Origin of the sequence: Thermophagus sp. OGC60D27, from assembly GCF_052400625.1 — a bacterium.
Taxonomy (GTDB): Bacteria; Bacteroidota; Bacteroidia; order Bacteroidales; family Marinilabiliaceae; genus Thermophagus.
Genome location: NZ_JBQTGH010000008.1, coordinates 1 through 57,671 on the forward strand (window position 1 = coordinate 1; position 57,671 = coordinate 57,671).

Annotated in this window: 41 protein-coding genes, 3 tRNA genes and 1 other RNA gene (1 of these 45 running past the window's edge); 10 read left to right on the forward strand and 35 right to left on the reverse strand. The window is 38.7% G+C overall.

All coding sequences use genetic code 11. The features are described 5' to 3' along the window. Positions 1-648: 648 nt before the first annotated feature. The 13 genes from ACT29H_RS10870 to ACT29H_RS10930 all read right to left on the reverse strand — a co-directional run bounded on the left by ACT29H_RS10870 (position 649) and on the right by ACT29H_RS10930 (position 24,541). Complete coding sequence (locus tag ACT29H_RS10870) at positions 649-1,740, reverse strand: HpaII family restriction endonuclease (RefSeq protein ID WP_444821658.1); 1,092 nt, start codon at positions 1,738-1,740, stop codon at positions 649-651. Continuing rightward, positions 1,724-3,004 carry a DNA cytosine methyltransferase gene (locus tag ACT29H_RS10875; RefSeq protein WP_444821659.1) on the reverse strand — a complete coding sequence of 427 codons (1,281 nt, stop codon included), beginning with the start codon at positions 3,002-3,004 and terminating at the stop codon, positions 1,724-1,726. Before ACT29H_RS10875 ends, ACT29H_RS10870 begins: the two co-directional genes overlap by 17 nt. Beyond that, entirely contained in the window at positions 2,976-3,407 is a 432-nt protein-coding gene (locus ACT29H_RS10880) for a very short patch repair endonuclease (RefSeq protein ID WP_444821660.1), read from the reverse strand. Before ACT29H_RS10880 ends, ACT29H_RS10875 begins: the two co-directional genes overlap by 29 nt. Before the next feature lie 1,095 nt (positions 3,408-4,502). Continuing rightward, positions 4,503-5,618, reverse strand: a complete 1,116-nt coding sequence (locus ACT29H_RS10885; protein WP_444821661.1) for a hypothetical protein — start codon at positions 5,616-5,618, stop codon at positions 4,503-4,505. A gap of 1,007 nt (positions 5,619-6,625) precedes the next feature. Then, entirely contained in the window at positions 6,626-8,578 is a 1,953-nt protein-coding gene (locus ACT29H_RS10890) for a glycoside hydrolase family 97 catalytic domain-containing protein (RefSeq protein ID WP_444821662.1), read from the reverse strand. A gap of 4 nt (positions 8,579-8,582) precedes the next feature. Beyond that, positions 8,583-9,545: a family 43 glycosylhydrolase gene (locus ACT29H_RS10895; protein WP_444821663.1), complete on the reverse strand. Its 963-nt coding sequence runs from the start codon at positions 9,543-9,545 to the stop codon at positions 8,583-8,585. 544 nt (positions 9,546-10,089) lie between these two features. Next, entirely contained in the window at positions 10,090-12,474 is a 2,385-nt protein-coding gene (locus ACT29H_RS10900) for a beta-L-arabinofuranosidase domain-containing protein (protein WP_444821664.1), read from the reverse strand. A gap of 157 nt (positions 12,475-12,631) precedes the next feature. Further along, positions 12,632-15,241 carry an alpha-L-arabinofuranosidase C-terminal domain-containing protein gene (locus tag ACT29H_RS10905; protein WP_444821665.1) on the reverse strand — a complete coding sequence of 870 codons (2,610 nt, stop codon included), beginning with the start codon at positions 15,239-15,241 and terminating at the stop codon, positions 12,632-12,634. A gap of 361 nt (positions 15,242-15,602) precedes the next feature. Then, positions 15,603-16,976 carry a glycoside hydrolase family 27 protein gene (locus ACT29H_RS10910; RefSeq protein WP_444821666.1) on the reverse strand — a complete coding sequence of 458 codons (1,374 nt, stop codon included), beginning with the start codon at positions 16,974-16,976 and terminating at the stop codon, positions 15,603-15,605. A 196-nt stretch (positions 16,977-17,172) separates the two neighbouring features. Continuing rightward, complete coding sequence (locus ACT29H_RS10915; RefSeq protein ID WP_444821667.1) at positions 17,173-18,909, reverse strand: RagB/SusD family nutrient uptake outer membrane protein; 1,737 nt, start codon at positions 18,907-18,909, stop codon at positions 17,173-17,175. A 13-nt stretch (positions 18,910-18,922) separates the two neighbouring features. Continuing rightward, positions 18,923-22,234 carry a TonB-dependent receptor gene (locus ACT29H_RS10920; protein ID WP_444821668.1) on the reverse strand — a complete coding sequence of 1,104 codons (3,312 nt, stop codon included), beginning with the start codon at positions 22,232-22,234 and terminating at the stop codon, positions 18,923-18,925. A 164-nt stretch (positions 22,235-22,398) separates the two neighbouring features. Next, positions 22,399-23,373: a FecR family protein gene (locus ACT29H_RS10925; RefSeq protein WP_444821669.1), complete on the reverse strand. Its 975-nt coding sequence runs from the start codon at positions 23,371-23,373 to the stop codon at positions 22,399-22,401. A 574-nt stretch (positions 23,374-23,947) separates the two neighbouring features. Continuing rightward, positions 23,948-24,541 (reverse strand): RNA polymerase sigma-70 factor, encoded by a 594-nt coding sequence (locus tag ACT29H_RS10930; RefSeq protein WP_444821670.1) that lies wholly within the window; start codon positions 24,539-24,541, stop codon positions 23,948-23,950. A gap of 398 nt (positions 24,542-24,939) precedes the next feature. On the opposite strand from ACT29H_RS10930, the gene ACT29H_RS10935 reads away from it, so the two are divergent. Beyond that, positions 24,940-26,487 carry an alpha-N-arabinofuranosidase gene (locus tag ACT29H_RS10935; protein ID WP_444821671.1) on the forward strand — a complete coding sequence of 516 codons (1,548 nt, stop codon included), beginning with the start codon at positions 24,940-24,942 and terminating at the stop codon, positions 26,485-26,487. A gap of 306 nt (positions 26,488-26,793) precedes the next feature. Here the strand turns inward: ACT29H_RS10935 and ACT29H_RS10940 are convergent, their stop codons facing one another. The 9 genes from ACT29H_RS10940 to ACT29H_RS10980 all read right to left on the reverse strand — a co-directional run bounded on the left by ACT29H_RS10940 (position 26,794) and on the right by ACT29H_RS10980 (position 36,929). Further along, on the reverse strand, positions 26,794-27,792 hold the full coding sequence (locus ACT29H_RS10940; protein ID WP_444821672.1) for an ABC transporter permease: 999 nt from the start codon (positions 27,790-27,792) through the stop codon (positions 26,794-26,796). 155 nt (positions 27,793-27,947) lie between these two features. Beyond that, a complete protein-coding gene (locus ACT29H_RS10945) occupies positions 27,948-28,904 on the reverse strand; it encodes an ABC transporter ATP-binding protein (RefSeq protein ID WP_444821673.1) in 957 nt (318 codons plus the stop codon). Between the two features lie 3 nt (positions 28,905-28,907). Beyond that, positions 28,908-30,056: an NEW3 domain-containing protein gene (locus ACT29H_RS10950; protein WP_444821674.1), complete on the reverse strand. Its 1,149-nt coding sequence runs from the start codon at positions 30,054-30,056 to the stop codon at positions 28,908-28,910. A gap of 548 nt (positions 30,057-30,604) precedes the next feature. Further along, positions 30,605-31,528, reverse strand: coding sequence for a cysteine synthase A (cysK, locus tag ACT29H_RS10955; RefSeq protein WP_444821675.1), 924 nt, complete (start codon positions 31,526-31,528; stop codon positions 30,605-30,607). A 12-nt stretch (positions 31,529-31,540) separates the two neighbouring features. Beyond that, the gene (locus ACT29H_RS10960; RefSeq protein WP_444821676.1) at positions 31,541-31,969 is read right to left on the reverse strand and encodes an RrF2 family transcriptional regulator; all 429 of its coding nucleotides are present in this window, start codon (positions 31,967-31,969) and stop codon (positions 31,541-31,543) included. Between the two features lie 418 nt (positions 31,970-32,387). Further along, the gene (locus ACT29H_RS10965) at positions 32,388-32,798 is read right to left on the reverse strand and encodes a hypothetical protein (protein ID WP_444821677.1); all 411 of its coding nucleotides are present in this window, start codon (positions 32,796-32,798) and stop codon (positions 32,388-32,390) included. A gap of 312 nt (positions 32,799-33,110) precedes the next feature. After that, complete coding sequence (locus ACT29H_RS10970; protein ID WP_444821678.1) at positions 33,111-33,530, reverse strand: DUF3244 domain-containing protein; 420 nt, start codon at positions 33,528-33,530, stop codon at positions 33,111-33,113. 514 nt (positions 33,531-34,044) lie between these two features. Then, complete coding sequence (locus ACT29H_RS10975) at positions 34,045-35,727, reverse strand: tetratricopeptide repeat protein (RefSeq protein WP_444821679.1); 1,683 nt, start codon at positions 35,725-35,727, stop codon at positions 34,045-34,047. A gap of 128 nt (positions 35,728-35,855) precedes the next feature. After that, positions 35,856-36,929, reverse strand: a complete 1,074-nt coding sequence (locus tag ACT29H_RS10980) for a BamA/TamA family outer membrane protein (protein ID WP_444821680.1) — start codon at positions 36,927-36,929, stop codon at positions 35,856-35,858. A gap of 405 nt (positions 36,930-37,334) precedes the next feature. Between ACT29H_RS10980 and ACT29H_RS10985 the strand changes: the two genes are divergently transcribed. Genes ACT29H_RS10985 through ACT29H_RS10995 form a run of 3 tightly spaced genes read left to right on the forward strand, consistent with a single transcriptional unit; the run spans position 37,335 to position 39,299 of the window. Continuing rightward, entirely contained in the window at positions 37,335-37,856 is a 522-nt protein-coding gene (locus tag ACT29H_RS10985; protein WP_444821681.1) for an IS1096 element passenger TnpR family protein, read from the forward strand. Continuing rightward, on the forward strand, positions 37,853-38,779 hold the full coding sequence (miaA, locus tag ACT29H_RS10990) for a tRNA (adenosine(37)-N6)-dimethylallyltransferase MiaA (RefSeq protein ID WP_444821682.1): 927 nt from the start codon (positions 37,853-37,855) through the stop codon (positions 38,777-38,779). Before ACT29H_RS10985 ends, miaA begins: the two co-directional genes overlap by 4 nt. A 58-nt stretch (positions 38,780-38,837) precedes the next feature. Continuing rightward, a complete protein-coding gene (locus tag ACT29H_RS10995; RefSeq protein ID WP_444821683.1) occupies positions 38,838-39,299 on the forward strand; it encodes an NUDIX domain-containing protein in 462 nt (153 codons plus the stop codon). A gap of 125 nt (positions 39,300-39,424) precedes the next feature. Here the strand turns inward: ACT29H_RS10995 and ACT29H_RS11000 are convergent, their stop codons facing one another. After that, positions 39,425-40,372, reverse strand: coding sequence for a glycosyltransferase family 2 protein (locus ACT29H_RS11000; protein WP_444821684.1), 948 nt, complete (start codon positions 40,370-40,372; stop codon positions 39,425-39,427). Beyond that, positions 40,372-40,938 carry a DUF4199 domain-containing protein gene (locus ACT29H_RS11005; protein ID WP_444821685.1) on the reverse strand — a complete coding sequence of 189 codons (567 nt, stop codon included), beginning with the start codon at positions 40,936-40,938 and terminating at the stop codon, positions 40,372-40,374. Before ACT29H_RS11005 ends, ACT29H_RS11000 begins: the two co-directional genes overlap by 1 nt. A gap of 431 nt (positions 40,939-41,369) precedes the next feature. Between ACT29H_RS11005 and ffs the strand changes: the two genes are divergently transcribed. From ffs to ACT29H_RS11025, 4 genes are all read left to right on the forward strand, one after another. Next, positions 41,370-41,463: signal recognition particle sRNA small type (ffs, locus tag ACT29H_RS11010), an RNA gene on the forward strand. 7 nt (positions 41,464-41,470) lie between these two features. After that, positions 41,471-41,544 (forward strand) — tRNA-Thr (locus ACT29H_RS11015). A gap of 113 nt (positions 41,545-41,657) precedes the next feature. After that, a tRNA-Tyr gene (locus tag ACT29H_RS11020) sits at positions 41,658-41,739 on the forward strand. Positions 41,740-41,749: 10 nt separating this feature from the next. Continuing rightward, positions 41,750-41,822 (forward strand) — tRNA-Gly (locus ACT29H_RS11025). Between the two features lie 114 nt (positions 41,823-41,936). Here the strand turns inward: ACT29H_RS11025 and ACT29H_RS11030 are convergent. Next, positions 41,937-42,380, reverse strand: a complete 444-nt coding sequence (locus tag ACT29H_RS11030) for a transposase (RefSeq protein ID WP_444821686.1) — start codon at positions 42,378-42,380, stop codon at positions 41,937-41,939. 241 nt (positions 42,381-42,621) lie between these two features. Between ACT29H_RS11030 and ACT29H_RS11035 the strand changes: the two genes are divergently transcribed. After that, positions 42,622-43,239, forward strand: coding sequence for an L-threonylcarbamoyladenylate synthase (locus ACT29H_RS11035; protein ID WP_444821687.1), 618 nt, complete (start codon positions 42,622-42,624; stop codon positions 43,237-43,239). 3 nt (positions 43,240-43,242) lie between these two features. Here ACT29H_RS11035 and trkA read toward each other — a convergent pair whose 3' ends face one another. The 10 genes from trkA to ACT29H_RS11085 form a co-directional block, all read right to left on the reverse strand. Then, the gene (trkA, locus tag ACT29H_RS11040; RefSeq protein WP_444821688.1) at positions 43,243-44,583 is read right to left on the reverse strand and encodes a Trk system potassium transporter TrkA; all 1,341 of its coding nucleotides are present in this window, start codon (positions 44,581-44,583) and stop codon (positions 43,243-43,245) included. A 90-nt stretch (positions 44,584-44,673) separates the two neighbouring features. Further along, positions 44,674-46,761 (reverse strand): ComEC/Rec2 family competence protein, encoded by a 2,088-nt coding sequence (locus ACT29H_RS11045; protein ID WP_444821689.1) that lies wholly within the window; start codon positions 46,759-46,761, stop codon positions 44,674-44,676. A gap of 223 nt (positions 46,762-46,984) precedes the next feature. Then, entirely contained in the window at positions 46,985-48,142 is a 1,158-nt protein-coding gene (locus tag ACT29H_RS11050) for a sugar transferase (protein WP_444821690.1), read from the reverse strand. Positions 48,143-48,471: 329 nt separating this feature from the next. After that, positions 48,472-49,932, reverse strand: a complete 1,461-nt coding sequence (locus ACT29H_RS11055) for a class I adenylate-forming enzyme family protein (RefSeq protein WP_444821691.1) — start codon at positions 49,930-49,932, stop codon at positions 48,472-48,474. Between the two features lie 31 nt (positions 49,933-49,963). Then, the gene (gene nadE / locus ACT29H_RS11060; protein ID WP_444821692.1) at positions 49,964-50,953 is read right to left on the reverse strand and encodes an NAD(+) synthase; all 990 of its coding nucleotides are present in this window, start codon (positions 50,951-50,953) and stop codon (positions 49,964-49,966) included. An 87-nt stretch (positions 50,954-51,040) separates the two neighbouring features. Continuing rightward, positions 51,041-53,023: an asparagine synthase (glutamine-hydrolyzing) gene (gene asnB / locus ACT29H_RS11065; RefSeq protein WP_444821693.1), complete on the reverse strand. Its 1,983-nt coding sequence runs from the start codon at positions 53,021-53,023 to the stop codon at positions 51,041-51,043. A 2-nt stretch (positions 53,024-53,025) separates the two neighbouring features. After that, positions 53,026-53,268 carry an acyl carrier protein gene (locus ACT29H_RS11070; protein ID WP_444821694.1) on the reverse strand — a complete coding sequence of 81 codons (243 nt, stop codon included), beginning with the start codon at positions 53,266-53,268 and terminating at the stop codon, positions 53,026-53,028. A gap of 316 nt (positions 53,269-53,584) precedes the next feature. Next, the gene (locus ACT29H_RS11075) at positions 53,585-54,871 is read right to left on the reverse strand and encodes a pectate lyase (protein WP_444821695.1); all 1,287 of its coding nucleotides are present in this window, start codon (positions 54,869-54,871) and stop codon (positions 53,585-53,587) included. Between the two features lie 2 nt (positions 54,872-54,873). Next, positions 54,874-55,416, reverse strand: coding sequence for an acyltransferase (locus ACT29H_RS11080; protein ID WP_444821696.1), 543 nt, complete (start codon positions 55,414-55,416; stop codon positions 54,874-54,876). A gap of 91 nt (positions 55,417-55,507) precedes the next feature. Then, on the reverse strand, positions 55,508-56,362 hold the full coding sequence (locus ACT29H_RS11085; protein ID WP_444821697.1) for a hypothetical protein: 855 nt from the start codon (positions 56,360-56,362) through the stop codon (positions 55,508-55,510). A 593-nt stretch (positions 56,363-56,955) separates the two neighbouring features. Between ACT29H_RS11085 and ACT29H_RS11090 the strand changes: the two genes are divergently transcribed. Beyond that, a protein-coding gene (locus ACT29H_RS11090) for a pectate lyase family protein (protein ID WP_444821698.1) crosses the window boundary here: on the forward strand, positions 56,956-57,671 show its beginning. The gene runs 814 nt beyond the window's last position; 716 of the gene's 1,530 nt are visible here — the first part of the coding sequence; the start codon lies at positions 56,956-56,958; its stop codon lies beyond the right edge, outside the window.

The window sequence follows — 57,671 nt, forward strand, 5'->3', positions numbered from 1 at the left end:
GTCTCTTTTTTCTTGTCTGTCATAAACTGCAATATTAAGATTTATTAGTTTATGGACAGAGTTTATTTTACACTCTCTTTAACTACGAGCATTGCTCCGGTTTACCAAAGTTGCTTCCATTTGCCAGGACATGGCTTCAACATGCAAAGTCATTGCTTCGACTTACATTGCTATTGCTTCAACATGCAAAGCCTTTGCTTCGACTTACATTGCTATTGTTTCAACATGCAAAGTCATTGCTTCGACTTACATTACCATTGCTTCAACATGCAAAGCCTTTGCTTCGACTTACATTATCATTGCTTCAACATGCAAAGCCTTTGCTTCGACTTACATTGCTATTGCTTCAACATACAAAGATGCTGCTTCCATATGCAATGAGATTGCTCCACTTAAAACTCAATCTGCTTGAGGTTATACGTTAATAATTATGTATGGGTTTGCTGTAAAGCGCCTAGAAAATATTTCAAATTGCTCTTGAAAATATCTTTAAACCGTGTGTTGTAGAAGAGATAAAAATGCTAAGTATAGAACAAAAAAACAGCTAAAAACCAACCAATTTATAATTTAAATAAGCTCGTTTTATGGAAAGCTTGTCATAAAAAGATGGCTCTTTCTTTCGTATCCCCATACCTCTTTTATAAAATATTACTTAATAAATCTAATTTGCAAATTCAACTTAAAATACTCTTGATTACCTTCTTTATAAACAGTCCCAAAATCGTACCTTGTGCTACTTGCAGTATCTAATTTAGTATTATTGAATAAATATTCTTCAAATTCATTCCGATTGTAAATATGATAACATAAAATTTCACCATCATCTTTAACTACCAAGTAACCACCTGTAGCATCAAGTTCTCCTGTCCAAACTTTGGAAGGCACCATCCCAAGCGCAACTTCAGTCAATAACCGCTTTATTTTATAGGAATAAAAAGGATGATTAGATTCATCACTATATTCAATTGGATTAATCCGAGATAGTTCTTTAACCAAATCAACAGTTTTAGAATAATCTGATGCAAAAAAAAGATAAACAATTTCTGCCATGATCCTTGGCAAAGAACTGTCAATAAGAGTCAAATTTCCTCCGAAAACACTATTTTCTGTTTTAAAAAACCGCAACTCACCTGAATAACCCTCAATTTTTTTAATTCTTTCTTTGATTTTTCTCTTTGAATCGATGCTATTGATTTCCTTTATTTGACTCTCTGTCAATTCCGTATTTTCAATTTTATAAATAAAATTTGTTGTTTTGCCAGGATTAAGAAGAGTCGAAGCACCTCCTAATTGAGATTTAATGCTGAATCCTAATTCAGGAGTCGTTCCTGTCCTAAGATCATGAATAACAATTCTAATATCAGATTTAACAGAAGATTTAGCTTTTAAAGAAGAACAGCTAAAAGATGTAATAAAATTCTCTATTTCCGGAACCGAAAAAGAACTAGAAGTTTTTTCCTTTAATTTTGAAAGCAATAAGGATGCCATATCCCGAAAATCACAAATTTGAATTCTAAATTCTTCTCCACTGCTATCATTAACAATAACCAAATCACAATCATCAGCATAAGTAAACTCCAAAAGTCCGTTTGAATTTTTTTCTCGAAGAATTCTTACTATTGGGAAAATAAGGTTTTCAATCTTATTCAAATAACTGTCACCTGCATATAACTGTTTATCAGATATAATTTTCAAAAGAGTGTAAATCTCACTCCATTCCCCTTTATTTCCTTTTATCATAATTTAGAATTTCCCTAATAACTTTCTCTGCAGTTGCCTGTATGGCAGGTACTGCAACTGAATTACCAAATTGTTTATAGGCTGAAGCATCAGCCACAGGAATAATAAAACTATCCGGAAAACCTTGCAACCTAGCCCATTCCCGAGGCGTCATTCTTCTTATTCCCTGTCTGTTTACTTGTCCTTTTATTTTTGTAACAGGAGTAAAATCTGTTATTCTATCATCATAGACTAAGTTCCTTTCCCTTCCCATTCCCCCACATACAACTGCATTGGCGATTCCTTGGTCCGGAATTATTTCAAACCCAAATCCGTTTCCTTTGCTCTCGTGTCGTTTCTTATGTTCCTTAAGAGTATTTAAATAAACATCAGAAAGGTAATATTTAACGGAAACCGGTTCTTTTTCTTTTATGTCTTCAAAAGAAACCTTTATATTAAAAGGCTTAGGATATTCAAAATGGTTTATTTTCAAATCTTTTCTAAACCCAACAATATAAATTCTTTCCCTGTTTTGAGGGACCCCAAAATCTCTCGCATTTATTATCTCGGGTTCAGGAACATAATAATTTAAATCATTTCTCAACACATTTAATATCGTTGCAAGAGTTTTGCCTCTGTCATGATTAACTAATCCTTTAACATTTTCAAGAAAAAGAGCTTTTGGTCGTTTTCTTTTAATTATTTCTGCAACATCAAAAAAAAGCGTACCCCTTGTATCTTCAAACCCTCCTCTTTTTCCTGCGATGGAAAATGCCTGACAAGGAAAACCTGCACACAATACATCAAATCCATCAGGAATAAATTTTTTGGTTTCTTCTTTGGTAATATCACCAAAAGGAACTTCACCAAAGTTTACTTCATAGGTCTTCTTTGCTTGCTTGTCCCATTCACTTGAAAACACACACTTACCTCCAAGTTTTTGCATAGCAATTCTAAAACCTCCAATTCCAGCAAAAAGGTCAATAAAAGTAAATGTGGGACTTTCAGGTTCGGGAAAAGGTATATTCTTTTTAAAGTCAAAAAGAATATACTGCAATGCTTCTTCAGCAACAATATTTGTTATTTTTTCATCTGGGAATTTATATTCCAACGCCTTTTTTACATGATCAATCGCTTCTTTCTTATAATAACGTGAGGCCCGATCTTCATAATTATGCAAATAGTGTGTGAATGCAGCCTTCCCATATTCCGAGGCCTCAACCAACCTAGTTCTAAATGTCTGACCACAAATTTCTTCAAGTGCTATTTTTCCCTTTTGCTTCATTAATTTTGTCCTCAATTTTTTGAACGCAATTTACTAATTCGGATTTAATTTCTTTGCCCCAAAATCGAAGAACTTGCCAGCCTTCATTCATTAAATAGGTATTAACTTCCTTATCTCGTTCAATGTTTCTTTCAATTTTTTTCAACCAAAATTCTTGATTGCTTTTATGATCGTACTTTCTTGTGTCCCAATCTTTTCCATGCCAGAACTCACCATCCACAAAAACAGCAATTTTATATTTTCTAAATGTAAAATCGGGTTTTCCGAAAACCGTTTTATCATTTTTCCTGTATCTAAGCCCTCTTTTCCAAAGTTCCTTAGCTAGCATTACCTCAATTTTAGATCCTTTGTTTTTTACAGCCTGCATATTCCTTCTTCTCTGCTCTTTTGACAATTTATCCATTTTTTATGTCTCTAAAGCTTAATACACCTGAATTATTATATTTATAAATTCATCAAATCACCATTCCAAATATCCAATCTTACGCTCTCATCCTAAATTTCACCTCCTAATAAACACGTAACACTATCACCCAACCTGCCTTGCTCCTAAAACAAATCATTTTTTTAACAGATAAAAATATTAAAATCTCAGATTTTAACCAAAAAATCAAATCTTCATAAAAAAACATCACTTTAAGATTCCTCAATCCTTTCAATTTGAAGAAAAAGACAAAACACCCAAATCTATTAAAATCATCAAACCAGAAACCCAAATTCTCATTTGAAATCATTTTTCCCACCAACTATATTTTGACATATCAATACTAATCCCAAGGCGTAAGTCTCGCTGAAATTTGATTTCAGGCAATCAATAAAAAAAAACACAGTCGACAGCCCGATCCCGTTTCTTCACGGTTTAAAACGCAAAAAAGTTTAAATTTGGAACAAAGTGAATCTTCATCCAACTATTAATTATCAACAATATACAATAATATGAAAAATAGCTCATCTACACCTTTGCAATTGGTTTTTGGCCTATTGGGCTTCGAATCTTATACTGTAGTTTCCGTGGAGTAATATCATCACGGTGGGCATGACATTAATATTGACAGCAACGCCCCTTTTATGGACTTATTTAACGTATTTGTCATTGCAAACCTTGCCAGGGAAAAGTTTATTAAAAGGTGCATGAATAATTGCATTGATATTCATTCTGTTGGCGGTGGCGATGGATTATCAGAAATGCGATGGAATACTTATATCATTCGACAACGTTTTATGGTTTTTCATTTTTATTAGATTGGCCATTTATTGCTGTTTATATTTTCGGGAATGGGATCCCGAACCGAAAAAAGGTGGGGACAAAGAGGGTAATAATAAGGACCTACGTAAATGGATTCATTTGTTTTATTGCATAGCATTGATTATTATCCTCGGAATTGAAATATAGATTTGGTACTTGAGAAATATAGCAAAAAAGAGTCCCTGAAGATCTTCCCGGCATTTACGCCAAAGAATCTACAGGGACTTTAAATCTCAATTTATCGATTGTTATTTACTCATCGGCAATGTGATAATTGGATATTACGCGTGAAAACACTTCCCAATGTTTTTCGGTCATACGACCGGGAGTGAAAAGACAAATTCCGGAAGCGCCGTTTTCCATGGAAACTTTAATAGCTACTTCTAACTGTTCGGGGGTTAATCCATGGTTTTCCGGATCCTGTTCATTCTGTTTTTCATGAGGGTTGGGGCAAATGAACAAGCCACTGTAAAGTCGGCCTTTTCCATTGAGAGCTTCCACCCCTTCGAGGGTTACATTTCCGACCCACCGGGGCTCTTCCAGATAAAAATCGTTATAGTTCATGGGGTAGAATGCATCCAGGTTCCACTTATCCCATTCCTGTCGTACAATTTTTTTGGCGACAGAAGCGGGTCCGGGGAATACCGCTGCCGAAATTTCTTTACCCTCGTTATGCACGGCCTCTGCCAACCGATTTACGATGGATGTAATCAAATCGTATCTAAACTGCTTCCATTCCTTGACCTCAGAGGGATCATCCACCTCGAGGATATTGATGCCGGTCTTTTCTTTAAAGTCGGCCACACACGAATCGCAGTAGCAATAGTCGAATTCGGGATATTCCCGATCCATGACCAGTCCGTATTTATCCCAAAGTCCTCTGGCAAGGATCACATCGGGGAAACGAATATAATCGAGATGAATGCCATCGATATCTTTAACTCGAGCTACACTCACATATAATTGTTCCAAAAAATGATAGACTCCTTCTCTGTTTGGGCATAAGAAAGTGTAATAGGGAACATATGCCGGGTCGGTCAGAGCCGAATGACCTTCACCATTAACGGCATACCAAGAGGAATCCATCTTTTCGGAATAGCCTTGAATCATTGCCGGAATCCATGCATGGAACTTCAGTCCGGCTTGATGGGCGATTTTTCCCACACGTTCATAGGTCGCCGGATTGTGTCCGCCATTATACATCAAGGCATCAATTCCTTTAGATTTAAGGTTGGTAAACTGGTCTAAAATTTCCTGATCGGTAGCCTTACCGGGTCCACCCATCCATGCGTGTACCGGAATCTTCTCGGAGGGGCCATTACACCCGCAAATCAAGACGATTGCAAAAACATAAAAGACTTTGTACATAATTCCTTTGTTTCGAAAAATGGTAAACATTTGAGGTATAAAATTTTAGATTGTTAGATATTAGATATTAGATTGATAGATATAAGATATTAGATTATTAGATATTAGATTGTAAGATTATGGGTATTAATAATCTGAGTTTTCCGGTAAAAAATCAGGATTGTCAACCATTCGAGAGGGTCAAAGGCTCCAATCTGTTTCTTCTGCACATCGGCCGATGAAAGGATCCATTATCCTGAGCATCTGCATTGATGACGCTGAATGGGCAAATCCAAAGGCTGAATAAAGGTAAAATATTTTTCCCGATCCAAAAAAAGAATGAGGCTAAGGGAGGCATTGTTTTATCAAACAATATTTGTCTAACCCATTCTGCAATTGGGTTTGGTCGGGTGAGAAAACATCCGATTCTATTGGTAGTGATGGAAGATCACAACCACTCAAAACTGATAAAAAAATATGCATTAACTTCAGTCTGTTATTGAAAGAAAAAGAATCGGGCATCTCAATAGATGAGCGGATATGGGAAAAAAGATATTCAAGGTCTCGCATTAATATTTGTGTCAAGGATATGATGGCCCGACATCCATCATTCTCAAGTATTTGAAAGAAGTTTAAGAGTAAGATCGGAAATTAATAAGATAAATGGATAGCAAGTCGTAGAACAGCATCTGGTCAATGAAACCATAAACAAACGATGGGTTTTGAAACAAAAAGCGGGCAAAAAACTTTTAGGTTTTTGGTATTTCAAGAAATAAGTTATTTCACAGTTGTTTGCAATTGATCAAAAAATCAGCGGGATAAAATGGGTATGTTTCTGAAGGAAGCATTGGTCCTTGCTGCAAGGAACCGGGTTGATAATAAAAGGCTATGCATAAAACAGAGTTATTCGAGTTCCAATAGACCATACCAATAAGCTTTATACCTAAAAAGAGCCGTGAAATTGAGGACTCACGGCTCTTCAATTAAATAAGATTTATAATTAGTTGGGATGAATATTGCATTTTAAGTTATTCCTTCACCACGAGCACAAAACCACCATTGGGTTTCAGAGAAATATTCAATTTCTCATTTTCATGGATCGCCACTTCTTTCTCCTCAAAAGACAATATTCCATCGTTCCCATCGGTTATTAGAAGTGCATTTTTATTTCCTTCAATAAAGGGTAGCCGGAGCGAAAGATTTTTTCCCATATTCTGACCATTAATTGCTCCCACATACCAGATGTTTCCCTTTCGCCGTGCAATCACAGCCAATTTACCTGGCTCTCCATCAATGAAGCAGGTCTCGTCCCAACTGCCATTAGGGAGGTGGGTCAGGAAGTTTTTCACATAGTCCGGCACAGATTTCATTCCCAAGTACGTTTCTGCAATATGCTGAATTCCTGAGGTAAAAATTATGGCGGTAGCCAATTCAAAACCATTGGTTGTGCGACGCTGTATATTGGGCACCCCTGAAAGATTTACCGGTGTGATATCCATAGGATCAAATACGTTCCGAACAAAGGGCACCATGGCCATATGTGAAGGTGCGACATCCGCCGTTTTCTGACCAAAAGTGATAAATTCATAGCCCTTAATGGCTTCCATGGTCATTAAGTTGGGATAAGTTCGGTGCCACCCCCTAGGAAGAGTGGCCCCATGAAAATTAATTAAGATACCGTATTCAGCTGCATCCTTCAGGATGTCGTGATAATATGCGATCATAGATTGTCCATCCCCCCCAAAGAAGTCTACTTTAACTCCTTTGATACCGATTTTCTTCATCCATTCAAATTCTTTGACTCTGCTTTCATGAGTCAACATTATATTTTTTGGGGTTTGGTAAGCAGAGTTCCAACTGCCTGCAGAGTTGTACCAAAGCAGCAGTCCTACTCCTTTTCTTAGTGCATATTCGGACAGTTTGGCTATCCTTTCCCGTCCGATTTGCTGATCCCAGAGACCATCGACGAGGCAATAGGGCCATTTCATCTCCGCGGCAAAATCAATAAACCTTTTTTGGGTCTCAAAATTGACCGATTCATCTTTTAAAATCACCCAGCTCCATGCTGCCATTCCCGGTTCAACAAACGAGAAATCGGCATCGATGGCAGGGTTAGCCAGGTCGGTACCCAGGTTTGACTCCACGATGTTTTTCAAATCGCCCACAGCGATAATTCTCCAAGGAGAATACCAAGGCAAGGTATTATTGGGCTTCAATTCTCCTCCTGGAATAATTTCTTGTGGCTGAGGGAAAACCACCCGATATTCATAACCATTATTATCCAGATGGGTACCACAGTAGTGACGATCGAGAGCAGTTTCAGAAATCAACATCCATACATTTCCGGTCTTGAATAATGCCGGATAAACCCAACCAAATCCAATGGGAGACTTTGTATCCGCAGCCACCTCCTGTAAATAATGCTCCTCATACGACGGATTGGTTTCTGCGAACCCTGTTTTAGCCTTCGACATTGGCTGAAGCCATCCTTTTGTACCTTCCGGCAAGTTAAAGGAGGTATTTTCTGAATCAATTATAACAATATTATCGGAATGGTCGGGGAAAAAATATCTAAAGGCTACGCCATCGTCGGATACCCTGAAAATGACCTCCATTTTTTGTCCCTCCCTATTTAGTGTATGCACCACCGCCTCATTGGCTTCATAATGAATTTGGGCTTGTTTCCCATGTTTCAAGAGATAATCATCGGTAATCCTCTTGGACTCACTGAATTCAGAAACCTTTAGCCCCGCTGTGAAGTCAGCATCGTCTCTCGATACCCCCAGGGAAGAAGCGTTCAGGACTTGTTGTCCTTGAAATGAGATACTGTATTTTAGTACCCCATCTTCTTGATTAATCCAGCTTTTAACTTCTATTTTTCCATTCGGGCTCTTAAGTTTGAGCTCTGATGATTCCCGACAACAAGAAAAAAAGGTGGTTGATATCAGGAATGCCAGAATTAAAAATCTTACTTCCTTCATATTCTTAATTTTTAAATTTACTCATTAAATTATCCAAAACAGATTTGTCAACTTTTAAAGCGGTTCCATGACGTGTTCCTTTTGGGAAAGAGACCTGATCGGAAATATCCTCCCAGTCAATCATATTTTTAGATCTGACGGCCCCATATTTATGTTCTCTATACTTATCAAAAAAGAGATAGACCGAATCACCTTTGATCAGGGTTGTAGGTCCTTCAGCCCAATAGTCTCCGGTAATTGGTTCGGACACTTTTGTCGGGAAAGGTCCATCGGGAGTATCTGCGACGGAAAAACGAATATTTTTTTCGGGAGGATTTGGGTTTTCATTTTTTAGGAACATATAAAATTTGGCGTTATGTTTCAGGATGGTACAGTCAATCACGCTGAAATCGGGATTAAAAAAGATCCTGGTTTTGGAGAAGGTATTAAAGTCCTTTGTCGTCACATAATACATACGATGGTTATATCCACTTTCCTTATCCTCATGATTAATTTGGGAATGCCGACCAGGAATGGTTGTGGCCCAAAATATGAGGTATTGATCATTTATTGAGTCATAAAAAATTTCAGGGGCCCAACAATTACGAGCTGTTGGTTCCTGATCCATAACAGGAATAATTTTTTGTTGAGACCATGAAATCAAATTGGGAGAAGAGGCATAACCGATATACCGGTCGGTCCATCCGGTGGTCCAAACCATGTGAAACAGACCATCCTTACCCTGTATGATACAAGGATCACGCATCAGGGAATCTTTTCCCACCCGGGGTTCCAAAACCGGTTTGTCGTCATTCAGAGGGAACCAATTCAGTCCGTCGGTGCTGTAGGCGAGGTGCAGCCCATCTTCCCCGTTTCCTTTAAAGTAGGAAAAGAGGAAAACGGGATCATCCGTCATTTTAGCAGTCCGGCAGCTCTCAACAGAGAAAAGAATCGCAAGTAATCCCAGAAAAATAAAAATTCGTCTCATAGTATTAATTTGTATAAATAAAGCGCTTTATATAAAACGTCTAAAGGGATCATTCACAATTTAAACCAAAAGGATTATATGGTATCAATTTGAATAATTCAGTACACTTTCCCCTTTCTCAATTCATTATAAAAGTAAAAATTACTTTTCAAAATTAAAAGCAAAGAGGGATATCCGGTTACAATTTTATTCATTCCGGGAGCAAGTATTCGTCATTAATCCAAAACAGGATCCGACAGAGCATTATTTTCTGTCAATCGTAAAAGCGGCATAAGAACTCCTCTTAATGCCCAAAGATGCCACATTTACTGGTAAATAAATGTTACCACCCAGGATGGATCAGGGTCCAAAAGTGAGATGGAAAAATGAATTTCAGCGGGATAAGGATATAAGAGAGAAAGGCTCCGACCGATTAAACGAATCGATCGGCGCCTTTCCGGCGACCCAAAATCAGATCAATGATTGCATCAGCCATTCTCTAAATATGTGAATAGCTTGTATCAACAGATTAGGCTAAACGATAAATGCTACAGCAAGAAGAGCATTAACGCATTAGTCTGACATAATAAATTCCGCCCGCAACAGAGCCCTCGTCTGCCTGAAATCTAACAGTGATAATTCCATTGGAATTCTTATCAGTCAAGGCATCAGGGATGGTGTAATCGACATCGACAAAGCCATCTCCGAGTGAACCGTCCAGCACCACTGAGGCGATTTTTTCCCCATTAATCAGGATATCGAAATTCCGTCCGGTATCCTTCCCCCAATAAGTAACTCTCAGAGATTGAGCCTCACGGTCAGCATCATTCAAATCATAGGAAAACCATTGTGATGCATGTCTCCAATGTCTATTTTGAAATACACCGCTCTCCGTTTTTTCCCCCTTGAAGTTATGCTCCGTTTCCGGCTGTTGTTCGCCAGGTGCCACCTCATCAATTGTTCGTTTTTCAAGGAGCAATAATTCATTTTCTCTTTTTTCAATGGCAATACGTATGTCGTCGATCTCTTCTTTCGTACCGACTCTCCAGTAAACGATATAGCGTGCATCGTGAACCATAAAAAATGGTTTTAATACCAAATCATCGTATTTATCCGGAACAATGAGATCGTTTGCCTTAAAGGACATCACTTGATTTTTCAAAGGCCTCACTAATTTTTCCCAACCGTTTCCATCAATTTGCAACATAGGAGCTTCGTCGAGCGAATATAGAGGTCCATGGGCGACATGTCCCATACGGCTATCGTCTGCAATCAGTCCGTCCAAATCGGTGGTATCGGTGGCTGCCGCTAGCACAAAAGGACCATGCATTAGGGATAAATATTGATTTCCATCGGGCAGAAATTTTCCATACGTATGCATCGGTAATCGTATTTCAATCCTATCTCCCTTTTTCCATTTACGCCGAATGGGGAAATAATGTCCCGGTACAGCTTTCCCCTTAATGCTATTTCCATTCACCGCGACGCTCATCTCACCCTTTTTAGACCAAGCGGGGCATCGGATCCCCACAACAAACTCCCCTTCGTTCTTTGGTTCCACACGAATGGATACCTGTTCAATATCCGGGAAATTGTTTTCCAGAATTAATTGAAGCCCCTTTTCTTTCCAGAATAACTGGGAAGGAATAAACAGGTTGACAAAAACATTTTGTTCATCATGAGCATAAATTAACTCACCATATTTTTCATGGTTTTCGATTCCAGACCCCACGCAACACCAGAAAGTTTGTTCGGGTTGAGAATAAACGCGGTAGTGTCGAGGTCGCATGGAGGTGAAATAGACGAGTCCCCCGTTTTTAGGGTTTTGAGATGAAAGGATATGGTTGTACAGGGCCTGTTCGTAAAAATCCAGATATTTAAGATCGTTTTTATAGAGGAACAATTGTTTGGAGAGTTTTAACATGTTGTAAGTATTACATGTTTCCGGTCCCTGTCTGGATTCAATCATCGAAGAGAAGTCCTCCGCAGCATGGAAGTGTTCATGCGTAGAATTCCCTCCGATAGAAACGGACCTGTTGTTCACTACGGTGTTCCAGAAAAAGTCAGCCGCCTCGATCCAAGCGGTATCTCGATCCAACACCCCTATACGCATAAACCCAATAACTTTAGGGATTTGGGTATTGGCATGCAATCCGTTAAGTTGATCTTTATGCTGAATCAGAGGTTTCAGAATGGCTTGATGGGAAAACCTGCGTGCCAGTTCAAGATATTTTTCATTTCCGGTAATTTCATATACATCGGCAAACACCTCATTCAGTCCTCCATGCTCGGACACGAGCATTTCCTGAATCTGGTCATCGGAAAGTCCTGAAGTTAGATTGATGCACCAGTCGGTGAGTTTGATTAACAATTCCTTGGCCTTTTCATTGCGGGCCAAGAGCCAAGCGTCACGCAAACCTGCATACAATTTATGAATATTGTACAAGGGCACCCATTTCCCGTTAAGGGAGAAATTTCCGGCATCAATTTTTCCATTGGCAATTTCGGCCCACATAGCCTGTCCCCCGGGGATACCACCAATATACCCGTTTCCATTGGCTTTCTGGCAGCGTGCCAGCTCCTTTACCATGTAGTTCAAACGTTTCCTAGCCTCTTCATTTCCTGCGGAAGCAACCATCAGTGACAATGAAGTCAGGTAATGCCCGCCAATATGTCCATTTAGTCCGGATCCTTCCCAGTTTCCATAGCCCGTCGCTTTGGGTTCCAATCCGGCATCAATTAGAAAGGGAGCCAGAAGACGATCCGGATCATGAGCCATCACATATTGTTCGTTAAGCTCTTCAGCATGTTTGAAGGGGCTCTCCAATAAACGGACGGAGGAAAGCGGAAAAGGTTCGACATCGGGTTGGGGTGTTTTGTCACAGCTACAGCCCATCATCACATAGGCTGACATAAATACCATCAATATGATTTTCAGATTATTTCTCATGGTTTAATGATAGATGTTAAACAACTAGATGTTAGACATTTATACATCATTCTAATCTCCTAATTAAGGAGTTATTAAAAGTGGCAATTGCTAACCATATCAAATTCCAGCAATTCTGGAACTAAGTGTCATATTTCACCATAATTCAAAAGAACAATTACTTTTTCATTTTAATGTCAGGTATTCTAATCACGGTAAACGAATAAGCGGGCAAGACATGGTCCAAGGTGTTACTAACAGCTATTTCCTTTTCCACCGGGCGTGCCTTGGTGTCATCGGGATGGCCAGTCAGGAGCGTGCATATAGCCTTTGATGAAAAATCGTCCCACCCATTAATTTTCAGCTTTACTTCAATTTTGACGGGGAGTAGATTGACCATTTTAACCATCAAATCATTGGAATTACTGTCGTGGATGACTGAAACAGCCACTCTTTTCCGTACCGACTCACGATGATCAGAAAGTTTCATGTCACTGTAAAAATAGCGATCCCCTGCATTTTGCCCGAAAAGTTTCTGAACGAAATACCCAACTGTTGGTTTAACTTCGGTATTGTTGAAATAGATCAGATCTGGGTTCCATTGGGTATTTCCATCTTTAGCCAATAGTGGGGCATAAGAAGCCATACGGACGACATCTCCATTTCGTTCAAGGGCGGTCAGATAAAGGGCTTCGGCAAGAGCGGTTTCAATATTTCGAGGACGTCCCGGCAAATGAGCAGCATATTCTCCCAGATAGACTTTCGGTCCTGAGCGGTCATATTTGTCGTAATAATCCTGGTTATGAATGAACCATCCTGGAGGTTGATAATAATGCTCATCGACCATGGGCAGATCAAGTTCATTGGCAAACTTCCATCCTCTTTCATAATCGGAACCTTCGGAGAAGGGCCCGACCGTTCCAATAACCACAATGTCGGGATAATTTTCTTTGACAGCTTTGTAAATTAACCTGAATCGCTCTTCAAAAACGTGAGAAATAAGATCTTCGTTTCCGACACCGAGATATTTCAGATTGAAGGGTTTGGGATGACCGGCCTCTGCCCTTTTTCGTCCCCATTCAGTTTTTTTGTCGCCATTGGCCCATTCAATAAGATCCAGGATATCCTGAATGTATGAATCCATTTCGTTCAAAGGAATTCCTCCCTGCTGTCCTGCACCGCCACATGAAGAATTCTGGCAGGGAACACCTGCCGCCACAATAGGAATGGGTTCGGCCCCGATATCTTCACAAAACTGAAAGAATTCGAAGAAACCAAGTCCCATTGATTGATGATAATTCCAAATATTACGTTGAGGCTTACGAGCCTCCAGAGGTCCGATGGAATTTTTCCAGCGATAGATGTTTTCCAATCCGTCACCATGCGCCACGCATCCACCGGGGAAACGCACAAATTTCGGATTGATATCGGCAATAAGTTGAGCCAGGTCGGCTCTCAAACCATTTTTGCGCCCATTAAAGGTATTCTGAGGGAAAAGGGAAACCATATCCAGATTAATGGTCCCAGGACTTTGAGGGATCAGTTCAAGCCGCGCATTGGGGACATTCTTTTCAGCGTGAATAACTGCCGAAACTTTTTCCCAGTGCGAAGAACGAACATTAATGGCTGTTTGTCCAGCAACCTTACCATCCGGATCGGCCAATCTCACCACAACTTTCATTTTTTCACCATTTGGTACCCGTCCAAACATTGAGAAGTCATATTTCTCTCCAGCTTTAATGGCGATACCGTTGAACCCTTCGTTGGTTAGAAGAGCACCCTGCTTCTCAATCTTTAGGAGGGCATAATGCGAATTGTTGGGATGTATCGGATTTACCGAATCAATAGTAAAAACAGTATGATCGCCTCTTAAATTCCAGGCATAAAAACTGTTCCAAATGGGATCTTGCCCCATTTTATCGGCAGGTGAATATTCAAATCCCCTGTTTTGTACCAACTCGGCATAAATACCGCCATCGGCAGCGTAGTTGATGTCTTCGAAAAAAACGCCTATCAATTGATCACTGATCGGTTTATAATCATCAAGATTCACTGTAATGGACGCTTGGACCTTCTCCAGTCCTACAAAACGCAGAGGATCCTGATCGGTGGTTTCATGATACAACTGCTGATTGTAAGCTACCAGCTTTTGATGATTAATAAGCTTTTCAACAGAGATCCACGGGACTCTATGAATGGTACCCCTTACTTGGATGTTATTTATTACTACAGAGGATCTGTCATTATGAAAAGCCTCCTTCGACACGTTTTTTACTAAGGAATAATGCACAAAGTCAGAAGTAGTTACTTCATGGTATCCCTCATTCCCTTTTTTGTTGCTCCACCACGAAACAATGTAATTTTTTTTATCCTGATTGCAAGAAATTAATGGCATGAGGCAATTGCCCTGATAATTCAACTGGGGATAAACCTGCGGTTTCCAGTGAATCAAATCTTCTGATGAAGCATAAGAAAAGGTAGCATCTTCATCATTTATCTTCCACACGCAATGCCACTTTCCTTCGTGTCCTTTTAAAAGATAGGGCTCGAACATTCTTTTTTGGCTCCCCCATGTACCATAATCACTTTTCAAGAAGCTGTATTCCGGTCCGATAGCGAACCAGTGTATTTTATCGACGCTCCAGGCGAAGTGCAGCCCGTTTCGCCCTCCGTTTTTTAATGTTGAATAGGCGAAAATATAGGCTGAATCGGGGGTAGATGCCTTTCCTCGTATTCCTAAACAAAAAGTCAAAAGGATCGCAATGCCAGATAATTTTAACAATTTCATAAATAAATAGTTTTCAAAGTATATTTCAACATCAACAGTTCTATCCTATGTTTTACAGTGGAAACAAGATCAAAATCGTATTTTAAAGGGTAACATAACCGACATTAAAGTTTCAGAAACTCCCCACTTTAGAACTAATAGAGAATATGATTATAGTTATTATTTTAAAAATATTTTCCCAAAAAGCAGTTAAAACAAACAGTAAACGCGTAACATTTCCATTACAAAATTCCTAAAGAGCTAAAAAAGCTGTGGAAACTTTTGCCCACAGCCTTATTCAATTAAGATTTAACCTAAATCATAATAATATATCATTGTACTTCTTCATGCAACTAAGCAAATACAATATTTTGAAAGTGGGTTATTGTTTCCAAAATTTCACCAACAATGATGCATGTCTATTAAGTTCTTTGGTGAAAAAATCAGAATTAACAATACCATAATTCTCCCCTGTCCAAAGGTTAGTAATTCTTGCACCCTTTTCAACTCCAATATGATTTAGGTTAACTGAAATCTCTTTTGGACTTTCATCATCAGAAATATTGAAAATGGCCAAATACACAACTTCTGAATCAGCATTCCTTGAAGTTACGGCCAATTTACCATCCTCCTGAAAAAGTTGTTTTACATCAGTACTTTCCTTATGCATTTTTAAAACTTCGCGATTTGTAAGTAAGGAAAGAGTAAAATCATCATTACTAGGTAAATCTCCCCCAAACATTAATGGCGACCTAAAAATAGTAAAGAAGGACAATAGAGAATACTGTTCGTCTACGGTCAATCTGGTCATACGATCGACACCTCTCTCTCCACGAATGGAAATCCTTCCCAAAGGAATCATATCACAATCGGGCCAGGTTCCCGATCCTACGTAGGGATACCAACCTTGTGCAACCTCCATTAAGTGCGTAATATGATTCCATTGGTCCCAAACATCATCCACCATGCGCCACATATTTGCATGATTGGAGACATGATTGGCAGCATCAATTGGAGTTGCCCCAGGAGAAGTACTTAATACTATCGGCCTACCGCACTGATCGATGGCATTCCTAATCATCTCAACTTCATTCTGGTGATAGGGTCGAGATAGATCGTCAACCTTAACAAAATCAACCCCCCACTCAGCATATAAATCAAAAATCGAATTATAGTATTCCTGTGCACCAGGCTTATTAAGAATGGAATAATTATCTCCTAACCATTTACACTGCATTTCTTTAGAAAAAATCTGATCGGCAGTGATTCCATCTGTACCTTTAATCGGCATTTTTTGTTCCACCGCGACTTTAGGAATTCCGCGCATAATATGAATTCCAAACTTTAATCCTTTACTATGAACATAATCAGCCAGGATTTTAAAACCCATTCCATTTTTTGCGGAAGGGAATCTATTTTCTGCCGGAAGATAACGGCCAAATTTATCAATGACATACTTGGGATCATTCTGGTTATATCCACCAGCTTTTGTATTTTCAACGAACCATCTAATATCCACAACAATATACTCCCATCCAAACTCTTTCAAATTTTCAGCCATATAATCCGCATTGGCTTTAACTTCATGCTCTTCAACTGTGGGGCCATAACAATCCCAACTGTTCCATCCCATAGGTGGGGTTGGTGCCCAATTTTTAAATTCTTCCTTTGCAAATGAATTTGTCTTTTGAGAGACTGATTGACAAGAAGAAAAAAAAATAAGAACCAATACTATAAGACCATTTAATATTTTCATTTCAAAAACAATTAAACAAAATGTTTACTATAAAAAGAATAAATCAATCCCCTATTCGGCTTAGTATTAAATAGAAGGTCGGGATTATAATAATCTGAATTCTCTGATGAATTCTTAAAACATTATTCCAATCCTTTAGAAGATAAATACCGGGAACTCATTTTGCTGTTCCCGGTATTTATAATTGTATTATATGCTAATCCCCGTATCCAGGATTTTGAGCGAAATTAGGATTTTTATCAATCTCCGACTTTGGGATTGGTAACCAATACATTGCAGGAGAAGTAAACTTTCTATCCTCAATGAGTTTTCCAGGGATGTAGGTCTTGGATCCATCATTATTTTTAATAATCGTTACCCCTGTTGCATTTTTGTTTAGGTCTTCGTCCGCATCTAACCATCTACGTACGTCAAAATACCTATGTTCTTCAAAGGCAAGCTCAACTCGTCGTTCATTTTTTATCCTGTCTAATAGGTCTAAGCCAATATCCGCCACATCTGGCATTTTTGCCCTCCTCCTGATTACATTTAATGCCTGTCGTGCTCCTTCTTCATCACCACTCATAAATAAAGCTTCTGCAAGGTTAAGATATTGTTCAGCCAACCTCAACCATATCCAATTTTTGGGCTTTTTAAAATTCCAACTATTGGGTTCATAGGTTTCATCCATAAACTTCCTCATATTATAACGACTCAGACTAGTATTCCAAGAATCTCGACCAAATTCAGAATCCCTGCCTCCTGCCTCTGCAATCCCATTCTCATCCAGGGTAATCCAAGTCTCCACATCACGGCCCATCCATGGATCACCATCACATAACACATAAGCCTTTAAACGTTGATCCCTATTTTGAAAAGGGTTGGCTGCATGTTCGGGATTATTCCAATCAAACTTTGTTCCATCATTCATTTCGAAACAATCAACGAATTCACTAATTGGAACATTTCCACCCCATTGTCCATAGCCATTTGGACCGTTCGACTGATCAAGATAACTAAGGCTTTCTCCATCAGCGCTTGAAGTTCCCTGACGTGAAAAAATAATTTCAGGATTACCTCCCTCAAGGAACAATCGCGTATAATTTTCCTTAACATCGTCGTAATCGTTAAACAGAGAGTAACCGTTTTCCAGAGCTAGATCAATAGCTTCTTTAGCGGCATCAGCTGCTTTTTCCCAGCGATCAGGATCAGGATTGAGATATCCCACCAGAGGATCAACTCCTTCTTTATTCATCAAAGGACTTGCCGCATATAGCAAAATGCGTGATTTAAGAGCTAAGGCAGCCACACTCGTTGCCCGTCCTTTATCCTCACCTTCAAAACTAGCTGGCAATAATTTGGATGCTTTATCAAGTTCTGAGACCATAAAATCAACACATTCAGCATATGTACTACGCTCTACATTCAAGATTTCTTCCTGATCGGTCAAGTCATAGCTTTCTTCAATAATGGGCATCCCCCCCCACTTTGAGACCAAATCGTGATACATAAGAACACGAATGAAACGGACTTCTCCAATCAACCTATCTTTGAATGTTTCATCTTCAAAAGGGACCTTATCAACATTTTCGAGAAACAAATTGCAATCAGAAATATTGCGCCAAATTGTACTCCAAGAGCGATTATCCCAGCCCCACCAGGCTCCGTTCATTCGCCCCAAATCAGAAGGATTAACATATCCTTGAGTCAAAGGTTCACATCCCCGAGACCAGATTAGATGGGTTTCATCACACACAGAACTCATCCACGATTCGGTCCACCCATGACCAATTTGGTTATACCTGGAATTAACAAAAGATTCTGCTAGATTTGGATCTCCAAATACAGCATCTTCAGACATTTCGGTCAATGGTTGTTTGTCGAGAATATCATCGCTACAACTACCCAAAAACAGAAATGATAATGAAATTATGGATAAAATTATTTTTTTCATAGTTCCTAACATATTAGAAAGAGAGATTAATACCGAAGTTTATCACTTTAGATTGAGGGGTACTCCAGGCGGCGAAACCTTGATCACCCGCAGTAGTTTCCGGATCAGTATTTTTCAATCCGGTAAAAGTAAGAAGGTTATAGCCACTCACATAAAGTCTCAAATTATCTATTGGCAACCTTGAAATTAAGTGTTCAGGAAGAGTATACGCCAATTGGATATTTTTAAGCCTCAAATAAGAAGCATCCTTCAACCAAAAAGTATTTTCATATCCCGTTGCGGTCACTTGTCGGTCGTACACTCTTGGATAGGAAGCATTTTGATTCGTTTCTGTCCAACGATTCTCATAAAAATCTTTAGTAAAATTCCCAATAGTACCGGACTCCCAAAAGATGTACTGCCAAACATTAGATGCTCCCTGCCAAAGAGTTGACAAAGACCATTGACGCCAATCGACATTTAAATTAAAGCCATAAATAATTTCAGGTGTAGATGTTTTATCCGGCCTGATTTTATCATTTCCATCAATGATACCATTTTTATCAATATCCTTAAACTTTATGTCACCCACGCTGGCATTGGAAAGATGAGGGGAACTATTCAACTCCTCTTCTGTATTAAAGATCCCATCGGCTTCATACATAAACCAATTTGCGCCAATAGACTTTCCAGTAATGGACTGCCAATCAAGAACTCCTTCTGGCTCGTCCATATACGTAATTTCACTCTTAACAAAGGAGTAATTAGCGGATGCACTAATATGAAATTCCCCAAATTTTTCAGAAAATCCAAGGGAGGCCTCAAAACCTTTGGCCTCAGCTTCACCAATATTCTCATCCGGCAATGATAGTCCTGAATACTCAGGGATTGCCGCATTCCTTGTGGCCAAAATATCCTTTCTTTTTGTTTGGAACAACTCAACATCCAGGGTAAATCTTTTCAAAAATCTGGAATCAAAGCCGATATTGGTTGTTGTTGCCACCTCCCATGTAACATTGGGATTACCGGTCCGATTTTGCCACACCCCGGTTTGGGGTTGGGGGCTGGTTCCGCCCAAAATAGCAGGATTATCAAAAGTATAAGTAGTCATATATTGAAAACGAGAAATTCTGTCATTCCCCATTTGCCCCCATGAACCACGTAATTTAAAATAATCAATTGCGTTCAAATTATTCTTCCAGAATGATTCTTCAGATATTCTCCAACCAGCAGAAACCCCAGGAAAAAAACCAAATCGTTTTCCTTCCGGAAAATTCTCAGACCCATCATATCTCCAGTTAAACTGAAACAGATACTTCTCTGAAAAATTATAATCTATCCTTCCGAAATAGTTTTGTCTAGCCGATTCGGAAGCAGTTCCATCATTTTGAGCCGTAGTTTGATCCCCTGCAAACAACTGATCAATATTACTAGCCACATAATCTTGTCTGCTCCCATAAAGATAATCATAGCGACTTTCGTATTGTTCATAAGCAACAAATGCGTTCAAGTTATGAAGCTCGTTAAAGGATTTTTCATAATTGATTCGAAAATTAGAGGTAACCCCCAAATTTTGATTCATATTTTCATAAAGAGCTGCATTGGATGGTCCAAACTTTACAGGAACATATTCTTCATCCAACTTTTCGTATAAATAAAAAGCTTTTTGAAAGTGTTTGTAAAAGTTGTCTCCTCTGTCTACATATATTCCACCTGCCAAAGACAAACCGTCTGTAACAAAAGGCAAATCCCATTCAAATCTTAAATCTGCATTAAAATAGGATGTTTTATTATCCTGATACCCCATGGCACCATTCACTGCTGTTAAAGCATTAAAATCGTCCTGTGGAGCTACAACCGGATAATCAGTTCCTGGCCAAATAATATTTGCCCTGGGGTCATATTTAACAAGATACCGCCAGGTCCACTCAGAACTGTAATGATTTCCATAACGATCTTCCTGTCTAGCTGCTAAATTCACTTTAAATTTAAGATTCTCTGAGGCTTTAATATCAACATTCGACCGCAGATTATACTGTTCATAGTAACTACCACTATTTTCATAATAATTATCATCGAACTGATAGCCTAATGAAAAATAATATTGAATTACATCTCCACCCCCAGAGGCTGAAAGATTATGTCTTGTTTGGGTTGACCAATCTTTCAAAACATCATTTAACGCATTAACATTGGGATAATTATTTGGATCTTCTCCATTACGGAACAAATTAATTTGATCCTCGGTATACATAGGATCTCGTTGGTAAATCCCCGTTTCAATTTCATTAATCATCTCAGCAAACTGCCAAGATTCAGCCATTTCAGGTAGCACAGTAGGTTTTTTCAATCCAAAATTCATCGAATAATCAACTTTAACAGTTCCTTTTGAACCTCGCTTAGTAGTTACCAAAATAACTCCATTAGCAGCCCTAGATCCATAAATGGCAGCTGAAGCATCCTTCAAAATGGAAATACTTTCTATATCGTTAGGATCAATGCGGGCAAATCCCCCCGCGCGATCAGCGACTCCATCCACAACAACAAGAGGACTGTTATCTCCGGTTGTGCTTCTTCCACGAATTAATAATTCCGCGTCATCATATCCCGGCTCACCACTTCTGTTGTTGGCAATAAGCCCAGGTAAACGGCCAATCATAGTATTGGTCACAGAAGAAGTGGGAACTTTAACCAGTTCTTCTCCTTTAGAAGAAGCTACAGAACCGGTAACAGTAACTTTTTTCTGTGTACCATATCCAACCGCCACCACTTCATCTAGGCTAATGGATGATTCCTTCATAACAATATTAATTGCTTGGTGATTGGTAACAGGGACTTCCACTGAATTAAAGCCAATAAAAGAAAATTGAAGAATTGGGTTTTCGCTTTGAACAACAATCGAGAAATTACCCTCCATATCAGTAATGACACCGTTTGTAGTTCCTTTTTCCACAATATTAACACCAGGAATTGGCTCACCATTTTTGTCGGAAACCGTTCCATTCACCATTTTATCATCTTCCTGGGCTCTTAAAGAGGACTCTAAACGGCGAGTCACGACCACGTTTTCACCCACAATCTGATAGGAATAGCCACTCTGTCCAAGAAGTTTTCGAAGCACCTCTTCCAGTGAAGCTTTTTCCACATTTAGGGAATAACGTTTTTGCAGATCCATTTCATCATTTTTGAAGAAGAAACCGTAGTGGCTGGACTCTTCAATTTGTCTGAAGATGTCGAGAATAGTGGCATTCTCCACTTTGAGTGTCACTTCACTTTTCTGGGCCTTAGTGTTCTTTGCAGATAAGGTAAGCCCACAAAAAATGAGAAAGATCGTGGCAATTTTCATGATGCGCAAAGTTTTCAACAGGTTGTGCTTATTTCGGCACAACAACATGTCACATTTTTTCATAAATTTGTACTGTTTAGTGTTTAACAATTAGAAACTGTTGGCGCAGTTTCAGTTAACATGCATAAAAGCAGGCACTTTGTTGGCGCAGAGTGTCTGTATTTTTATTCAAAAATGATTTTTTGCTTTCCGTTCTCCATTTCTTCAATTCGATATTTCGATTTTGACGATAATTGTAAAACCTTCAGCAAATGTTCAATACTGGTTTTCCGTTTCATGACACCAGAAAATTTTTCATTTTTAATTTTCTGGTTCTTAAATACGAACTGCACATCATACCATTCCTCTAATTCATTTGCAATTTCAGAAAAGGTTCGGTTCACAAAAACGAACTTCCCATCTTTCCAAGCAGTTACATATTCTTTATCGGTATTTGAAAAGGCCAGCTTATTTTTCTGCATATCGAAAACAAATTCTTTCCCGGGTTGCATTTTTTCCACTAATGCTCTCCCTTTGTTTCTAAAATCTATAGATCCTTCGAAAAGAGAGGTAATAACGATCTTCTCTTCTAAATTATATTTAACATTAAATGTGGTTCCTTGATCAACGATATAATAATCGCCTGTTTTAACAAGAAATTCTCTCTCGTCATGATGCGTCACATCAAAAAAGGCTTCTCCTTTCAAATCCACTACAATTTTCTCATCATCATAAGTTGTCACCGTTACAGAGGAAGCTGAATTAAGCCAAAGCTTACTGCCGTCTTTTAAAGTAACATAGGTAATGTTGCCTTTAGGAGATTGAAGTACAAACTGCTCTTCATGAGGAGTCGTAAAAAAGGTAGTCATAACCACGCTTCCCAGCCCAATGATTAGGGTCACCATGGCAGCAATCCCGGATATCAGTTGCCAACGCCCGATTCGGACAGTGGGCTGTCGGCTGGCCCAGAATTTCTGAAAATATTCTCCTTTTTTTTGAGTAGGGAGTTGCTGATTTTCCATTTGGAAAAGGATCCACAATTTCTGAAAAGTCATAAAATCCTTCTTTTTTTCAGGATTATTCTCCAATTCTTTAAAGAATTCAAACCTTTCATTCAGAGTTGTGTTTCTGCTAACGATATTTAAAAATTGTTTTTCCAATGTTATCCATTTTTAATCTTAACACTTCAAAATGGCACTCCCCTATCAAAAGAAGCAACATTTTTTCATCTTTTTTTACATCACAATCAAAATCAAGCCATTATTCTTCTATTTTATTCACAACAAATAACTTTTCAGCACATTAGCCAAATTCATCTTTTCAATACCTTTTCAGAACCAGATGTAAGGTTGGACAATTTTAAATCCATCGCTATCATATCAACTTTAACAAGCACATTATCAGAGCTTATCTCAACACATTCTATCACACAGGAAAAAAAGTTTCTTTTAACTTATTCAATCATTCAGTAAACTTTGAGGCCAATAACCCAAATAATATTTACACAAATGAAACGAGCATGACAACCATAACAGATCGAGAATGCCTATAAAAAGGTTTAATCATGTGAGCTTAAGCAATAAAAAATCTCGTTCGGATGGTACATTTTACATACAATTATATACATCCGCTTGATGTTTGCTCTCTGGAATCAATGGAAATTATAAAAGGGGATAACAATAGATCGATAGCCCCCAATATTCCGAATAAAAAAAAGAAGCAGAAAATCTTCCATTAGAAACGAATCATAAACAACAATTCAATAATTGGAAGGTAATCTTTTAATTCACGTCGAAGAATAAGTAGAGCCTTAGATATTCTAGCCTCTACGGTTTTAGTACTAATTTTTTGTTCTTTGGCAATGTCTGCATAGGTCAATCCCCCAAAACGACTGAGACGGAAAGTTTCAGCGATATCATTTGGAAGCAAATTGATGGCCCTGTCAACCTCTTCCATTAATTCCTCCAGCTTGACAAACGAATCAGGGAAATGGGTCAATGCTTCCTGCTGATATTTCAATTCCGGGATCAAGTAATCTCTATGCCCCCGATTAATTATTTCCTGGTGTCTAAGATGATTCAAACAATTGTTTTTAGTAATGGTGTACAGGTAATTTTTAATATTGGTACTCTTTCTCAATTCGGAACGGTTCTCCCACAGTTTCACAAATGCATCTTGCACCATTTCAAGAGCAATCTCTCTTTGCCCAACATACCCCATTGCGAGACAAAAAAGCATATTGAAAAGATTGTTATATACCTCTTCAAATGCCTCTTTTTTCCCCTCTTGTAAAGCATTAATTTCAAAACTACTGGTAATTGACTTCATTATTTTCCCTGCCATCACATTACAACACAAAAGTATTAAAACAAATTAAAAGTAAAGAACACCTTTCATTTTTTTAATTTTATAAAAAAATATGCAACTTTTCTTCAAAGTAAATAAAATTTCAGTTTTCACTGCTTACTTTTCTAGAATTTCTATTATTCCCATGCAATACTAAATAATTCGATTCAAACCTTGAAAGGATGTCAAGAATAAAGAAGCGCTCAAATGCGTTCAGTAAACATTTGTCCACCAAAAAACATCTTTTGTCCCCACGTCCTTTGTTAATAGGTCATAATTTTGCAATCATAATGGGGTGATCGAACTTACAAAAGAAGGTATCCTGAACAGTCAAGAAATAGTCAAATATCAATCAAGTCAATTTATTAAAACTAACAGGCATGAAACGAACACGATTACTTTTCACACTAACGGCCATTGGTCTGCTATTTCTCCCCCAGACCAAGTCTCAAAACAAAATGACTTTAGATTTTACCCACTCGACCCAGACGATCAATAAAAACATTTATGGTCACTTTGCGGAGCACTTGGGCCGTTGCATCTACGACGGGATTTGGGTAGGTCCCGACTCTGACATACCCAATGTTAACGGCTATCGGAAAGACCTTCTGGACGCTTTGAAGGAATTGAATATACCAGTCTTGCGATGGCCGGGAGGTTGCTTTGCAGACACCTACCATTGGAAAGACGGGGTAGGCCCTGTTGAAAATCGGCCCAAGATCAAAAACTACTTCTGGGGTGGCACTATTGAAGATAATCGTTTTGGCACTCATGAATTTTTGAATTTATGCGAGCTTTTGGGGGCTGATCCCTACATTTCTGCCAATGTTGGGAGTGGAACAGTTGAAGAAATGGTGGCATGGATTGAATATATGACCTCTGACGAAGACATTCCCATGGCCAATTGGCGAAGAGAAAACGGCCGAGAAGACCCATGGGATGTAAAGTTTCTTGGAATTGGGAACGAGAGTTGGGGATGCGGCGGAGATATGCGTCCCGAATATTACAGTGACCTTTTACGACGCTATTCACTCTATGCCAGTCTTTATGGACAAAGAAAATTTCAAAGGGTGGGTTGTGGTGCCAATGGCACAGATTATCACTGGACCGATGTGGTGATGAGTCGTGCCGCCCGCCACATGGATGCTCTATCGGTTCATTATTATACGATCGCCACGGGCGATTGGGGCAACAAATCCTCCGCCACGGACTTCGGAGAGGACCTCTACTTCAGTGCCCTTAAAAATTCTCTCCACATGGATGAGCTCATCACTAAGCATTCTGCCATAATGGATAAATATGATCCACAGAAAAGGGTTCCCCTAATGGTAGACGAATGGGGCATTTGGACAGATCCGGAACCCGGTTCAACCCCAGGCTTCCTATACCAGCAAAATTCGATGCGTGATGCCCTGATCGCCGCTACCACTTTTGACATTTTTCACAAACATTGCGACCGGGTTCAGATGGCTAACATTGCTCAAATGGTGAATGTTCTACAGGCAATGATTCTCACTAAAGAAGAGAAAATGGTGCTAACGCCCACCTATCACATATTCAACATGTATAAAGTTCATCAGAATGCCACCTATATTCCTGTCCTGATCAGGAGCGAAGATTACCATCATGGAGATGAAAGCCTTCCTTCAATTAGTGGGACGGCCTCCCAAAAAGATGGAAAAATCAACCTCAGTATCAGCAACCTAAATCCGAAAGAAAGCCAAAGCATAGAAATCGATCTTGAAGGAGGAAATGCAGAAAGGGTAACAAATGCTTTAATTCTTACGGCCCCGGCGATCAATTCGGTAAACACATTTGACAATCCGGAAGTAGTAAAAACGCAAAAATTCTCAAACTTCAAACTAAAGAAGGGGTTTCTAACAGTAAAACTTCCACCCCATTCGGTTGTTTCTATCCAATTGCAATAATGATCTATTAAACTGAATCATTTTAAAGGTGCTTCCTCAAAATAGGGAAGTACCTTTAAAATGCCTTATAAAGATCAACGACTCAAAAAAATTCACACACTGGACTAATAGAAGATCCTCCGCTCACCCATCGGATTTACACATCCTCACGGTGGGCCAATGCGTATGCCCTCAAGTGGATAAAATGCATTCTAAAGTTATCAGACCCGGATATTCAGTTTCAACGACTTCGAGCTTCCTATACAAAAAAGTGGCTATCCCTTAAGAATAAAGGAGACAGCCACAAATACAGGTTGATAAAACGCACTATCTTGATCTTATTTCCCTTTTCATGAAGAGCAGATAAGAAAAGAGGAAGCATATTAGGGTTAGCGCCAGAAGTCCGGTTAATTGGGGCCACACCACCATAAGGCTCTGTGCCAGAGACAATGGTCCAGGGATGGCACCATGTACTTGCTCAGTGGTTAAGGGTCCAAGACTACGTACAGAAGGCACCAGAATGGTAGAGGACACTTCGCTAAACAATTCGTTGGGAATAATTTGAACGAGCGCGAATTTTATTTTTTCATACAGATAAACCATTTTAGGAGGTGCGTATCTTGAAGGTTCCAGTCCTTTGGTGATAAAATTCACCAATAAAGGATAGAAAACGGTGAAGAAAAGCCAAACGGCAATACCACTCAAAGCAGAAGTAGCGGGTTGTTTGAATCGCACCGAGAAGAATACGGATAAATTCAACCAAAACGACACATAAACAATGCTCATGAAAGTATATGTGATGATGCGCAAGAACTCTTCTGCCGACGGTGGGGTACCAAGGATAATCAACCCAGCCCCCATAACAAGGAAGCTAAGGGAAAAGAATAAAATACTAACGACGAAAATCCCAGCTATAAATTTAGCATTCAACACGTAATCTCTGGGAATGGGTTGCGCAAGCACTCTGCTAAGCGTACCTTTGTTTTGCTCAGTGTTGATTGCATCGAAGCCCAATCCAATTCCCAGGAGAGGGCCTAAAAAACTCACAAATACAAAAAACGAGGGCAAAGAACCATCGGTCATGGTGAACAGATTCAGGAAAAAGAAAGAATTTTCCGCTTCTCCCCCGTTCATTGTTTTCGTAATTTCCGAAATAGAGGTGTATAATGATCCCAAGCAAGTGAGCACGATGATTCCGAACAGAATAATTGAACGCCAGCTACGAACATGTTCAGAAACATCTTTTCGTACCATGGCCCAGAATGGTGCTAATGATACGGGTTCCAAGTTTTTTTGGAACATCCATTCGGGCCATTTGTACGGCATTTTGTTTTTTATTTTTCTAAAAATAACTCCATCCATAACAACAATATTATTCAATCAATTAAAGAACAGCTTCTAGCCGATCCCATTTTCCCCCTTCCTAAAAAGGAAGGAGTATCGGTTGGACTGCATTTGATATCCACAAAACACAATCGTTTCTATTGGAAATAGCGTGAATATATATCATCAAGTCCGAATTCCTTTTTATTCAGGAACCTCAGTCCATAACCGGCTTCAATGACAGCCAGCGAAGCCAGATGTGAGACATCAGAATCGGCCTGCAACTCAAAACACTCTTTCCCCAATGTAACCTTGGCCACCCCGGGAATTGCTTCCAGCTTTCCTTTCAGTTTTTCGGGGGATAGTGTTTTATGGGTATTGTCACGGTTAATCGGTTTAATTCCTCCCTTCAGGACGAACGCGTTGGCTGAAAAAAGTTGCGTCGATAATTCATCGATTTTTCCCTGGGCCAACAGTTTACCTTCCACAAAAATGCCTACGCGATCGCAAACTTGTTGAACCTGATGGAGCAGATGTGAAGAAAAGAGGACAGTGATACCGTCTTCTCTACTCAGCTTAACAATAAGTTGGAGGAATGATTTAACGCCAGACGGATCAATACCCAGGGTAGGTTCATCCAGGATAATTACCTCCGGATCTTTCACCAGGACATCCGCCAGTCCGAGCCTCTGCCTCATCCCACGCGAATATTTACTAGTTTTCTTGTCTTTTTCTTTTCCCAACCCAATTTTCTCGAGCAAATCATGGGCTTTTTTTTCGGCCTCAACCTGTGGGATATTATTCAGCAATGCCGTATACACCAAATTATCAAATCCTGAGAGGTCTTCATAGAAACCGACATCTTCGGGCAGATATCCGACCTTCTTTTTTACACGGATAGGATATTGAACCGGGTCTATGCCACACACTTTAGCTCTACCGCCATTTGGTTCAGTCAGTCCGAGCAGCATCAGGATGGTTGTAGACTTACCGGCACCGTTTGGTCCGAGCAGGCCAAACACCTCCCCTCTTCCGATGGAGAGGTTAAGGTTATTGACGGCGGTAAAATCTCCGTATTTTTTAGTTAACCCTTCAATTTCGATGACCTTTTCCATGGTTTACCTCCTGCCATATTTTCGAAACAGATAAAAAATAACCCCAAGTGTAATCAGGATAATCAGGATTCCGAGCCACCCCCACAACAAAGGAGTCTTCACGGTCATTCTAAAAGACGCATTCGCCTGCGTATCGGGGGTTTTGGCAGTAATTTTTGAGACATAATCACCGGGAATGGCTTTATCGGCACTCTGAATGGTAGCTAATGCGGTCACCATTTCTCCTGGTTGAATATCAGGGATGGTATCGGGATGGAATTCGACCGTCCAGTTTTTAGGTTTACTGGCACTGAATCTCACCTCTTTGAGCACCGAAGATCCGGTATTTTTCACGACCAATTCGATATCTTTTTTTCTCCCAGCAGTAAGGGTGGTACTCAATCGACCTGTTGGGGTACTTAATTCCATTTCATAAGAACCTGATATCACCACTTCGAGTTCCAACTCTGCGGAAGTAGATCGATTAGCTGCTCTGACCGGAATTTTGTAGGTCCCTGCTTCAACATTGTAAGGAGGTTCAACCTGGATCGAAATATTTTCAGTTTCATTAGGACCTACCTCGACGGCCGTAGCTTGTTTATAATTGGGTTTAAAAATAATTTTCCAACCTCTGGGGGCTTTGGAGAGGAGGGAGTAGACCTGTTTTTGAGCAGTACTGTTTTTTAGTTTTGTTTGGAAAGTAAAATTGGCATCAGCATGCCCTTCAATGTTAGCTTGGTCGCAGGTAAATTCAGTTTTAAAAGTTCCCTGTTCCGACACATTCACCACGAGTTTCAGCAGATCATGGTTTTTGGCCACGACACTAAACCAGTGATTTCCCTTATTTACTTTGACCGGGACATTAACGGTTAGAGAAAGCGTTTTCTTTTCTCCAGGCAATACAGCTAATTGTTTTATTGCATACCCTCCCGCTTTCAGGGAGTAGGTCCAATCCTTTCCCAGTCCGGAGACATACACATCAATCTTTTGAGTTGAATCGCCATTGTTTTTCACATCGATGGAATACTCAATTTTTTCTCCCGGAGGGACAGAGATGCTGGTGTAAGGCGTATAAAGCTGAACATTGGATGCCGCCGATAAGGCTGTTGCAAAGAAAATAAGAAAAGCAAATGATAACAGACCCTGTTTAAATGAGTACACATGTTTTTTCATAAAAAAGACCTCCATCTTTTTTTAAAAGTTGAAAAATATATTAGTTAATAAACAAATCGCATAACACAGATTAGTTATTTATTCTTTTCCCAACAAAAAAAGTTGAAGCAAACCAAAAACCTTTTGGTTAAAGATATTCCGTTATAAAAGGAACGAAATAGATTCACACGAAACCAATCATCCATACCTACAATGCATCTTCACCCAAGCTGTGGACTGCATCCCCCGGAAGGTTGACATGAATACCTGCCTAGATAGTAAAAAGCAGGAGAAACGCGAAAATAGGACCTCATCATGTCAAGATAACGGTCAAATTTTCAGTTTTTATCTATTCGTATGAACAGCCGATATTTTACAAAAAATATGCCATGGTGAACCATGCGCCGTAAACAAAAAAAGACGATTTGCAATAGGCAAATCGTCTTTCAGCCAAAGACACTCTTTACAAAAAGAGAGCGTCAAAAAATACCCATCCAGATTTAGGTTTCATGGTTAACTTAAGTAAAAAATCTTAGCGAATAAAAAAAAGTTAATACAAAAATGAAAAACTAGGGCATTTCAAACATACTTAAGTAGCGCTCACCTGTATCCGGCAACAGAACGACGATTCGTTTTCCCTTTAATTCTTTTCTTTTAGACAGTTCCACGGCAGCCCATAATGCGGCACCAGAAGAATAACCACAAAGGATCCCTTCAGCCTTTGCCACTTCATTTGAAGTCCCAATTGCATCTTCATTTTTTACCGTGATCACTTCATCCACCACACTCATATCCAAGTTATCAGGAATAAAACCAGCGCCAATTCCCTGAATTTTATGGGGTCCAGGTTTTCCACCCGATAATACCGGGGAATCAGCTGGTTCAACAGCGACAATTTTCACATCTGCTTTTTTTTCTTTCAGATATCGCCCCACACCAGTAATGGTTCCACCAGTTCCGACCCCAGCGACAAAAACATCGACCATTTCATCCGTATCGCCGAGGATTTCAATAGCGGTAGATTTATAATGCGCCAAAGGGTTCGCTTTATTATTAAACTGCTGAGGGATAAATGCTTTAGGATAGGAAGCTGCCAATTCTTCAGCTTTGGAAATAGCCCCTTTCATTCCTTCCGTTGCTGGCGTAAGCACCAACTCGGCCCCAAATTTTTTCAACAATTTTCTACGTTCAATACTCATACTTTCCGGCATGGTAAGAACGAGTTTGTATCCTTTCACTGCAGCCACAAGAGCAAGGCCGACACCTGTGTTACCACTGGTAGGTTCAATAATGACTGTATCCTTATCGAGCTTACCTTCTTTTTCGGCAGCTTCAATCATTCCCAGAGCAGGCCGATCCTTAACGGACCCAGCGGGATTATAAGATTCCAATTTTGCGACCACTTCAGCCACAGAATCTTTGGTCAGCTTGTTAATTTTCACCAGCGGGGTATTTCCCACTAATTCAATCATGTTTTGCGCTATTCTCATCATAATAAAAATTTATTAAATATAATACATTAAAGAATTTCCACCAGCATGTAATTGAGGGAGAGCCTCCAAGGATATATCCGCCAACACCCTATCAATCGAATTAGAAGAGTTCTCAAGAAAAAGCTTAACTACATTCTTTTTATCCGAATGGTCATGTTCTTTTTGATCCGTTTTATCTTTCCCCCAATCGGCATCCAGACATTGCACCACGTCCAACAGCGAAATTTTTTTAAGCACTCTTGCCAAGCGATATCCTCCGGATGCTCCTCTTTTCACCTCAATAAATCCCCCTTTTCGTAAATCGGCGGCAATAGCTTCCAAAAATTTTTGTGGAAGATTATCTGAAATTGCTAACTCTTTTACAGTTTTGAATTCGGGCCATGAATAATGCAATTGCATTAAGAACACCAGTCCGTAGTAGATCCTTTTAGAAAACTTCATTTGTATAAAAAATTTTATCGCGTTCTAATAAAACTCAAAAGACAACGTATAATAAATTTAACTTTAAACGCAACCGACAGTCACACCTATAGGTGCAGCAACAAAAGTCCTCAATCCAACATAAACGAATACCTTATTCACCTATTCATTCTTATTTTGTATGTTTTTTCACAAAGTTAAAAACAACTGATTACCAAACAAATTAAATACCTTTTTCTTTACCATCATACGTTTTTAGTATGTAATTAACAAATTCTATGGCTCAATGTTCAAAAAATCCTAAATCAAAATTGAAAAAGTTCGGACACAAAAAGATTCCATAAGTAGCGCATAAAAAAAAACGGCTTTCCAAAAAGGAATGCCGTCATTAACTTTATACAAATTACAAAAAACAAAAAAGCCTAAATCAATTCAATCATTAGCGTCTAACCCAAATGAGTGCAGACCCGAAAGAGGTAAAAGGTTGCAAACAAAATCTACTATCCGCATGGGCAATCAGCATAATAACCGCCACATTATGAGGGGAATTTGCAACAGCTGCTATTTTAAACCTTTTAAAGAAATCCAAATTTTTTCTCCATAATTCCACAATACTACGGTATTGATTAGCAGGAAAATCCAAATGAGCGTACTGCCAGTCGAGAATCAAACCTTCTGCGTTGTCAGGAATAGATTCCGTCCACACCAATTCACTCATCGAATAGAGCATATCATCCAAAGAAATATTACCCATATATTTTCCAATCACAACCCTCCGCTCCTTATTATAATGAACGCTGCACTTTAAAGGATCCACCACTCGAAGGACATTCAAACAGTCTCCAAACATAAAACCCACCAATTAAACCCAATTATCACTATAAAACTTCAATCAGCAATACCATTCAGTTATTGAACTGAACAAACATAAATATCCGATCAGCTCCATACCCCACACCTGAAATATGGAAGCAAGTCATTACAACCATTGTCACTGACGATTCAATTAAAAATACCCCCTCGGGAACAAGGGGGCATTTCATAAATTGAACAGCGCTCAATTTGATTGGGTTGGGAAAATTAAAGGATTGTATGAGCATTCGGGGAAACGACTCCCCTAGCAATTTAGGATTAGGATTACTCACAGATCATCACTATAGCACTAGTCTATATTCAGGTGACCAACATAACGAACACCACCGGCATTAATTTCCAAAGAATAAACACCTGACTGAATATCACCGAGATCAACATCAAAGGCACCACCACCACTCACATAAAACACCTCGCTGTATTTATTTCCAATCCGGACATAAAAGGGTCCATCATAGTCGTACACTTCCAATGTCAATTCTTCATCATTATAATAGGCAGCTATAGACACCTGATCTACGGAAGCCCTTTCCAAAGTATACGTTGATAAAGAAAAGGATCTAAGTTCCAAATCACGAACCATCAGAAGGTCAACTTTTTCTTTATCACTTTCCACAGCATCCTTTTCTTTTTCCTCGGCAGAAACAACTGAAAAGAAAAACGTTGAAATAAAAATCAGGGCTAAGGAACTTTTCAATAATTTTTCCATAATTACCGATTTTAATGGTTACAATTAGATCCTAAAATCAAAGGTCAAAGTAAAGGTACCTCAGCAACACTACCAAGGATTTTGAAATTGCAGTCAATTTTTAATGCTCAATATAACCATTAATAACTAAACAGCAATATTTTGCCATTTTCAATTTTAATGTCTATGGGGTGAATGAACAGGAATATCGGGAGAATGGGGTGAATGGCAAAAAATACATTCAACTAATAAACAGCACCTTATAAATTTAAAAAATTTCCTCAAATCCGCCGCCAGATCTCAGTCTAATAAAGCGAACTTAAGTTTTTACTAGAATGGAACTCGCATAACTATGCTTATACACATTCTATGTTGTGTCCAATCTTTTGGGTCATGTCCGCTTCAATAACAATTTTCCACCCATCAAAATCCACATCATTATAAAAGCAGCCGCACCGAAAGCAAGAGAACCATCTCGCCACCTAACCATGATTCAGAACGAGCAATGCTCCAATAATTAGAAAACAAAGCCAAATCAGAAAAGCTTTAAGAGTTCATCTACACCCCCTTGTTCGTTAGCAACGGAAAATAGTTTCTTTTTTATTGCAGATTTTCTAACTCTGAGATTGTTTGGGGTAATCCCAAGGACTTTAGTGATCTCACTTCCGGGCATTTTAAAGTAAAGCAAAAAAAGAATCAACTTTTCAATATCAGTAAAATTTATGCTTTGAGGAATTTGAAGATGCGCATAAAAGGTATCATCATCAATCAAATCCTTTAAGAGGTTAAAAAACTCGCTTTTTAATCTTTTAAGCTCTTCATGTAAATCATTATAAATATCAGGATTATCCTTAACAAATCGCTGGGATAATTCGCCAAACCTTTTTTGGGTATTGTTTTCTCTTTTGGTTATTACCCTATAGAGGTCTAGCAGGTGCTTTTTCTGATGATTGTCACGAATATTGTTTTCGACCTCTTTCTCAGCAGCCATTCTTAAGAGTCTTTCATTGTCTAATTCCAAACGACTTCTCCTCAAATTAAGGAAATACAAGAGAAAGAGAAAAAGCCCCACAATGGTCAAGACTACCCCAATAAATGCCAGTTGTTGGAATTTTTGCCTCTCTTTAAGGATATCAATTTGAGCCTTCGAAAGATCGTATTTTTTTTCCAGCTCAAAGATCTGCTTTTGGGTTTTCCGGTCTACCGAATTGATTAATAACTTAAACGCCTCTTTGTATGTTTCGGCAGCCATTCGAAATTTACCTTCCTCATAGGCTTTACCTGCCAGAAAAGAATATAAATGGTGATAATCATACTTATTTTTAATTGTATCATTAATACTATCAATAGCCTTATGGGCATAGAAAATGACTGAATCAGGGTTATTCATTCCTTCGTGAGCCAAAGCCATTGAATAATATAAATTGGACATTCTAGGTTTTCTATTCACTTTGGCAGTCAAATCAATCAGATTTCGATAATACTCAAGAGCTTTTGCATTATCACCTTGCATAATACAATAAGCACCTTTTGCATTAACAATATCAAACTGTCTTTCCAAAGGAATACCTTTTAATGAATCCAAGCGACTCAAAGCAAACCAAGCATCATCGTACTCCCTATTTCTCAAACTATTCCAAAAGATTCCCAATGAAGCTCCGATCACACTTTCTACATCGTTAATTGTCCGAGCATTCTCCAAAGCCCGATTAAAATATTCCTCGGCAATGTCGTGATTATTATTATTGCGATGTAAAAGTCCAATATAAAACCAAAGATAAGTGAGCGAATTATTGGAGACCACCCCCGGCTGATTATCCACAATTTTCTCAACATCTTTAAGGGTAAAAAAGATAACAGAATCGGGATATTGATCACTATGATAACGTATAATAGACTGATAAATTACAGCTCTGACAAAATTTTTATCGGGGATTGGGACTTTTAAAACCTTTACTGCCTTAGAGATGCAGGAATCATTTCCAAAAGAACGATTTAATTTCAGATCTACAATAGTTTTAAGCAAATTATAGTAAGCTTCATTTTTCCCATTCCACCCATCAACTGTCATTTTTTTCAGGCTATCACTTGCGATCTTTGGGTCCTGATAAATAAGACTGTCTATTGCCACCAAATGACGTCGGATTTTAATGTCGGCAGTATGGCAAGATTCCAGGAAAAAAACCAGTAACAACAAATATATTAAACACTTATACATTCAAACAAAATTAGCTCACAAATTCGCAAAAACATAAAAGAAAAATATTTTTTCTTCATCCATGTCACCCCAGGCTGTTCACCCCGCAAGCAAATAAAATGTAGTTTAATCCCTAAACTGTTCTTTTTTTAGAACGCTTCCTTCAGCGAAACGAAAAAACCTGTTGTTCCCAAAGAAGAGATCCCAAAATCCAACCGTACATTCAATGGATCATCGGGAAGCATTCGAAAACGCAGACCAGCTCCCACGGAAGAGAGAGTGTTTTCCAAAGGTTTTTGAAAATTCTGAGCTGCTTCTCCTATCCCGGCAAACAAGACGGTCCCGACACGCCACCACAAATGTTGCCTCAATTCTGCCCGCATCAGCCAAATTGCATTACCTGTTTCACGCAAAGGATGTCCAATTCCTCTCAGACGTTCTTTTCCCCCCAACTGAGGCAACTCATAAAAAGGGACATGATTTCCCGCATAATCGAAAAGAGCTTGAAAAGCCAACGTTGTTTTATCCCTTTTCACTTGCCTATAATGTCGCGCATCAACTGTTGCCCGAAAATATTGATAATCACCAAAGCCTGCCACCCCGATAAAAGAAGGTGCAAGTTGAATCCAAGATCCAGTCTGAGGAGAAATAGTCCTTTCTCTTGTATCTAGAACCGCTTTGGGCCCAAAGCCAATCACCTGTCCTCCTTCACTCCCATAAAAATCATAAATGGAAAAATCCGGAACGATTAAATTTGAAAATCTATTATGTGTAAAACTTGCACCTGCCCCCACCCACAATGATGGCGTAAGCTTGTATAGAAGCTCCCAATTTAAGCACCATTCCTTGCGATCAAAATATAATGGGTCATTACCATCCCGCATCCAGAAACGATCTTGACGGCCAGTAAAATATGCCTCTCCACTGGTCATCCAACGTTCCTCAAAGTACCAATCATGTTCCATCTGCAGTTGAAATATTCCTTTGGTAGAGGTTTCTATATTTACAGTAACTGTATTGGCTTTTCCTGGAAGAAGGCTGCTGCTCCACTTAAAAGTTGGTGCGAGGCCATAAACAAATCCATTTCTGGAACTTGCACTCAAAGAAGGATAAACGGTAAAGACCAAATTACTTTTTTCCCAGGTAACCCAATCAAGCACCATTTCCCCCAAACCTGCTACAGTACCCAAAGTTGTTGAATCCTCATAAGATTTCTCATCCATTTGTTCGAAAGCATATATACAATTCGGGAATAAGAATATCCAACCGACCAACAAACTGAGTTTAAAAAGACAACCAGTAATTCTCCAACAAACCATATTCATCATTAAATAAAAGTCCGAAAATAATTGTTTTTTGTAACAAAACCTGTAAAAATACGTTTCTCTTGTCCGGACAATCAATTTATCGCGTCCGGTATTAAAACAACAGGTTTATAGATTTTTGAACTTTGAAAAAAGAGATTTTTTTATATTTAAAATTAGGCTACATTTACGTATAAAGCACAATAATTACAACCAACTTAACTCCAGCATATTAAAAAAGTCACACAATTAGTCATTAAACAATTTAGTCTCCTGATTGTCCAAAGAGATTACAACCTCATAACAAAACGTTTCCAAGTATCTATGATATACAAATTTCGAATAATATCCGGAGAGAACGAAGACTTCATCAGAGAAGTTGCCATAGACAGCCAGTCCACCTTCTTTAAGCTCCACAGTTGCATAGTAGAGGAACTTGGATATGATAAGAGCCAAATAACTTCCTTTTTTATTACAGACCAAAATTGGCACAAAAAGAGAGAAATAACACTGATCGATATGACCGGAGACGAGCATTCGAGCATAAGTGTCATGGACCAAACCAAATTAGGAGAGCTCATTACGGAGAAAAAACAACGTTTACTATATGTCTTCGATCCGTTTACGGAACGGGCTTTATTTTTGGAATTATTCGGTATTGAAGATCAACAACTAGACCAACCAGTTTGTATCCGGCGTCAGGGAGAAGCCCCTCTTCAATTTGATCACAACGCCATCGGTAATATTGATTTTGAAGAGATAAGCAACAAGGACTGGTCAGACAAGGATATTTTGCCTGAAGAAAACGAAGACCTAACATCTTACGATGAGGAGGATTGGGTTTGAAAAGCGGCAAATATGTCATAGTAATTACCGGACCTACCGGTATCGGGAAAACCGCATTAAGCATTAGAACTGCGCAATACTTTGATACGTCGATTATATCGGCAGATTCCCGCCAAATATTTAAAGAAATAAAAATAGGGACGGCATCTCCCACTCAGGAAGAACTAAAGAAAGCCCCACATTACCTAATAGGCACCAAGTCCATATTTGATTACTACAGTGCCTACGAATTTGAACAGGAAGCCTTAAAAATAGCGGAACAACTATTTGAAAAGAAAGATCTTGTAATTCTTTGTGGGGGTTCAATGCTATATATAGATGCATTTTGCCACGGAATTGATGAGTTACCAACCGTTGACCCTGAATTACGGGATAGTCTCCAACAAAAATATCGTGCAGAAGGATTGGAAAGTATCCGGAGACAGTTGAAACTGTTAGATCCTGAATTCTATAAGCAGGTTGACTTAAAAAATCCCAAGCGCATAATTCATGCTGTGGAAATCTGTTTAATGACAGGACGGCCCTACTCTCAGTTACGCACCAATACCAGAAAAAGTCGCCCCTTTAACATCATCAAGATCGGCCTGGATATGGATCGTGGACAACTTCATGAAAGGATCAACAAAAGGGTAGATATGATGATAGAGAATGGATTAGAGGAAGAAGCCAGGCAACTAACCCCACATCAACATCTGAACTCACTAAACACTGTAGGATACAGAGAATTTTTTGATTATTTCAACGGGCTTATAACAAAGGATAAGGCAATTGAACTGATAAAAAGAAATTCCAGGCGATACGCCCGCAAACAATTGTCATGGTTTCGGCGAGATCAAGAAATTAAATGGTTTTCCCCCGATAATTACGATGAAGTTATTAATTTTGTTGAAAACACAATAGAATGGGCCGGGGTCCGAAATTAAATTAATCTTTCTCGCGGTTTACAATCTTCTGAGAAGGGCCCCGGCTTTTGCATTAAGTATGTCCACCAAAAGCCATTTTAATATAAGAGTATACGGAATATGTATTGAGAAGGAGCACCTGCTGGTTTCGGATGAATATGTAATGGACACCTTCATGACCAAATTTCCTGGTGGCGGGCTGGAGTATGGAGAAGGCCCTATTGACTGTCTGAAACGAGAATGCAGAGAAGAAATGGGATTGGACATAACGGTAACCGGACATTTTTATACCACAGATTTTTTTCAACCGGCGCAATTCTTTGAGAAGACTCAGCTCATAAGTATCTATTATACCTTCGCACTTCCCTCCGGACATCATTTACCGACCACCCCCAAAAGGTTTGATTTTAAAAACCTTCGGAACGGCATTCAAACATTCCGATGGATTTCTCTTGCGACTCTAACTCCAGACGATATGACCTTCCCCATTGACAAATTAGTTGTTAAAAAGTTACTCGAAAGCCATAATAATCTCCCCTAATCATACGTCTAAAAGTAATTTAATCAATGTTCAAATGAAACTCACATAGCAGATCTAATATCCAAACATGTTCTTAATTGGCAAACATAGCCATGCTCATTTTCTTCAACATTTAATTCAAAGGATTAGAATTCCTCTTCAATAGAATAAACGTTTCTATTCGGTTGATTACGAGAAACCAATTCGGCCAGAAATCCGGTAACAAAGAGTTGAGTACCAAGAATCATACAAACCAATGCAATATAGAAGAATGGATTATCAGTAACCAATTGAGCTTGGATACTATGAGCCACACAATACAGTTTACGGGCCCCCAGCCAGATTGCCAGGGCGAATCCTACGGTAAACATCAGTGTGCCTAAAGATCCAAACAGATGCATAGGTCTGTTTCCAAACTTGGAAATAAACATTACCGACAAAAGATCAAGGAACCCTTTCAGAAATCGTTCAATACCAAATTTAGTAACGCCATATTTTCTTTCTCTATGGATAACAGGTTTCTCGGTGATTTTTGAAAAACCAGCTCGTTTGGCAAGTATGGGAATATAACGATGCATCTCACCATACACTTCAATATTTTTAACGACCTCTGATTTATAAGCTTTTAATCCGCAATTAAAATCATGAAGTTTAATTCCGGAAACGAAACGAGCAGTTCTATTAAATAACTTACTAGGCAAAGTTTTATTAAGAGGATCTCTCCGCTTTTTTTTCCATCCACTCACCAGATCAAAGTTCTCTTCTCTGATTATTCTGTATAATTCCGGAATTTCATCAGGGTTATCTTGAAGATCAGCATCCATAGTAATGACGACATTGCCTTTGGCGGCTTCAAAACCGACATTCAATGCTGCTGATTTTCCATGATTTCGTCGAAAACGAATTCCTCTGATAAAATCAAATTCCTGCTTTAATTGGCCAATAGTTTTCCAAGAATGGTCAGAACTACCGTCATCCACCATTATCACTTCAGCAGTTACATTCATTTTACGAAGAACCCGGTCAATCCACTCGATCAACTCCGGTAAAGATTCCTCTTCATTATATAAAGGTATAATAATTGATAAATCCATCACTCAACATCTTTCATGGCCTCAACAAATGAATCTCCTTTCCTTCGCTGAAATATGGCGATAATTAATGAAAAAATTAAAGCTGAAAATCCGGTGGTTAAACACCCCGAAATAATAAACACCACTGGATTTACAGATAATGAAAAGACCTCAGACATTTGCTCCACTTCATCTTCTTTAAATCCCATTTCCAGATAGGCTTCCTGCATTTGCTCAAGTAATTCATTAAGGTATTCCGGATTAATAACTTTCAAGTAAAAAAACAGGTATGCGCCAACAATGATTCCAGCAAAGATTCCCATGCGTGTACCTATCCAGACCCCTTGTCCGTATGAAAGGATTCCGTCTTGGAATCGATCTCGGTATCGAACCATTGCAACATGAATAAAACCTGCATATATAATCCAAGTCAATAAATTATGGATAAACGAATCCATTAATCCAGTCAAATGTGTCAAATAATAGACAACAGCGATGGTTAACCCTAAGAAGGTTCCCTGGTTTAAAACAAAACGAGCCTTAACCTTTTTAAGGTTTAGATTATTCTCTGATGTTATATTTTCCATTTTCAAATATTATTTCAGGGCAAAAAAGCCAAACACAATCCTAGTATAATATTTTCGCTAAGTCTTCCAAAAGAGTTGCTACCAAAGCCAATAAATCCAGCAACAAGTCCTCATCATAACTCAGGTAGAAAAATCTAATTGAAGGAGCTAAAATAAGCAAAAAGTATTGAAAAAACACGTATCTATACGGGAACAAATAAGCATGATGAGAGAAATCAAAAGTAAAATCAAAATAAGAAATTAAAAATAAGGCCATTGAGACAATGGTCCCATCTAGCCTAAATTCTCTTGGTGCTATTTAAGGAAAATTTTTCAAGATATAGCCCCACAACCCTCTGTAATAAAACCTATTAATATCTTTTAATAAATAGTTTCAAAAAAATTTCTCATTGGATATTTGCGTTCAATATTAAATTTCCTACTTTTGCGCTGGGTAAGTCCTATACGACCAGCTCCTGCTGAACTCCCCCAGGGTCTGACGGCAGCAAGGGTAGGCGGTTGTAGCGGTGCGATATAGGTAGCTTACCCACCTGCCAATATAGCTCAGTTGGCCAGAGCAGCTGATTTGTAATCAGCGGGTCGGGGGTTCGAATCCCTCTATTGGCTCAAAAAAAAATTAAATTTTTTATCGAAGAGGATTTGTTTAAAAGATATTTTTTCTATTTTTGCAATCCCAAACGCAAGAGTTCACAAGGCTTGCAAACGATCTAAAACATTATGGGGAGATACCGAAGCGGTCAAACGGGGCAGACTGTAAATCTGTTGGCTAAGCCTTCGTAGGTTCGAATCCTGCTCTCCCCACTTGTTTATTGCGGGAATAGCTCAGTTGATAGAGCATCAGCCTTCCAAGCTGAGGGTCGCGGGTTTGAGTCCCGTTTCCCGCTCACAGAAAGGGTTGTCTTAAATGTTTAAGACAATCCTTTTTTTGTTTGTAGCTCTTTCAGAAAAAAAGGGACCACATACAAGAATTGGGTTTAGGCATAAATCTTACACAATCTTCAAAGGAAGAATTTCACAATCCCCCCCCTCTGAACTGTCTTTTGAAGTCCTTTATTTTTGCATTGAATGACACACACTGCTGTTGCATTTGTACATCTGCTATGAATGTAGTTATTGATAGTGTCATGATGATTTTCATTAGTACTTCTAACGGTTATGAACGCATTAAATCCTGAGTTCTCTATGTCATTAAACCAATGTGCCAGTTTTGTTCTTGAAATATCAGGTCTTATTTTACAGTTATCGATTGAATAGAGGTTAAAGGCTTTTTCGATGTCGGAATATCGTTTAAAGAATATTTGGGCTCTATGCCATTGGGCGAGTCTCCAACGTTCTTCAGGCTTAAATAAGGGATATCTGCTTCTACCCCAAAGTTGTTGTTTTCGGGTATCACCATTTGCTAAAATTAGCAATCCCAAGAAATTCTCAAAAAGCTTGTTCATCCGCCCGCTTTTAAACAGCGACATTCATCTCCCCCCAAATAGAATATTGAATTTCTAAGGATTGAAGAACAGTGCCCAGAAGGAAAATATAATATACCGCAATTTGCTCATGTTCATATTATAATAAGCGCCCTTATTCTGCTCGATTCCGAAGTTTACTTAGCCCTGACAAATTATATTTTAAGGTTACAAAATTCATCTCCATTTCCTATATTTGTTTAAATCAAAAAACGATACAACCATGTTGATAAAGATATATCCTCAGAATCCAAATCCCAGAGAGATTGAGAAAGTTGTAAAAATTCTTCGCGACGGGGGGATTGTAATATACCCAACCGACACTGTTTATGGTTTAGGTTGTGATATTAATAACACCAAAGCCTTGGAGAGGATATGCCGCATAAAAGGTATAAATCCCAGGAAAGATCATTTGTCCATCATTTGTCACGATTTAAGCCACCTTTCCGATTATACAAAACCTCTAAGCAACACAATCTTTAAACTTATCCGCAAAAATCTTCCTGGACCTTTTACCTTCATATTGCCAGCCAGCAACAACGTTCCTCGTTTTTTTAAAAGCAATAAAAAAACCATTGGATTAAGAATTCCAGACAATGCAATCATCCGAGAGATTGTTCGCCAACTAGGAAATCCAATTCTAAGTACTTCCATAAAGGATGATGACGATGTATTGGAATATACTACCGATCCTGAATTAATACATGAAAAGTATCAAGATCTTGTCGATGCAGTGATTGATGGTGGTTATGGAGGCAACATAGCTTCTACGGTAGTAGATTGCACCAATACCGCTGAATACCAAATTATACGAAAAGGGAAAAAAGAACTGGAGTTCTAGAAATTAAGAAAACAGTTTCTCCACTTTTTTGAGACCTGAAGGGAGTGCAAATACCACAACCTTATCTCCAGGCTGAATTCTGGTATCCCCGTTTGCAATAAACACATCATTGCCCCGTGTTACGCCTCCCACATTCATATCTTTAGGCAAATCAATTTTCTTCAATGGCCCCTTGGTAATCTTGGAATTAGGCCTAGCCGTAAGTTCTAACACCTCAGCATCAGTTGCTGTCAGACATTTCACATGAGAAACACTGGCTTTCATCGTGTAGCGATAGATATAACTTGCGGCAATCAATTTTTTATTTATCAAGGTTCCTATTCCAATATTTTCAGCCAAATCAATATAATCCATGTTTTCTACTTCAGCGACGGTTTTGCGTACTCCCATTTTTTTGGCCATTTGACAAGCCAAAATATTCACTTCAGAATTTCCGGTAACAGCAACAAAAGCATCGGTTTTTTGAATTCCTTCCTCTTTCAACAACTCCAGACTTCTTCCATCACCACTTACCACTTGTGTATGTTCCAAAAAATCGGCCAGCTTTAAAGTTTTCTCTCTGTTAATTTCAATCAATTTTATTTTATAGTGGTGCTCCAGATCTTTCGCCACTTTTTTCCCGATGCGACTTCCCCCGAGAATCATCACATTATGAATTTCGAATTGTTGTTTTCCGGCATCAGCCAGCACTTGTGGGATTCCCTGACGAGTGGTAATCACATACGCTAAGTCTCCATGCAAAAATCGGCTATCGCCACGAGGAATAATAGTCTTTCCATCGCGATAAATAGCCACGGTATAATAATCATTCACTTCGTGCAAATCGGAAGCTTCTGAAAGAGTAAGATTGGCAATAGGTGCATTGTTACGAATTTTTAACGCCAAGAGGAGCAACCGTCCTTCAGAAAACTCAAAAAGCTGCCTAGTCCCAACCTGTTTCAGGGATGCAATTATTTCATGTGAACCCAGATGTTCGGGATAAACCATTTCGTCAACCCCCAACTGTTTGAAATATTCTTTGTTTGCAGGAACAAGGTATTCAAAATTATTGATGCGAGCAATTGTCACTTTTGCGCCAAGCTTTTTTGCCAACATTGCGGACAAAATACTAACCTCTTCATAGGGTGGAACAGCGATAAACAGATCTGCCGAGTTCACTTTAGCTTCCAAAAGATCACGGATGGAAGTAACAGATCCCTTAATGGGCATCACATCCAACAAACGGCTTAATCGTTGTAGCTTTACTTCATCCTCATCCAGTAACGTCACATCATGGTCGGCATTGGAAAAAAGCCTGGCCAGGTGGGTTCCAACTTCACCTGCACCTGCAATAAGTATTTTCATCTTAACAGATCATTCAAGGTTGAAATAAAGGGACAAATTAAAATATAAAAATTGAACTATGGAAAGAATATCACAAGAGAATATCCAATATCAATAAAATTCCAAATATGCCCCGTCCTCCCATACGACGTGAATATAAACATTCTTCCTTTTCAACTGATCGTTCCATTTCCTGATAATCCAAGCGGGAGTCCCTCCTGCAACAATTAATCGGCGACATCCTATTTTTTCAATAAATGAAGATACATCTCCGGAAGGTTCACCGAATAGAACCACACCTTTAATCTCATTCATCCGCTCCGGGATCACCCTAATTTCAGAAACATCAACATCCCCCAGTCCAAGGTATACTCCTTCTGCGGTTGGAAACACGGTAAAATTCGCCATCTCCCCATCCCTTAAAAGAGGCTTTTTCTGATAATCAATAGCATATTTAGCGAAAAAGCCACCACTCACAAACTCGGCATTATTATTTGAGGGAGCATTGTAATATAACATTCCCTTCCCCTCATGAATGATTCCAATATAACTCTCCCTATATGAATTAAAAACCGCAAATGCGCTGGTTGTTCGTCTCAACAAAAATTCCAAATTTATCGAACAAACAGCACCCACAAGAAAGGACAATGAAGCTAAAAAAAATTCTTTTTTTCTCAAATAAAACCATCCTGCTGTACTAGCAAGAAACAAATAAATCAAAACCATTCCAATGGTCCCTGTTCGCAATCCGGTAACGTAGGCATGTGGCAAACCATCAAGCCACCGGATCATTTCAATCATAAATGTTAAAATATCATTCAAAGCACCCGAAAAAACAGATGAAAAAAAGATATTTCCGGATGTTATAACCAGCAATATTGATAAAATTAAAATTGGCGCCATTAAAGGTAAAATAATGCAATTGGAAAGCAGGAACCAAACGGGGAAGGCTTCAAAAACATGTAACGACAGGGGAAACGTTCCAAGCTGTGCAGCCACAGTCACCGAAATCAAATCACCGACACGTCGGATAAAAATATTTCGTGCAGCATAATACTTATGAAACAAAGGATAGAATGTTGCGATTCCTGCTACAGCCAAGTGACTTAACCAAAATCCCACATAAAATAATGAATAAGGTTCCATCATCAGAATTATAAACGCTGACAGACACAACAAGTTATATATATTACCCTTGCGCCCTTGAGAGTTTCCAAACTGAATTACTGAAAGCATAATTGCTGCCCGATAAACAGAGGGAGAACCTCCTGTTATCAATGCATAAAAGAATAATCCAGCCGTCGCTATCACACCTCTAATCAGGCTTCCCTGGGGCAGAAATATACCCAAGACATAATTAAGGGCCAAAAATATTATTCCGACATGCAAACCGGATACTGCCAACACATGAATCACTCCCGAATGAACAAACCAATCTTTTATCTCTTTATCTAGGGAATGTCGCATTCCTAATGTTAGGGCAGACAAAACCTGCAACGGTTGTTCTTCAATGTTATTTCTTCTATATATCTCAATAACATTTTGCCGAATCCTCGCCAATGTATGAGATAAATCAACACGATTCTTCCGTTCCACAACTTGATAGTTGTCGCTTTCAACAAAACCAGTGAAGGAAATACCCCGCCGAAAAAGGTATCTGTCATAGTTAAATGCATGGGGATTTCCTTTTTCATAATAAGTTCCATTTAACCTTGTAGAAAATCGGATTAAATTTCCTTGGGCAACCGGCATCTGAGAAGATGAATCGGCAGATTCTAAGGTTATCTGCCATAAATCTGAACGACGGAGAGGGAAAGAATCCTTGCAAGAAATTTCAAGGGGTTGAACCACCAGTCTCCAATATCCCGAAGAAGTAGGGAAAGCCTCTCTGACTTCCGCAAATGCATGCACATTATATTGCCTTATCGATTTCGTCGGTTGCGACATATTTCCCAACAACAATCCGAAAGTAAAAAGGAATAGAAAAACCAGACTTCCGCTGAGCCATCGTAATGAAAACTGTTTGTAAATAGAACGGCTAAGAAGAACGATTATTAAAAGACCAAACAAACCGCCATAAACCAGAAAAAAAAATCCTATACTGCTTTTGTCGGAAAAATCGGAACAATATATCCCTCCGGCAAAAGGAATAACGAATCTCAAAAAAGGAACCGTTTTTAAAGACTCCAGCAAAGACATAAAACCAGATTCAAACCAAATATTAAATCCCGGAAGTAATCAGTCAGACTAAATCCGGGCATTTAACACCATTCAAGTTGGTTTAAAACAAAAACCAATAACATAGAAAAAGGTTTATCTGATCATAAATTTTCGCCAATCCCACTAAATCCAGCATTCATATAGTATCCTACCTTCAACTACGAAAATCACAACATGCTTATGCTAATTGATATACCAGTCATCATGAACTTTTTATTTTCCCTGAAAGTATGTTATAAATCGCCATAAAAAAATACTTTATATCGGTTCGAACAGGGTGCTTCAATTTTTCGGAGAGATAGATCCTTTCGGCTTCAATATTTCCCTCTGCATCAGGCATAAGTAAAGCAACATAAGGAGGAATACATCCTGGCTTAAATCGGACTCTCAACTTCTGAAGATCTTCAGGCAATTCGTTAAACCGCGTCCTACTTAAAGGCCTCACTCCCACGATATTTAACTCACCTTTCAACACATTAATCAATTGGGGTAACTCGTCCAACCAATATTTTCGATAAATTTTTCCCCAAGAAGCTACTCTGAAATCATTGGCAGGTTTTCCGACTTTATTATATCCATTAAGTTTGGTCACATAATCTTGCAAAAATTCCGCAAAAGGGTGCATTGTTCTTAACTTATAGACTTTTATCATCTTTCCGTTTTTACCGATCCGATTCATGGGGAACAAAGGTCCAAAGCTGGGCTGAACACCATAGACCGGTTCTTTGGTCTTAATAACCGCAAAATAGAGCAGGCCATTAATTTTTTTGTATTCAATAATTTCAAACCCGCAACTGGCAATTCGCCCGAGTGTTTCACCCATAGTAAGGTATCTGTATTTACCTTTAGTAAGAAAGAAATAAATCTTCTGCAGGTATTCCACTTTTGGCATTATACGGTGAAAAACAAACACTAACATCCAAAACATAGAAAACAAAACAGGATTTTTAATTTTCCTACGATATTTTTCTTTTACCTCTTTCACAGGTTCCACACACCCAATAAAAATACCAGCATCAGGCATTGAAGCATTAATCTCGATCAAGAACTTATTGATATATCTGACATGGTTTAACCGATTCAGATTGATAATGGAACGCGTATTCTCTTTAATCTGTTTCCGAATCTCCCCGATATTATTGGTATCGATAAGACTAACATTCTGTCGTTCGGGAACCAAATGATTGATAAAGAACTGATACACCTCGATACTGATATTTTTCAGCATAATTTCCTTTTTACGATCCACAATTGGCCTAACGAGAGGCGGGGTCAGCACATATTGTCCGCTTGCAGACAATTCTTCAACAACTTGGGATAGTAAACCGGTATTCTTCATGGCCTTTGATAGTTTTGACATCTTAACAATCTGTTATATTCATTCGACAAATAATGTCCTAAGGGCACTGTCACGGCAAATTTTTCATTCTCTAAAAATGCATATATAACCCTGCTTGCTTCAAACAATTATTATTATTGAGCAATTTACAGCAAGGGTTCAACAATGTAAACAAGCAATACACTAATAGTTCCAGAATTCCAGGCCAAATTCAGGACAATTTGCTCCACTAATTTCCAAAATGGGTTCACTCAGACATTAATTACCGCATTTTGTCAAAAAATTCTGAGTTATTCATATTTTGAGCAAATGCCTTGAAGTGTTGACCGACGAAAATAAAAAACAGATAATCAAAGTGTTCCTTTAATTTTTTTACCTGTCAGGGCTGTTTCCATCCTATTTTTGAAAACGACATCGGTAGGCACTTTAAACGAAGCCAGTTTTTTAGCACATTCCTGACGGATATCCTCAGCGGAAAGAGTTGAGTTCTCCTTTTTCACCACTATGGCCCGAATGCCTTCCCCCAAATCCGGATGATCATATGCCTCAATGGTACAATCAATAACCCCCGGCAATCGGACGATTACCTCTTCAATTTCCTTTGGTCCAACCCGTTTGCCCCCCACTTTTATTAGCTCTTTTTTTCTTGCCGTCAGATAGATATACCCATCCTCATCCACAGTCCCCAGATCTCCAGTATGCAGCCATCCATCAACTATCGCCTCACTGGTTGCCCCTTCATCTCCCAAATACCCCAACATAATGTTCTTTCCAAAGGCGATGATCTCACCTGTTTGACCCGGTAGTACCTCTTTCCCTTTTTCATCCACGACTTTTAATGTCACTCCTGTAATCCCTTTCCCGATGGACCCAATTTTATCGGATAGTTTATGGGGAGGAAGATATGATAGCCTAGCTGTTGCCTCGGTTTGTCCATACATTACAAAAAACTTCACATCAGGAAATAATTCCACAAATTCCCTGATAAATACATTATGCAATTTTCCTCCTGCCTGAGTAACGTACCTCAAATTAGGGAAATGCTCATTACGGAAAGATTCTGATTTTCTAAGCAAAATCTGAAAATGGCTGGGCACTCCCGCAAATCCGGTGCATTGGTATTGCTTTAAATCACGCAATACACTTCCCAAAAACATAAAATTATTATTCAGCACTAAAGAACCTCCAACTCTCAGGTGAGTATGCAACAATGATAAGCCATAACAATAAAAGAATGGAAGCACAACCATCATTGTATCGTCCATTCTCAATGAAAGATACTTCAATATCGAGGTAGTATTAGCAATTAAATTTCCATGAGAGATCATTACACCTCTAGGCATTGCAGTGGATCCGGAAGTAAAAATTATTTGGGCAAGGTCATTCTCTCCCATTTCGACTCCGGGTTCATATTTATGCCAAAGATCATCCTTCATATCCAACATGGATGAATGTTGGCTATATACTTCGACTCCAAAAATCTTTTTAATTTTCACAGAAGAATGCACAAATGCAAGGGGCGCACCGGTCAATGAAACCACGAACTCTAGATTAGAATCTTCAATTGCAGGATTTAAAGGCACCACCACACATCCTGCTTTCATGACCGCTAGATAGACCGTAACAAAAAATTCATTGTTTGGCGAAATTAAAATAACGGTCTCTCCTCTCGCATATTTATTAGAAATCCAACCAGATAGCCTCGAAACTTTGTCTGAGATATTCCTAAAACTAAATTGTTCTTTGCCCGTGTATAAAAACACTTTATCCAGAAAAGCCGAATCCTTAAAAAAATAATCAACTGCATTCATCTTCTCTCCATTAGATTAAAAGACATTTTCATCAGGGCCTCCAAAAATCATAATCATGAAGAGGTGCAGATCTAAGGTACTCTGTGGTTTTCAACTTTCTTTCAAAATTTGAGAAACTCTTGCTCACCTCATCCGGACTCATATGGATCACTTCCGCAACTTCAATAGGGTTGTATCCATTTTCCCAGGCAAACCACAACAGATCCATTGTTTCAAAAGGAAGCTGATAAAAAAACTCCTCTTGGGTTTGTTCTGCAGTGTAAGTATCTGTGGTTGGTATGCGGTTAATAATTTCTCTGGGGACATTCAGAACCTCAGCTAACTGATAAACCTGCGTTTTAAACAAATTTCCAATAGGCATCATATCAGCTCCTCCATCGCCATATTTCACAAAAAACCCTTGTTTAACTTCATGTTTATTAGGTGTTCCAATGACTGCATAATGGCGTGATTCTGCATGATAATAGAGCATGGACATCCGACTACGTTGTTTAAAGTTGGAAGCAGCCACAATCTGTAAATAGGCATCAGGAGAAAGTCTTCTTGTAACCTCTTGACCGTTCTGAAAAACAACTGTAACATAAAAAACAGGAGGAAGATTTCGATCAAGAATCTCCTTTGGAATAACAATCTTCATTTTGTCCTTTTCAGGATTGTATTCCGGAATAATCCTGCTGACTGCTTCATCACGCCGTTTGTAACAACCAAACCCGTTTAGTGCCTCACTAATATTTTCCTCCACTGTTTTAATGCCCAATCGATCTGCCAATTTTAGTGCTAGCTCTTTACTATCCGGACTTGAATCCTGTTCGGGAAGGAGTACCCCTACCACTTTTTCTTTCCCCAGTGCTCTGGCAGCAATAGCCAATGTCACAGAAGAATCTATCCCACCGCTAATACCAACAACACCACCTTTTCTTCTAAAGCGACGAAATACATCCTCTTTCAATTTCGCACATATCTTATCTATTAACGCTTCCGGATCTTTGATTTTCAAAATGTCAGGTGAGAATTTTTTCATTGTTCTTTCTGTTTATGGGTTATTGGATTCTAAAGTAAGTGTTAATAATAGATTTATAGCTCGGTTTTCTATTAAAAAGGGATTTTATCAGGAATTTAAAGTCACTCTATTGCGGATTTCTGTTTTAATAACATCTTTCTCAGAAACCGATTGAAAATCTTTCACAAACAACTGCCACAACAAATGGGTAGATAATACGGCCACCAACCCCATTTGATCAATTTCCGAGGATCCATTTCCATTTTTTAGTTTTTGTTCAAGGCGCAATAATGCCTTGTCATCAAACACACCGACCAATTTCGATACTTCAGGTGAAAGCAAGTGGGTCACATATTCATTTGGAGAAGCGTTAAGAAATGGTGAAGCAAGAGGAGCTCTGTAAGCTTGTTTGGGCCGATTAATCACCTGCTGAGGTAATTGATTCCTGAATCTGTGTTTTAGTAAAACCTTTTCCTTAAGTCCTTTCAGTTTAAAGTTCTCAGGAAGAGTAGCACAAAATTCCATAACTCTGTGGTCCAAAAAAGGATATCGTCCTTCCACACTGTTAGCCATCGCCATTCTGTCTCCCTGCGCCGACAATAAATACCCAGACATAAATATTTTAGATTCGATATATTGAGCTTTTGATAAAGAATCACACTCTTCAAGAATCGAAGACCATTGGGCTTCCATCTGATCAATTAAATTGGATTCTGGAAGTTCATTATTATGCAGCATCATCTTTTTGATCCGAGCAGTATTATGCCAACGCAACAAATGAGAGTAGACAACAGAATCCACATCTTTCAATCGGTAACCAAAAAACATTTTCAATGCCGCCGGTGACATATTTTTTATTTGGGGCAAATAGGGATAGAGTCTGCTTAACAGCATTGGACGAAGTTTCGACTTTGGGTCTTTAGCCCAAAACCTTCTAACCATCATCTCTTTAAAAAGGTTATATCCACCCAACATCTCATCCGCTCCCTCTCCGGTCATTACCACTTTTATATTATTTTGTCGTACCAAGCGGGATAGCAAGAACATAGGGACAGGGGCGGTCCGCAAAAGCGGCATTTCAGCATGCCACACAGTCGCGGGAAAAAAATCAGCAATATCGGTCGCACTACAAAAGGCTTTATGGTGTTTGGTTTGCAACTGCTTCACCATCCTGTCTTGGAAGCCTCCTTCATCATATTCTTGGTCGGAAAATCCAATGGAAAAAGTTTGTAGTAATCCCTCAGGACTGTTTCTTCTAATCAGCGAGGCTATAACAGCAGAATCAAGTCCTCCGCTCAAATAGGATCCCACCGAAACGTCTGCCCTCAATCGAAGTTTAACGGCATCATTAAGCAAATATTCAAGCTCTTCGCCTGCATCCTCTATTGATCCAGAAAACTGTTTATTTGATCCAGAAAACACAGGTTCCCAATACTTTTTCACCTCTACACTTCCATTTTTAAATTTAAGATAGTGCCCTGGAGAAAGTTCCAATACATTCTCAAAGACTGTTTTGGGTGACAATGTAGACCAAAAAGTAAAAACTTGTTGCAGTGCCTCATAATCCAGTTTCCTTTCAATACCAGGAAATTCAAACAATGATTTCATTTCGGAGGCAAAAACCAGCTCATGATCTTTAATTGTATAATAAAGAGGTCTGATTCCCACCCGATCCCGAGCCAAAAACAAACTCTTTTCCTTTATATCCCATACAGCAAAGGCAAATTGGCCGTTTAGCATATTTAAACAATTAGTACCAAACTCCCGATATGCCAGCAGGAGAACTTCAGTATCGCTGTTGGTCAGAAAATGGCATCCTCGTTTCTCCAAAACACTTTTCAATTCAGGATAATTAAATATCTCCCCGTTGAAAGTAATCCAAAATCGACCTTGAGCATCACACATAGGCTGATGACCGGAGGCAATATCAATAATGCTTAAACGGACACTCCCCAGACAAGCCTCATCTGATATAAATACACCTGCTTCATCGGGCCCCCTATATCGAATTCTGGTAAGCATCCTGTCCAACGCTTTTTTAGATGATTCTCCATTTTCCTTTTTACCAGTAAAACCTGCAATTCCGCACATACTCACCCTAATTTCTGAGTCACAAACTTTTCTATGGCATTTAAATTCTCAAAATTCTCCTCCACCAAATCGGAATCATTGGTTTGAATTCCATAATTCTCTTCCAGAAATGCGATAAGATTCAATAGTCCCATAGAATCAAAAATTCCCTCTTCAAAAAGCATGGTATCATCTTTTATTTCATTCAGGTCGGTGAAGGATGATTCTGCAATAAATGCCTTAATTTCGTCCTTTTTAACTGTCATAATTTCCATAAAATTTTAAATATTATTTGTTCATTAACCATAAAAAAACCTGCATCGCAAATAATGATCATTTAATTTCTCACAATATAGAATAAGCAAAAGGGATTATCCACTTCAATTTGTCAGGTAGCAGAATAATTTACATGAAATGATTTTATATAGTGGTCAAAAATCAAATTGACTTTTAACTCAATCAAAATCAATTATTTTTTTGCCTGCCAAAACAGCCCAAAAACATTAAGTTATGCAGAATTAGCTTTTGAGTTCCCCCCCCTTGAAAGCCCTCCAAACTTCTATCCATTCGCTAATTAAAATATCAATAACTTTTCAGATTAGAAGTATTACACCTTTTTATTATCAATTTTTGCAAATAAACCTGAAGGTTAGAAAACCCCGTTATCCCAATTTGGTGTGGATCATCCGGGACTTTAAATCGTTTCTGCACCACCGGCAGTGGCTTCCTATAAATAATATCAGCCTCAGTAACGATAATATGTCCAATTCTATTTTCAATATTGGATACAATCAGGCTATCCACCCAATCACGGCAACCGGGTCGAGCCCCTACCCTGTGTAAAATAAGTGCTTCAAGTTTTTCTGCAGGAATCAGATTTTTTAAAGATGCACCAAATGGCCGTTGCAATTCCGGGAGGAAACGCCCGGACTGATCATGTACCTGATTGAAATGATGCCGGTAAACATTTCTATCATGAATGGTGACATTATCACTCCAGAAAAGATGAAAAGTATCTGCCTTATATTGGTGAACAGAAAGAAGAAAACGATTCAAATTGTCTGGACCCGTTATGTAAAGATTTCCTTCAATAAGGCCCCTTACGGGCAAATTGGAAGGTCCCCGGCTCCCAAAATAAATGGCATGAGATCCCGAATTGTAAATCAAGTTATTGAGAATTTCAACATCCCGTGAATCTCCCCTTATATTTGGATTTCGATCAAAATTAAAAGCAAAAATATTAGCAATTAGGCTAATCTTTTCTGAATTCATGGCCAGTAAACCACATGAATGGTCAAATTTATTTAAAGCATACCCGATTATGGAATTGCTAATCGTAATACCAGGGCCTGCATTCAAGATTCCAATATTTTCATCGAGGCCAAAAGCGAACGAACAGTGATCAAAAACTACGTTATAAACCTTATCTTCAGTGCCGGTAATACTAACACAATCCGATTTAAGAGGATAGTGGCTTCCCAGTCTGAATCTCATATCCTGAAACAAGACATCATGTGTCTGCACAATGAGCGGCGCCCCTTCCACAGAGATGCCACTAGCAGGAGAAGATTGTCCTGCAACAAAAACATAGGGATTGGTGACATACAAAGGTTTTTTCAAACGAATCGTCCCTGAAATATTAAATACTATAATTCTAGGGAAATTTTTTGATACAGCTTCTCTTAAAGAACCTTTGCCGTCATTTTTCAAATTTGAAACATACAGAATAATTGGTTCTTCCTCTCCTCCATAGGCTGCTCTGGAGTGTGTGCCAAAGCCCGTAGATCCAGGAAAAATATTTTGCGAAATGCCTAAATCGCACCACTGCAGAAGAAAAACTAAGAAAAAAAAACGAATTCCTATATTCACAATTATCGCCTTTTTTTATCTCTGTTTTCAAAAAAGTCCTGTAGCATCTTCTTTTTTTCCAAATAGGACATTCCTTTGGAATTAAATTTAAATTTACTCAACAACACCAATCGCTTTTGCATTTCGGTGGACAACACCACCTTTCCGGGATTGCCAAAAACCACGGAATTTGAAGGGATCCTACCTTTAACGACTGAGCCAGCCGCAATAATACAATTGTCACCAATTTCTGTATTTGGAAGAAGTATTGAGTTAAAACCTATACACACGTTATTTCCTACTTTTATCGATCCAAAAATATCCAATGAGGGAAATTCTTTTCTAAAAACCCATACTGCTCCGTCGTGGGTCAAAAATCTAACATTATTAGATATAACCACATGATTTCCCAGTTTTATTAAATACGGTTCTGTGCCCCAATCTGCCGAAAATAATTTGCAACCATGGCCAATTTTTACACCCACTTTCCTTAACATCCATATTCTAAAGCAATTAATCGGAACAACCCGAACCAGCCTTACGACAATCTTATAGAAGTACTTCATTTAATTTTATTATTGATTCAGGAGTCTTAGTCAGGAGGCATTCTCAGCAAGAACTCCAACAAATGAAGATGACCCAATACACAATATTTGCCTATTCACCCATCACAGACTCAACATCTCCTCTTCCTTCCAAAACATCCACAATACGTTTACAAAACAAAGGATAAGTTTTACCAGCTAATAAATGGGAAGGATGGGAATCCCTCTCCCCGGTGGCATACTCCGGAAGGATATAATCCCCTCCCTTGGTTTCAAGAGACCTAAAATCCCAAATAAAGATGTTATCCCCCGGTTGATCCCATTCACGCACTATCCATTCGGAAAAATCTGTGGCGGCAGCGGCTGCTTCAGGGTTGGTGGCCTGTTCTGTTAAAGCCGGGGGTGTCCACAATAGGAAAAGGGTAGTTTTATATTTATGCATTTCCTTTTTTAGTTCATTGTACTGCAGCTTATAATTCTCAATCATTCTCCTTTCCGAATCTACATCAGGAGTTCCATCAAAAACTATTTTACTAACGGGAAAACAGTGTTTAAAAATGATCATATCGTACTGAGGAGCCAAAATTTTCAATGTTGGTTGCTCCATATAATAATCAGTGTCACCATGCTTCACCCATATATTATAATAATCGAAAGGATAATTTTTCCAGCCATAAGGGTCTCTTGATGGATAGGCCATCTCAGAGATATCATATTTTTTTCCACTATTTTTGTTGTAAACGCCAAACCATTTTTCAACGGCACCTCTAAATCCAAGCCTTCCTTTAATTTTTGAGATCAGGTTGTTTTCACCACGCCAAATTATTTGACCTGTACTGTGATGAAGAAAAAGCACCTTCTTTACATTGTTTCCATCCATATCAACAGAATTAGAGTTTTGACAACCACCAATGATGATGATTCCCAGCAATACTGTAATGATTATATGCCGAAACATTTTTCTCATAAAATATTCCAATAAACGTAGCTGTTATAACAAAAATGAATAACTCGATATCTGAAAATTAGTTCCTCTACCTTTGAATGTCTACTTTTTTTTGACCAATAGAACAAATAAAAAGACAAAAAATCCAGTTCATAAACTTATTCCAACTTCTCTTTCAAAATCCATGGATTATTTCGTTGTAACAACCAACTTCAATCATACAAATAAGACAAATTCCTAATTCACTCCAGCAACTCAATTCATAGCACTATCAGAAAAAAATAAAATTATGGGAAGAACTCAGAGTAACCGGAAAAGAAAATGGACAAAGGGAATAACCTTTTTAAGAGGTCGACCGAAACAATAAATGCACAAATAAACCACCAATGAAATAACAAATTAAGCATCGAGTTGGCCCTAGTTTTTTTGACAAAAGACCATAAAAATATGACGAATAACTTTTAACTTTTTTTAACCAGATATCAAAAAGCGAGTGATAGCAAGCAATTCACACAATATCATAGTATTAATATCGGATAAAAATAATTGACGAAACAACATTTCCTAAAGATCTGCGTAATAGCTGCAAGAAACATTTAAAATTAATTTAGGCCATGAAGAAAAATTTTTTGAACAGGACGCTTCTGTCCATTGGGTTAATTGGGTTCATTTGGGGTTGTCAGCTGGAAGATTTAGGCACAGTGACAGATCCTGGAACCGAGGAAGAACAAGCTGAAGAGGAGAATCCAGAGGAAGAAAACCAACAGGAAGAATCGGAAAATGAAAATGAGACAAAAGGCGACTACAAAGTTCCGGAATTTTCAGAAACAAAGGCGTTTCCTACTGCTGAAGGATATGGTCGCTATACTAAGGGAGGCCGTGAAGGCAAAACCATATATGTTACCACATTAAAAGATGCTAAAGAGCCCGGAACACTTCGTTACGCTTTGGAAGTTGAATCAGGACCGAGAACCGTTGTTTTTAAAGTATCTGGTATTATTGAGCTGAATACCGTTATAAAAATAACGGAACCTTATGTTACCATTGCAGGACAAACGGCTCCGGGCTCGGGAATCACCCTTAAAAATGCCGGGATTCAAATTGAGACCCATGATGTTATCATGAGGAATTTCAGAATCAGACCGGGGGATGACACAAATACAGGCCTCGTCCCAACCGAACGAGACGCTTTATTTGTTTATAAGAATAGAGATTGTCACAATATCATGATCGACCAGATGAGTTTCACATGGGGCATCGATGAAAATGTGGATTTCTCCACCGGCTCAAGAAATATAACAATACAAAGAAGTATTATTGCGGAAGGATT

Coding starts and splice junctions, on each gene's coding strand:
- ACT29H_RS10870 (WP_444821658.1), bottom strand. CDS start 1,740: ATGATAAAAGGAAATAAAGGGGAATGGAGTGAGATTTACACTCTTTTG.
- ACT29H_RS10875 (WP_444821659.1), bottom strand. CDS start 3,004: ATGAAGCAAAAGGGAAAAATAGCACTTGAAGAAATTTGTGGTCAGACA.
- ACT29H_RS10880 (WP_444821660.1), bottom strand. CDS start 3,407: ATGGATAAATTGTCAAAAGAGCAGAGAAGAAGGAATATGCAGGCTGTA.
- ACT29H_RS10885 (WP_444821661.1), bottom strand. CDS start 5,618: ATGTACAAAGTCTTTTATGTTTTTGCAATCGTCTTGATTTGCGGGTGT.
- ACT29H_RS10890 (WP_444821662.1), bottom strand. CDS start 8,578: ATGAAGGAAGTAAGATTTTTAATTCTGGCATTCCTGATATCAACCACC.
- ACT29H_RS10895 (WP_444821663.1), bottom strand. CDS start 9,545: ATGAGACGAATTTTTATTTTTCTGGGATTACTTGCGATTCTTTTCTCT.
- ACT29H_RS10900 (WP_444821664.1), bottom strand. CDS start 12,474: ATGAGAAATAATCTGAAAATCATATTGATGGTATTTATGTCAGCCTAT.
- ACT29H_RS10905 (WP_444821665.1), bottom strand. CDS start 15,241: ATGAAATTGTTAAAATTATCTGGCATTGCGATCCTTTTGACTTTTTGT.
- ACT29H_RS10910 (WP_444821666.1), bottom strand. CDS start 16,976: ATGAAAATATTAAATGGTCTTATAGTATTGGTTCTTATTTTTTTTTCT.
- ACT29H_RS10915 (WP_444821667.1), bottom strand. CDS start 18,909: ATGAAAAAAATAATTTTATCCATAATTTCATTATCATTTCTGTTTTTG.
- ACT29H_RS10920 (WP_444821668.1), bottom strand. CDS start 22,234: ATGAAAATTGCCACGATCTTTCTCATTTTTTGTGGGCTTACCTTATCT.
- ACT29H_RS10930 (WP_444821670.1), bottom strand. CDS start 24,541: ATGAAGTCAATTACCAGTAGTTTTGAAATTAATGCTTTACAAGAGGGG.
- ACT29H_RS10935 (WP_444821671.1), top strand. CDS start 24,940: ATGAAACGAACACGATTACTTTTCACACTAACGGCCATTGGTCTGCTA.
- ACT29H_RS10940 (WP_444821672.1), bottom strand. CDS start 27,792: ATGCCGTACAAATGGCCCGAATGGATGTTCCAAAAAAACTTGGAACCC.
- ACT29H_RS10945 (WP_444821673.1), bottom strand. CDS start 28,904: ATGGAAAAGGTCATCGAAATTGAAGGGTTAACTAAAAAATACGGAGAT.
- ACT29H_RS10950 (WP_444821674.1), bottom strand. CDS start 30,056: ATGAAAAAACATGTGTACTCATTTAAACAGGGTCTGTTATCATTTGCT.
- cysK (WP_444821675.1), bottom strand. CDS start 31,528: ATGATGAGAATAGCGCAAAACATGATTGAATTAGTGGGAAATACCCCG.
- ACT29H_RS10960 (WP_444821676.1), bottom strand. CDS start 31,969: ATGAAGTTTTCTAAAAGGATCTACTACGGACTGGTGTTCTTAATGCAA.
- ACT29H_RS10965 (WP_444821677.1), bottom strand. CDS start 32,798: ATGTTTGGAGACTGTTTGAATGTCCTTCGAGTGGTGGATCCTTTAAAG.
- ACT29H_RS10970 (WP_444821678.1), bottom strand. CDS start 33,530: ATGGAAAAATTATTGAAAAGTTCCTTAGCCCTGATTTTTATTTCAACG.
- ACT29H_RS10975 (WP_444821679.1), bottom strand. CDS start 35,727: ATGTATAAGTGTTTAATATATTTGTTGTTACTGGTTTTTTTCCTGGAA.
- ACT29H_RS10980 (WP_444821680.1), bottom strand. CDS start 36,929: ATGGATGAGAAATCTTATGAGGATTCAACAACTTTGGGTACTGTAGCA.
- ACT29H_RS10985 (WP_444821681.1), top strand. CDS start 37,335: ATGATATACAAATTTCGAATAATATCCGGAGAGAACGAAGACTTCATC.
- ACT29H_RS10995 (WP_444821683.1), top strand. CDS start 38,838: ATGTCCACCAAAAGCCATTTTAATATAAGAGTATACGGAATATGTATT.
- ACT29H_RS11000 (WP_444821684.1), bottom strand. CDS start 40,372: ATGGATTTATCAATTATTATACCTTTATATAATGAAGAGGAATCTTTA.
- ACT29H_RS11005 (WP_444821685.1), bottom strand. CDS start 40,938: ATGGAAAATATAACATCAGAGAATAATCTAAACCTTAAAAAGGTTAAG.
- ACT29H_RS11030 (WP_444821686.1), bottom strand. CDS start 42,380: ATGAACAAGCTTTTTGAGAATTTCTTGGGATTGCTAATTTTAGCAAAT.
- ACT29H_RS11035 (WP_444821687.1), top strand. CDS start 42,622: ATGTTGATAAAGATATATCCTCAGAATCCAAATCCCAGAGAGATTGAG.
- trkA (WP_444821688.1), bottom strand. CDS start 44,583: ATGAAAATACTTATTGCAGGTGCAGGTGAAGTTGGAACCCACCTGGCC.
- ACT29H_RS11045 (WP_444821689.1), bottom strand. CDS start 46,761: ATGTCTTTGCTGGAGTCTTTAAAAACGGTTCCTTTTTTGAGATTCGTT.
- ACT29H_RS11050 (WP_444821690.1), bottom strand. CDS start 48,142: ATGTCAAAACTATCAAAGGCCATGAAGAATACCGGTTTACTATCCCAA.
- ACT29H_RS11055 (WP_444821691.1), bottom strand. CDS start 49,932: ATGAATGCAGTTGATTATTTTTTTAAGGATTCGGCTTTTCTGGATAAA.
- nadE (WP_444821692.1), bottom strand. CDS start 50,953: ATGAAAAAATTCTCACCTGACATTTTGAAAATCAAAGATCCGGAAGCG.
- asnB (WP_444821693.1), bottom strand. CDS start 53,023: ATGTGCGGAATTGCAGGTTTTACTGGTAAAAAGGAAAATGGAGAATCA.
- ACT29H_RS11070 (WP_444821694.1), bottom strand. CDS start 53,268: ATGACAGTTAAAAAGGACGAAATTAAGGCATTTATTGCAGAATCATCC.
- ACT29H_RS11080 (WP_444821696.1), bottom strand. CDS start 55,416: ATGAAGTACTTCTATAAGATTGTCGTAAGGCTGGTTCGGGTTGTTCCG.
- ACT29H_RS11085 (WP_444821697.1), bottom strand. CDS start 56,362: ATGAGAAAAATGTTTCGGCATATAATCATTACAGTATTGCTGGGAATC.